The following is a 56,334-nucleotide window of genomic DNA, read 5'->3' as shown; positions in this document are numbered from 1 at the left end:
GGGCCGACCGGCGGGCCGGAGTTGGTGACAGTCACGCGTGCCGACGTCCCACGGGTCAGAACGTGCACCGTGGCGTGTCCGGAGGGCACGTTGTGCCGGATGGAGTTGCGCACGAGGTTGGTCGTGGCCTGCCGCAGCAGTACGGGGTCGCCCTGCACGGAGCATGGCGCGGATGCGGCGACCAGGTCCACGTCGGCCATTGCCGCCTCGTCGGAGAGCTCCGCGACGACCCCCTGGACCAGTTCGGCGAGGTCGACCGGTTCGCGGGTCGGGGTGCCCGAGTCGGCATCGGCGAGGTCCAGGAGCGCGTCGATGGTCTCGATGCTGGCCCGGTTGACCTCACCGATGCGTTCGGCGAGGGCGCGCAGCTCGGTGGGGTCGGTGTCCGGATCGGCTAGCGTCACGTCGATCATGGTCTTGGTGGTCGCCAGCGGTGTGCGCAGCTCGTGGGAGGCGTTGGCGGCGAACCGTCGGTGCGCGGTGAACGAGCGGTCGAGCGACGCCAGCATGCGGTCGAAGGTATCGGCAAGGCCGCGGATCTCGTCGTCCGGGCCGTCCAGGACGATGCGTTGGTCGAGTGTGCCTGCCGTGGCGCGGGCAGCGGCCGCATTGATGACTGCGAGCGGCTTGATGATGCGCCCGGCCACCATCCAGCCCACCGCTCCGCCGATCATGGCGAGCAGTACAAGTGCTACAACGGACGCGATCAGCAGGTTGTCCAGAAAGTCGGCGGCGGTCCTGATCTCAATACCTGCGCTGTAGCCGGTGGGGCCGGCCGGGCTCACCGGCGTGAGCCCGGTCGAGCCCGAGGTCCCGGTGGGCTCGGCCGGGCCTGGTCCCAGCGTTTGTGCCTCGATGATCTGATAGTTGGGTACATACCGCATGTAGAGGTACACGATCGTGATCAGTACCGCACCGCAGCCGGTCATCAGCCCCGCGTAGCTCAGGGTGAGGCGGGCCCGGATGGTCAGTCGGCGCCGCCGCCCGGCGCCGACCCGCGCGCCCGGGGCGGTCGTGCCCGAGTCCGTGGTTCCGGTGCCAGTCATCGGACGCCGAACCGGTAGCCGGCACCGGGAACGGTCTCCACCAGCTGGGGTTCGCCCAGGCGTCGGCGCAGGTTCGAGACCGTGACGCGAATGGTGTTGGTGAACGGGTCGGCGTTGGCGTCCCACGCACGCTCCAGCAGCGTCTCCGCGCTGAGCACCCCTCCGTCCGCGTTCATAAGAATCTGCAGCACGGCGAACTCCTTGGGGCTCAGCCGCACCAGCCGGCCGTCGCGGTAGACCTCGCGGCGGAACGCATCGAGCCGGACCCCGTGCCCTTCGACCACCGGGGGCCGCGCGGGCTGGCTTCGCCGCTCCAGCGCCCGCAGCCGCACCACCAGCTCAGGGAACTCGAACGGCTTGAGGAGATAGTCGTCGGCACCTAGCTCGAACCCGGAGACCCGGTCGCCGAGAGAACGGGCGGCGGTGAGCATCAGGACACGCACGCCCGGGTGGTGCTCGGCGAGTTGTCGGCAGACCTCGTCGCCGTGGATGCCGGGCAGGTCGCGGTCGAGCACCACTACGTCGTACGTGTGCTCCTCCACCGCGTCGAGAGCCGCGCGGCCCTCGTGGACCACGTCGGCGGCGATGGTCTCGCGGCGCAGGCCCTTCCGGATGGCGTCGGCGAGGTAGGGCTCGTCCTCGACGATCAACACGCGCACTGCCAACCTCCGACCACGGGGACACGACCGGACCAGACAACCACACGTGATGTTGGGAAAACATCAAGGTTCCTCTGAACGCCCTGATAACGGGCGCGCTGCTGGAGTGGGTCGGTGTCCACGGACAGCCCGTGACACCGATCCGAGGAGACCCTCATGCGTACGAACCGTCCCACCCGGCTGACCGTCGCCGTGTTGGCGATCCCGTTGCTGCTCGCCGCCCTGACGGGGTGTGGCCCCGACGATGCCGACGCGTCCGGCCAGGACGACGGCTCGGGCAGCAGCTCCGACAGCTCGACCTCCGACCGGTCGTTCGACGAGTACCAGCTCGATTTCGCGTCCTGCATGCGCGACAAGGGCATCGACATGCCCGACCCCGACAAGAACGGCGGCTCGATCGAGGCGCCCGCGGGCGACGGGTTCATGGAGGCTGCTCAGGCCTGCCAGGAGGAGCTCGGTCTGCCGCCCGCCGCCCCGGGCGGAGGTCCCGGCATGTCGGACGAGGAGCAGCGCGCCGAGTGGCTGGAGATCGCGGCGTGCTTCCGCGAGAACGGCGTGGACGTGCAGGACCCGGGCCCCGGCGAGGAACTCACCATCCCCTCGGACGTGGCGGGAGACATGTTCGAGACGTGCGCACCGCAGGGCGTCCGCGGTTCTACCGGGGTGAGCAACTGATGACTGGTACCGACCAGCGCACCGGGAACCCACCGCCGAACGGCGAGCCCTCGCACCGACGTCGAGGGCGCATGGTGGCTTGGCTGGCTGTCGGCGTTGCGGCGGCCGGTGGCGTGGGGGCGGGAGTACATGCCTTCGCGAGCTCGGCCGAACAGCAGAACACGGCCACACAGGTGTTCCAGGGTGACACCGACGAGGTGGTACTGGGCGACCTGGAAGGCAGCACCACCGCCGCGGGAACCCTTCGGTTCTCCGACCCGCGCGAGATCCAGTCAGCCAGTGCCGGAGTAGTGACCATCCTGCCGAAGGCCGGCACCGAGGTGCGCCCCGGCGAACGACTGTACGGCGTGGACAATGTGCCGGTCTTCCTGCTGGAGGGCGGCCTGCCCGCCTGGCGTGGCTACGAAAGTGGCATGAGTGACGGACCCGATGTACGCCAGCTGGAGCAGAACCTGCGCGCCCTGGGTCATCTTCAGGAGCAGCCCGACAACACGTTCACCTGGGCCACCACCGAGGCGATCATGGACTGGCAGGAGGAGAACGACCTCAAGCGCACGGGCGAGCTCCCACTCGGGTCGGTGCAGTTCGCGGGCGGCGCCCTGCGGATCGGCACCCTCACCGCATCCATCGGTGACCAGACAGCGCCCGGGGCCGAGCTGTTTGAAGCGACTGGCACCGAACAGGTCGTCAACGTGAACTTACGGCTTGCCGACCAGCAGCTCGCCGTGCTCGGCACCGAGGTGACAGTGCGGCTACCCGGCGGCGAAGAGACCACCGGGCGGATCACCTCGGTCGGGACCCCGACCGAGACGGAGGACGGGAACGGACAGCCGCAGACCGTCATCCCGGTCCTGGTCGCACTGGACGACCCCAAGGCCGCCGCTGCCTTCCAGGAGGCCTCGGTGACTGTCGATATACCCAGTGCCCGCCGCGAGGATGTCCTTTCGGTGCCGGTCGGCGCACTGATCGCTATCACGCCGCAGCAATTCGGCGTGGAGGTGGTCGACGCCGACGGGGGTACCCGTCAGGTGCCCGTCGACACCGGCCTGTTCGCTGGCGGTCGGGTCGAGATCTCCGGCGACGACGTGGGCGCAGGCCAGCGAGTGGTGGTGCCACAACGATGACTGTACTGATGACCGCGCCGCGTTCGAACCCGATCGTCGCGCTCGAGGACGTACAGCGCAGCTACGGTGATCCGCCTGTGCTTGCCTGTGCTGGCGTGACCCTGCAGATCCTGCCTGGTGAGCTGGTCGCGATCGTGGGCCCCAGCGGGTCGGGCAAGTCGACGCTGCTCAACCTCATCGGCACGCTCGACCGCCCTACCGCGGGCGTGGCACGGATCGACGGCCTCGACGTGGCCGAGCTGGATGACCGGTCGCTCTCGGCACTGCGCGCCCACCGGATCGGGTTCGTGTTCCAGCAGTTCCACCTCGCCGAGGGCGTCAGTGCCCTGGACAACGTGGCCGACGGGCTGCTGTACGTCGGCGTCCCGCAGGCGGAGCGGCGCCGACGAGCCGTCTTCGCGCTGGAGCGGGTGGGACTGGGCCACCGGCTCGACCACCGGCCCAACCAGCTCTCCGGCGGCGAGCGCCAGCGCGTGGCGATGGCCCGCGCGGTAGTGGGCGATCCGCCCCTGCTCCTGGCCGACGAACCCACCGGCAACCTGGACAGCGCGTCGGGGGCTGCGATCGTCAAGCTGCTCCACGAGCTCAACGACCAGGGCACGACCATCGTCGTGATCACGCACGACGTGGACCTCGCCGCGCAGCTTCCCCGTCGGATCGCTGTCCGCGACGGGCGCGTGGTGAGCGACACACGTGCTCCGGGGTCGGCGCCATGAGCACGAGGACGTCGACTCGTCTCCCGGCCGTGGAGCCCGGCACTCGCCCGGCACCTGCCCGGTCCCGGCTGCTCGGGCGGGACGTGCTACGGCTGGGCACCACCGGTCTGCGGGCCCGGCCCATGCGTGCCGTGCTGTCCGCGCTCGGAATCGCCATCGGCATCGCCGCGATGATCGCTGTGGTCGGCGTCTCGTCGTCCAGCCAGGCCAGACTGAACGACCAGCTCGCCGCGCTCGGCACCAACCTGCTCACAGCACGGGCCGGCACGAGCCCCACCGGCGAGCAGACCGCCCTGCCGCCGGACACGGTGAGCAAGGTCAGACGGGTGGACGGGGTCGTCAGCGCAAGCAGCACGGCGACCTTGCCCGAGCCCGTCTACCGCAGCTCGCTGTCGGACCCGGCCGCCACCGGCGGGATCACGACGATGGTCGCCGACCAGAACCTGCTCGGCGTGATCTCAGGAGAGGTGCGTTCTGGCGTGTGGCTGAACCCAGCCACAGCCACCCTCCAGACCGTCGTGCTCGGCGGCACGGCCGCCGAACGCCTGGGTGTGGTGGTACCGGGCACCCAGGTCTGGCTGGGCGGCACCTACTTCACCGTGGTCGGCATCCTGGCTCCTGTGGCACTGGCCCCGGAGCTCGACTCCGCCGCGCTCGTGGGGCACGGGATCGCCGGTGACCTGTTCGGTTTCGACGGCAGCCCGACCGTGGTCTACGAGCGGTCGGCGGACGACGCTGTGGAGCAGGTCCGTGAGCTCCTCGCGCCAACGATCGCGCCCGAGGCGCCCGACGAGGTCGAGGTGTCGCGCCCGTCGGACGCACTGGCCGCCCGGACGGCCGCGAACCAGGCGTTCACGGGCCTGCTGCTCGGGCTCGGCTCGATCGCGCTGCTGGTCGGCGGCATCGGCGTGGCCAACACCATGATCATCTCGGTGCTGGAACGACGACGCGAGATCGGCCTGCGTCGGTCGCTGGGGGCCACCCGTGAGCACGTCCTTGCCCAGTTCCTGGCGGAGGCCCTCCTGCTGTCGGCGCTGGGGGGCGTGTTCGGCAGCGCGTTCGGCGCGGTCGCGACGGCGGTCATGGCAGGCGTCAACGGCTGGCCGTTCGCGCTTCCGCCGTTCGCCATCGTCACCGGCGTGGGCGCCACCCTTGCGATCGGGGCGGTGGCGGGTCTGTACCCGGCGGTCCGCGCCGCCAGGACCCCGCCCACCGCGGCGCTCAACTCCTGATCGTGCGGTTCGGTGAGCCGGGTCGGTTCGACCTGGCCCACCGAACCGCCGGCGCGGGCAGATCTGGTCAGGCCGCATCGGCGCCGAGCTGGCGCAGGACAGCCCGGTTGTCGGTGCGAACGTGCTCGTCGACCGCCATGGCGACCGGCCGCTGCCGCTGGAACTGGACGTCACCGACCAGCCCGGCCATCGCCGTGGCCGTCCATGCCGCCAAGCAGCAGTTCGGTGGCATGCACTTGGTGGTCGATAACGCGGGGCACATGCTCAGAGGCGGTCTGCGAGCATTTCCTCGGACCGCTCCCAGAAGCGCCGGGCGAGGTCGCCGTCGAGCGCCTGCGGGTTGCGCGGGGTGCTGGCCCTGCGGTCGTAGTAGTAGGCCCCGGACTGCCAGTCGGTCCCCGGTGTCCCCTCGGCGAGCCAGACGATCTGGTCCGCGCCCTGATCGGGCGTGCGGAGCAGCGCGCGTCCGATCAGCGGACTGGTGCCGAGGAATCGCACGAGCCGCATGACCGGGTTCGTGGTGTCGGAGGCAAAGTTCGTCGCGATGTTGCCGGGGTAGAAGGACGCCGCCGAGAGCCCGGCTCCGTGGTGACGGCGGTGCAGCTCGTTGGTGAACAGGATGTTCTCGAGCTTCGCGGCGCTGTAGACACGCCCCGGCTCGTAGCCCCGTTCGTGCCCGAGGTCGTCCAGGTCGATCGTGCCGGCGAACCGGACCGTGCTGGACGTCTGCAGCACCGAGGCTCCCGACGCGACGAGCGTGTCCAGCAGCAGGCGGGTCAGCAGGAACGGCGCGAGATGGTTGACCTGGAAGATCTTCTCGAACCCGTCGACCGTCACGGTTCGCTCGCCGAACACCCCGCCGGCGTTGTTCGCCAGAACGTCGATGCGCGGGTATGCCGCGGCGAGCTCACCCGCCAGCCGCTCGACGTCGTCGAGCCGCGTGAAGTCCGCGACGTGGCCCCGGACGCCGAGCTCAGCGGCCACCGCCTGGGTCTTCTCGGGGGAGCGGCCCACTACGACCACGGTGTGCCCGTTCGCGTGCAGGCGGCGCGCGGCAGCGGCGCCGATACCGTCGCTCGCCCCTGTGATGACGACGACCTTCTTCTCGCCCATGATCACCCCTTCTAGTGACTGTGTGTCAAATATGGGACACAGTACCAGGACTGGACTGTAGTACCGTGCGGAGGTGAGTCCGAACAACGTCGCGAGCGGCGCGCGAGCCCGAGCCCGTCAGGCGATGCGCGCCGAGGTGGCCACGATCGTGGGAGACCTGGTCCTCGAACGGGGCTACGAACAGACAACCGTGGACGACATCTGCGCGGCCGCGGAGATCTCCCGGAGCACGTTCTTCCGGTACTTCCCTTCCAAGGAGGACGCGCTGTTCGGCCAGACCGCGGACGCCGGCGACGACCTGCGCGTTGCCCTGGCGGCCCGGCCCGACGGCGAGACACCCTGGACCGCGATGCGGCGGGCGCTCGACCCGCTCATCGAGAAGTACGAGGCGGACGACGAGCGCACCCGGCGCCTGACGCGCCTGATCGTCACCACACCCGCGCTGCTCGCCCGGCACCAGGAGAAGAACGCGCGCTGGCACGAGTTGCTCCGGCCCGAGGTCGCCCGGCGGCTCGGGGCAGATCCGGCGGACCGCTCCGACCCCCGGGCCGACGCCGTGATCGCCGCGGCGCTCGGCTGCGTGCAGGCGGCTCTGACCGCATGGACCGTGGGCGACCGTCCGCAGTCCCTCCCTGCGATCCTCGACCGTGCCATGGGGCCTATCGCCGGAAGGGTCTGACATCCCCGCCTTCAGCCCGTCGTCCCCGAGGTGATGTTCCCCGTCATCCCTGGCCCAGATGGCTCATCGTGTCGGCACTTGCTCGTGCAACGGTCCGGTCGGCAGGCTCCGGAGGGATTCGCGATACAAGGCATCCCAGTGCGGCGCACGGCCAGGTCTGGAGAAGTGGAGGGGCTGGTGTCCAGTCCTCTCGCTCCCGCCGGAACTCGCATAGGGCCCGACAGATTGTCAGCATGGCTGGTGTCACCCGTCCGTGCAGCAGTCCCCTTGCAGCAACCGCCAGCGGCCACGGCCGCCCAGTCGAGGTGGCTGTGGTGCAGAGCACCGCGGGAGCGGGAGTTTGACTGCTGCTCGAAGTTCGTCCAGTCCGCCTGAACCGTGATCGGACTTGCGATGCACTAGCCATAGGTCTCGGTAGAAGGAGACCGTGTACGCGGACTCGTCGGAGACCTTGCGGGCCCTCGCCCTTCTTCAGGTGGTCGGTCGACGATGTGTAGTGAAGGCCCAGGTCGAGGAGCAATTCGCGCCACGTTCCCACGTGTTCGACCAGGTCGGGCGTCCACCACCCCAGAAGTCACACGGAGAAGTACTTCGCCTCCGGGTGGTGGAACACGAACGCGTCCGTCGACTGCTCCGGGTGCAGCTGCAGCTCGTCCGACAGCGTCACGCCCACCCGCTCCGGGCGCAGCAGCTCCACGACCTTGTGCCGGTCCTCCATGTCGGGGCACGCCGGGTACCCGAGCGACATCCGCGCCCCGCGGTACTCCAGCTTGAACATGCCCTCCACGGTCTTCGGGTCCTCGTCGCCGAAGCCCAGCTCCGAGCGCACCCGGGAGTGCCAGAACTCCGCCAGCGCCTCCGTGAGCTGCACCGACAGCCCGTGCAGCTCCATGTACTCGCGGTACTTGTTGGCTTCGAAGAGGCGAGCGGTGTGCGCCGAGACCGTGTCGCCGACGGTCACGAGCTGCACCGGCAGCACGTCGAACCGCCCGGTCTCCTCGACGAAGGACCGCGGCCGGACGAAGTCCGCCAGGCACAGGTGCCGGTCGCGGCGCTGCCGCGGGAAGTGGAACCGCAGCCGCTCGGTGCCGACCTCGCCCCCGGAGCCGCCGTCGGGCGCCCCGATCCCGTCGAGGTCCCCGTGGTGCGCGACGACGACGTCGTCCCCCTCGGACCACACCGGGAAGTACCCGTACACCACCGTCGGGTCCATGATCTGGTCGGTGCGGATGCGGTCCATCCACTCGGCGAGCCGCGGGCGGCCCTCGGTCTCGACGAGCTCCTCGTACGAGGCACCGTCTTCGGAACGACCGGGCTTGAGACCCCACTGGCCCATGAACGTGGCGCGCTCGTCCAGGAAGGCCGCGTACTCCGAGAGCTGCACGCCCTTGACGATCCGCGTGCCCCAGAACGGCGGGTCCGGCACGGGGTTGTCGGCGGCGACGTCGGAGCGGGCGGGGAGGTCCTCGGGAGCCGTCTGCGTCACCGTCACGACGTTGTGCCGCCGCTTGCGCAGCGCGGGCAGGCCGACGTCGTCCGGCGACGCGCCCCGCGCGATCCGCACCAGCGGCTCCATGAGTCGCAGGCCCTCGAACGCGTCCTTCGCGTACCGCACGGTGCCGGGGAACTGGCCCGCGAGGTCGTCCTCGACGTACGTGCGCGTCAGCGCGGCCCCGCCGAGCAGCACCGGCCAGCGCTTCTCGAATCCGCGGGAGGCCAGCTCCTCCAGGTTCTCCTTCATCACCACGGTCGACTTCACGAGCAGCCCCGACATGCCGATCACGTCGGCGTCGTGCTGGATCGCGGCGTCGATCATGGCGCTCACCGGCTGCTTGATGCCGATGTTGACCACCGTGTAGCCGTTGTTCGTCAGGATGATGTCCACGAGGTTCTTGCCGATGTCGTGCACGTCGCCGCGCACCGTGGCCAGCACGATCGTGCCCTTGGACCCGTTGTCGCCCTCGACCCGTTCCATGTGCGGCTCCAGCAGCGCGACGGCGGCCTTCATCACCTCCGCCGACTGGAGCACGAACGGGAGCTGCATCTCGCCCTTGCCGAACAGCTCGCCCACCACCTTCATGCCCTCCAGCAGGTGGTCGTTGACGATGTCCAGCGCCTTCATCCCGGCGCCGAGCGCCTCCTCGACGTCCGGCTCCAGACCCTTGCGGGCGCCGTCGATGATGCGCCGTGCCAGCCGTTCGCCCACGGGCAGCGCCAGCAGCTCCGCGGCGCGCTGGTCCCGGATCGCCCCGGCGTCCACGCCCTCGAACAGGTCCAGCAGCTTGGACAGCGGGTCGTACGTCAGGTTCCCGTCGGCGTCCCACTCGCGCTTGTCCCACACGAGGTCGAGCGCCGTCTGCCGCTGCTCGTCCGGGATGGAGGACAGCGGCAGGATCTTCGCCGCGTGCACGATCGCCGAGTCCAGCCCCGCCTCGGTCGCCTCGTGCAGGAACACCGAGTTCAGCACCGCCCGCGCCGCCGGGTTCAGGCCGAACGACACGTTCGAGACGCCGAGCGTGGTGTGCACGCCGGGGTACTTGCGCGTGATGCGCCGGATCGCCTCGATGGTCTCGATCGCGTCGCGCCGCGTCTCCTCCTGGCCCGTGGCGATCGGGAAGGTCAGGGCGTCGACGATGATGTCGTCCACCCGCATGCCCCAGTCGCCCACCAGGGTGTCGATGAGCCGCGACGCGATGGCCACCTTGCCGTCGGCGGTCCGGGCCTGCCCCTCCTCGTCGATCGTCAGGGCGACGACGGCGGCGCCGTGCTCCACGACCGCCGGCATGATCCGCCCGAACCGCGACGTCGGCCCGTCGCCGTCCTCGAAGTTGACCGAGTTGACCACGCCGCGGCCGCCCAGCAGCTCCAGGCCGGCGCGGATCACGGCCGGCTCCGTGGAGTCGATCACCAGCGGGAGCGTCGACGCCGAGGCCAGCCGGGAGACGACATCCCGCACGTCGGCGACGCCGTCGCGCCCCACGTAGTCCACGCACACGTCCAGCAGGTGCGCGCCGTCGCGCGTCTGGGCGCGCGCGATGTCCACGACGTCGTCCCAGCGGGCCTCCAGCATCGCCTCGCGGAACGCCTTGGACCCGTTGGCGTTGGTGCGCTCGCCGATCGCGAGGAAGCTCGTCTCCTGACGCAGGTCCGTCGCGGAGTACAGCGAGGCGACGGCGTTCTCCCGTACCGGCTCGCGCGGCGCCACGGGCTGCCCGCCGACGGCCTCGACGACCAGGCGCATGTGCTCCGGCGTGGTGCCGCAGCAGCCGCCCACCAGGCCCAGGCCGAACTCGCGCGCGAACTGCGTGTGCGCGGCCGCCAGCTCCTGCGGGGTCAGCGGGTAGGACGCGCCGTGCGGCCCCAGCACGGGCAGGCCCGCGTTCGGCATGCACGCCACCGGCATCTGCGCGTGCTGCGACAGGTGCCGCAGGTGCTCGCTCATCTGCTCCGGACCCGTGGCGCAGTTCATGCCGATGGCGTCGACGTCCAGCGCCTGCAGCGCCACCAGCGCCGCGCCGATCTCCGAGCCCATCAGCATGGTCCCGGTGGTCTCGACGGTCACCGACACGATGATCGCGACCCGCTGCCCGGTCTCGACCATCGCCTGCCGGCAGCCCGTCACCGCGGCCTTGGACTGCAGCAGGTCCTGGCTGGTCTCGATGAGCAGCGCGTCCGCTCCGCCCTCGATGAGGCCCGCCGCCTGCTCCGCGAAGGTGTCCCGCAGGTGCTCGTACGTGGTGTGCCCCAGCGACGGCAGCTTGGTGCCCGGGCCCATCGAGCCCAGCACCCATCGAACACGGCCCGGCTCCCCGTCCTGCGCCGTGTAGGCGTCGGCCCGCTCGCGCGCGATCCGGGCGCCCTCGCGGGCCAGCTCCCGGATGCGGTCGTCGATGCCGTAGTCCGACAGGTTCGACCAGTTGGCCCCGAACGTGTTCGACTCGATGGCGTCCACACCCACCGCGAGGAACGCGTCGTGCACCCCCGCGATCAGGTCGGGCCGCGAGACCGTCAGGATCTCGTTGCAGCCCTCCAGTCCCTGGTAGTCGTCCAGGGTCGGGTTCGCCTCCTGGATCATCGTGCCCATCGCGCCGTCGGCCACGACCACGCGCGTGCGCATCGCCTCCAGCAGGGCGGCGGAACGCTCGGCGAGCGTGGGCAGGGCGGCGGGCAGCGCGGTCACCCGGGCAGCGTAAGCCTTGGCAGGACGACGACGCCGTCCGTGCCCGGCAGGCGGTCTCCCGCGAGCGGCGTCCGCGGCGTCCACCGCGAGTATCGTCCCGGCCATGACGACGCACGACTACCTGGACTCCCTGTTCTCCCTGGAGGGTCGCACCGCCGTGGTGACCGGCGGCAGCTCAGGCATCGGCCGGGCCATCGCCGAGGCCCTCGCGCAGGCCGGGGCACGCACCGTGCTCCTGGCCCGCGGCCCCGACCGGCTGGACGAGGTCGCCGCCGGCCTGCGCGACCGGGGCTGCGCCGTGGAGACCGTCGTCGCCGACCTCTCCAGCCGCGACGGCATCCGCGCCGCCGCCGAGGGGATCGTCGCGGCCGCCGGCGAGCCCGACATCCTCGTCAACAGCGCGGGCATCAACCTCCGCCCCCACCTCGGCCAGGTCGACCAGGAGACCTGGGAGGTCACCATGACCGTCAACCTGGAGGCGCCGTTCATGCTCGGCCAGCGGTTCGCCCCCGGCATGGCTGCCCGCGGCTTCGGCCGGCTCATCCACATCTCCTCGCAGCAGGCCCACCGGTCGTTCGTCGACAGCGGCGTCTACGGCGTCTCCAAGGGCGCCCTCGAGTCGCTCGCCCGCTCCCAGTCCGAGGCCTGGTCCGCGCGCGGCGTCACCGCCAACACCCTCGTGCCCGGGTTCGTCCTCACGCCCCTCAACCAGCACCTGCAGGACGACGCCGAGAAGGTCACGGCGCTCGCCGCCCGCACCACCGTGGGCCGCAACGGTGTGCCCGAGGACTTCGCGGGCGCCGCCGTCTTCCTCGCCAGCGCCGCCTCGGGCTACGTCACGGGCCACTCGCTGTTCGTGGACGGCGGCTTCTCGGTCCACTGAGGCGGTGCCACGGGTCTCCCTGGGCGCACGGCGGCCGACGGCGTCGCTCGTCCGGGGTAAGTCTTACGCAGCCGAAGGGGTAACGGAGAGGTAGCAGTGCTACCTGCTCGTTACCTTCCCCGCTGCGGAGGCTTTTCCCGGAGGCGTGCCTGCTCCACCGCGACGGCGGCCGTCGTGGAAGGTGCGTCGGCTGACTTCGCGCGCATCTGCCGAGTGCTGGGACGATCGTGCGGCGGGATCGCCGTGCCGCAGTAGGCTCGCGCGGTGAACGTCGACTTCCCGGGCCTGGGCACTCTTGTCAACGTCGGGACGATCGTCGTCGGGTCGCTGCTCGGCATGGCGGTCGGGCACCGGCTGCCGCAGCGCACCCACGCGGTCGTGACCGACATCCTCGGCCTCGTGACCCTCCTGGTCGCGGCGCTGTCGGCGGTCGCGGTCACCGACGCGGCGTTCGTCTCCGCCACCGGCTCGGGCGCGCCCGTGCTGATCGTGCTCGGCTCCCTGCTGATCGGCGGCATCGCCGGCTCGCTGCTGCGGATCGAGGATCGTCTGGAAGGGCTGGCCGGCAGGATCCAGGGCTGGCTGGCGCGGCGCTCCGACGTGCCGCGATCCGACGTGCCGCGCTCCGGCGGCCGGCGCACCGCGCGTCGTCCCGTGGTGATCGACGCGTCCGAGACCGGTCAGGACCCCGCGGCGCGCGAGCGGTTCATCGAGGGGTGGCTCACCGCGTCGCTGCTGTTCTGCGTCGGGCCGCTCGCGATCCTCGGGTCGCTCTCGGACGGTCTGGGCCGCGGCATCGACCAGCTCCTGCTCAAGTCGGTGCTCGACGGCTTCGCGGCGCTGGCGTTCGCGTCGTCGTTCGGCGTCGGGGTGCTGCTCTCCGCCGTGTCGGTCGGCGTGGTCCAGGGTCTGGTCACGCTGGCCGGGGTGCTGCTCGGGTCCGTGCTGCCGGACGCGCACATCGCCGCGCTCACGGCCACGGGCGGCCTCATGCTCGTGGGCATCGGCCTGCGGCTGCTGCACCTCAAGCAGATCCCGGTCGGCGACCTGCTGCCCGCCCTCGTGGTGGCGCCCCTGCTCACGCAGCTCGTGATCATGCTGCGCTGAGTCCCGCTGAGTCCCGGGGCTGGATCACCGAGCGTCCCGAGAGCACGGGGCGGTCGTCGTCAGCCCCGCACCGGCACCGGCAGCCGCACCTGACGGCCCGTCTCGTCCTGCCCGTCGAGCTGCCGCGCCAGCAGGTCCATCGCGGTGCGGCCCAGCTCCTCGCCGTCCACGTCGATGGCGGGCGTGTGCTCCAGGCCGAGCGCCTCGATCACCGTGGGCTCCGTGCTCACCACCAGGTCGCGCGGCACCTCGACGCCGCGCGTGCCCAGCGCCAGCAGCAGCCCCAGCCCGATGGACGTCGCGTACGGCACGACGGCGGTCGCCCCCGTCCCGACCACGGCCGGCGTCACCTCGACCCCCGCGACGAACGTCGCCGGCCTCGGGCCGAGCACGGTGAGCTCCGCACCGGCCCGCTGGGCGGCGTCGCGCACGGCGGCGGTGCGCTGTCGGTCCTGCCAGGACCCCTCGGGGCCGCCCACGTAGACGATGCGCCGGTGTCCCTCGGCAGCGAGCCGGGTGGTCAGGGCGCCGAACGCCGTGGCGGTGTCGGCCACGACCGACGTCATCCCGTCGATCTCACGGTCCACGAGGACGGCGGGCTTGGTCGCGCCGATCCCCGCCACGAGCGTGTCGGTGCCGCGCGGCGCGACGACGAGGAACCCGTCGACCTGCCGGGACAGCCGCTCGACGGCGTCCGCGGAGTCCAGGGCGTGCACGGCCACGGTGAGCTGGAGGCCCGCCTCCTCGGCGCGCGCCTGGGCGCCCGCGATGATCGGGGTGAAGAAGGTGTTGTCCAGGGTGGGGACGACGATGGCGATGATGCCGGTGCGCCCGCGCGCGAGCTCGCGCGCCGCGCGGTTGGGCACGTAGCCGAGCCGGGCGGCCGCGGCCACCACGCGCACCGCCGTCTCGGGGGCCACCAGGCCGCTCCCGTTCAGCGCGCGCGACGCCGTCGCCTTGGAGACGCCGGCCACCGCGGCGACGTCGGACAGATCAGGCACCGTACCTCCTTGGTCGTTGCGCACACTCTAGACGGCCGATGCAACCGTTTCCGTCCACCCTGCCCCTGTGCGTAACAGGAAGTTAACGCTGGATTGCTGAAGCGCGGCCGCACATGCCTTAGGGTCCGATGGAACCGGTTCCATCAACGAAAGACGGCTCGTGCGAGCACGTTCCACACTTCTGCTGCTCCTGCCGGGGCTGGCGTTCCTGCTCGTCGGCTTCCTGCTGCCGGCGGTCGCGATGCTGTTCGCCCCGCCCGGCGTGACGTTCGCCCAGGTGATCGAGCGCATGGGCGCCATGCTCACCGACCCCTACGACCTCGGGATCATCTGGCGCACCGTGCGCATCGGCCTGATCGTCACCGCCCTGTGCGTGGTGCTCGGGTTCCCGATCGCCTCGCTGCTGGCCCGGTCGCAGTCCCGCTGGGCGGGCGTGCTCCTCGCGCTGGCGATCTTCCCGCTGCTCCTGAGCAACGTGGTGCGCACGTTCGGCTGGCTGGTGGTGCTCGGCTCCAACGGCGTCATCGGGCAGCTGCTGACCGGCCTGGGCCTCGTCGAGGAGGCGCCCCAGCTCCTGTACACGGAGCTGGCGATCGTGCTGGGCCTGGTCCAGCTCTTCCTGCCGCTCGCCGTCATCACCTGCTACTCCGCCGTCGCGCAGGTCGATCCCGGCCTCGACGAGGCGGCCCGGGGCCTGGGCGCCAGCCGCACCCGCTCCTTCTGGACCATCCTGGTGCCGCTCTCGCTGCCCGGGGTCGTGGTCGCGGCCACGCTCGTCTTCGCGGGCTCCGTCACCGCATACACCACCCCGTACCTGCTCGGCGGCTCGAGCCAGCGCATGCTCTCGACCCAGCTCTTCTCCTACGCGAGCGTCACGGTCGACTGGGCGGCGGCGTCCGCCACCGCGATCGTCATGACGGTGCTGGTCTTCCTGGTCTCCGGGATCTCTGCGCTGGTCGGCCGGAAGGGAGCCACCTCATGAGCCGGACCACCGGGCTGCGCCACCCCGTGGCCGGCACGCTCGCCGTGGCGGGTTACGTGATCATGATCGTGCCCATCCTGTTCGTCGTGGCCACGGCGTTCACCGCCGGCAGCACGCTGCGCTTCCCGCCCGACGGGCTGTCGCTGAAGTGGTTCGGCGAGGCCGTGGCGTACTCGCCGTTCACGGAGGCCGTGGTCTCCAGCCTGGAGCTCGCGGTGCTGTCCACCGCGCTGGCCTTGGTGCTCGGCGTGCCGGTCACCCTCGCGATCCACCGCGGCCGCATCCCCGGCAAGGGGCTGCTGGAGGGCCTGTTCCTGTCGCCGCTCGTGGTGCCGGAGCTGGTCGTGGGCCTCGCGCTGTACCAGCAGCTCATGATCGGCCTGCACCTGGACAACTTCACCACCCTGCTGCTGGGCCACACCGCACTGCTGCTGCCGTACGCGGTCCGCGTCACCGGGGCGTCCCTGGCACTGGCGGACCCGGCCCTGGAGGAGGCTGCGCGCGGCCTCGGCGCCTCGCCGCTGCGGGCGTTCGTCACCGTGACGCTGCCGATGCTGCGCCCGGGCCTCATCTCGGCGGGCCTGCTGGGCTTCGTCACCTCGTTCAACAACGTGCCGCTGTCGCTGCTGCTGCAGACCCGCGACTTCCGGACGCTGCCCGTCACGATGCTGGACTACGTCCAGCAGAGCTACGACCCGATGGTCGCCGCCGCGTCCACGCTCGTGCTGGCTGCGACCGTCGTGGTGGCCGTCGTCGCCGAGCGCACGGTCGGCTTCGCCAAGATCTTCGGAGGAATCAACCGATGACCACCCCCGCCGCCGAGCTCGTCGGCGTCTCCCAGCGGTTCGGCAGCTTCACCGCCGTCGACTCGATCGACCTGCGCGTCCCGCGCGGCCGCCTGACCACGTTGCTGGGCCCCAGCGGCTGCGGCAAGACGACGACGCTGCGCATGCTCGCCGGGTACGCCTCGCCGACGTCGGGCCGCATCCTGATCGACGGCCAGGACGCGACCCGCACCCCGCCGGAGAAGCGCGACCTCGGCATGGTCTTCCAGTCCTACGCGCTGTTCCCGCACCTGACGGTCGCCGACAACGTGGCCTACGGCCTGACGATGCGCAAGGTGCCCGCGGCCGAGCGGCGGCGCCGGGCGGGGGAGGCCCTGGAGCTCGTGGGCCTGGGGCACCTGGGGGACCGCAAGCCCAAACAGCTCTCGGGCGGCCAGCAGCAGCGGGTCGCGCTGGCCCGCGCCATCGCCATCCGGCCCCGCCTGCTGCTCCTGGACGAGCCGCTGTCCAACCTGGACGCGCGGCTGCGCGTGCAGATGCGCGCCGAGATCCGCCGCATCCAGTCGGAGACCGGGCTGACCGTCGTGCTCGTGACGCACGACCAGGACGAGGCGCTGGAGATGTCCGACGAGATGGTGCTCATGCGCGCCGGCAAGGTCGTGCAGACCGGCGCACCCCGCGACGTCTTCCCGGCGCCGGCCGACCGGTTCGTCGCGGAGTTCCTCGGCTACGAGAACTTCCTGACGCTGGCCGACGGCCGCGAGGCCGCCGTCCGCCCCGAGCACCTGCGGATCGTCCCGGCCAGCGCGTCCCTCGACGGGGCGGACGGCGTGGTGGCCGGCGGCGCCGCCGACGGCGACGTCGTTCTCGACGCCGTCGTCGCGGACGTCGCCTACCGCGGCGTCGACCTGCTCGTGACCCTCGACGCCGCCGACCCGGCCGGCGCGCCCGTGCGCCTGCTCGCCGACCACAGAGCCGACCATCGGGCCGACCACACCGGAACCGCGACCGGGCCGGCGCCGTCGGCCGGCGACCGCGTCCGCCTGCTCGCGCCCCGCGCGCGCCTCGCCCTGCTGAACGCCGAACCCGCAACCGAAGGAATCTCATGACGCACCACCGCCCCGCCCGCCACGCCGCCGCCGCCCGCCGCGGCACGGCGCTCGCCTCCGGCCTCGCGGCCACCGCCCTGCTGGTCTCCGGCTGCTCCGCCGGGGACGACGCCGCGGCCGAGGACACGATCGTCGTCTCCACGTTCCCGTTCGGCGTGGAGGAGTTCCAGGAGGCGGTGATCGACCCGTTCACCGCGAAGACCGGGATCAAGGTCGAGGTGGAGACCGGGTCGAACGCCGACCGCCTCTCGCAGCTCCAGGTGGCGGGCGACGACTCCGGCATCGACGTCATGCTGATCTCCGACTACTACGCCGCGCTCGGCCAGGAGAGCGACCTGTTCCAGGAGGTCGACGCAGCGCAGGTGCCGTCCCTGGACGAGGTGGCCGACTTCGCGCTCGAGGACGGCTACGCCGGCCCCGCCTACAGCTACCAGCTCAACGGGACGATCTACTCGACCGAGGACCTGTCGGCCGAGGAGGCCGCCGAGTGGGACCTCTACGGCGACGAGGCGCTCGCGGGCCGCCTCGCGCTGCCGGACATCTCGGTGACGGCCGGGCAGCTCATGGTCTCGGGCGTGGGGGAGACCTACGGCGACGGGCCGTACGACATCGACACCGCGCTGGACACCCTCGGCGGCTGGGCCCCGGGGATCCTGCAGTTCTACTCGTCGTCCACCGAGGTGACGAACCTGCTGACGCAGGGCGAGATCGTCGCCGCCGACTCCCTGAGCGGCTTCGCGACCGACCTCGTCGCCTCGGGCGAGCCCTACGCGTGGACGCCGCCCGCCACGGGCCGGTACATGGCCACCAACCGCGCCATGATCCCGGCCGGCGCCCCGAACGCGGACGGCGCCCACCAGTTCATCGACTACCTGCTCTCGGCCGAGGCGCAGACGACGTCCGCCGAGCTCGTGGGCGACCTGCCCGTGAACCCCGGGGCGACCGTGCCGGACTCCATCGCGGCGGTCGTGGGCGACATCGCGGCCGACCCGGTCGCGGCCGGCTACGCGACGCTCGACCCGGCGGAGCTCGTGCCCACGCGCGGCGAGTGGGTGGACCGGTTCGCCCGTGAGGTGACGGCCGGCTGACCGGGCCGCGAACCATGACGAGCACTGACACGAACACCGACACGGGCTCCGCGGCGACCGGCACCGCGCTCGACCGCATGCCCAAGGTCGACCTGCACTGCCACCTCATCGGCACCGTCCGGGCCGGCACCTTCGCGGAGCTGGCCCGGCGCGAGGGCCTCGACCTGCCGGCCGAGCCCGAACGCATCTACGCGGACATCAACTCGCTGCCGCCGGACCCCGACCTGTACCGCGACACCCGCGTCCCGGTGCCGCAGGGGCGCGGCGCGGACGAGCCCGAGGTCTCGTACTCGCTGTTCCAGGCCTCCCGCTGGGTCACCCAGGTGCTGCGCGACGCCGACGACCTGACCCGCATCACGTACGAGGCCTTCGAGGCGGCGCACCGCACGAGCGCGACGCGCCACCTCGAGGTGTCGTTCGACGCCGTGCCCGAGCACCTCGCCTCCCTGGGATACCTCGGCTGCGTCGAGGCGTACGCCGAGGGGATCCGGCTGGCGGAGCGCGACTTCGGCATGTCGGGCCGGCTGATCGCCGCGATCGACCGGTCCGGCACGGGTGAGGACGCGCTGGAGCGCGTGCGCACCGTCGTCGACCACCCGCACGAGTACGTGGCGGGCATCGGCCTGGACAACCTGGAGACGGCGGGGCCGCCCGAGCGGTTCGCGGCCGCGTACCGGCTCGCCGGCGAGGCGGGCCTGGGCCGCACGGCGCACTCGTCCGAGCACGCCCCGGTCGCGGTCAACACGATCACCTGCCTGGACGTGCTCGGCTGCGACCGCATCGACCACGGCTACTTCGTCCTCCAGGACGACGACGTCGTGGCGCGGGTGCGCGACGAGCAGGTGCCGTTCACGGTCATCTCGACGACGTCGCGCCGCTCGTGGCGGCCGTGGCGCCGGGCCTCCATCGCCGCGATGCTGGACGCGGGGCTCAACGTGATCCCGGCGTCCGACGACCCGGGAATGTTCCCCACCACGCTCGCGGGCGAGTACCGCATCCTGGCCGACGACCTCGCGGTGCCCGACGACCGGCTGCGCCAGATGGCGCTCGCCGGCGTCGAGGCCGCGTGGCTGCCGCCCGCCGAGAAGGCGGCGCTGCGCACCCGGTTCGAGAAGGAGCTCGCGGACCTGGCCTGAGCGCGTCGCCCCGACCGGGCCGGCCGGCTGGACCCCGGGGTCAGAACGGCAGCGGCCCGTTCTCGTCCTGGAGGGTCCCGGTCGGCCCGTCCGGGCCGAGGGTCGCCAGCGCCACGACCACGGCGGCCGACTCCTCGGGCGACCGGCCGATACCGAACGACGCCGTCATGTCGGTGGCGGTGGTGCCCGGCTCCAGGGCGTTGAACCGGATGCCGGGGTGCGCCTTGGCGTACTGCACGGTCAGCATGGTGGCCGCCGCCTTGGACGCCGCGTACAGCGCGATCGGCAGGGTGTACTCCGGCCGCTCGGGGTGGGTCACGGCCCAGAACGAGCCGGCGCTGCTGGAGACGGTCACCACGTGCGGGCTCTCGGAGCGGCGCAGCAGGGGGAGCGCCGCCTCGGTGACCCGCACGATCCCCACCGCGTTGGTGTCGAACGACCGCAGCGCGGTGGGGCCGTCCAGCGTCGTGTCCAGCACGCCCGCGTTGTGCACCAGGACGTCGAGCCGGCCCTCGGCCGCGTCGATGCTCGCGAGCGCGGCGGCGACCGACGCGTCATCGGTCACGTCGAGCTGGACGAACCGCGCGCCCAGCTCGGCGGCGGCCTTCTCCCCACGCCCGGCGTCGCGGGCGCCGATCCAGACGTCGTGTCCCCGCTCCAGCAGCTGCTTGGCGGTCTCGTAGCCGATGCCCTTGTTGGCCCCGGTGATCAGCGTGACGGTCATGCGTGTCCTCCCGAAATATGCGGCCCGAACGGGTCGTTGGGAACGCTATGAGCGGCGACACCGACCAGCCAGGACCCTTCGGAGACCAGGGTGTGGCGGGACCCCCTCTCCGTGAGTCGACGAACCCGCTGGGCGCGTACCTGCGGGCGCGGCGCGAGCTGGTCACGCCCCGGCAGGCGGGCCTCCCGGAGACGGGCACCCGGCGCGTGCCCGGCCTGCGCCGCGAGGAGGTCGCGCTGCTCGCCGGGATCAGCGCCGACTACTACCTGCGGCTGGAGCGCGGGCGCGACCGCAACCCGTCCGGGCAGGTGCTGGAGTCCCTGGCGCGCGTGCTCCGCCTCGACGACACCCACGTCGCGCACCTGCGCACGCTGGTGGCCGACGCCCCCGGCCAGCGCGTCCGGCAGCGCGGGCACCACCCCGGCGAGGAGGTCGTGCCCGACGGCGCGCGCAAGCTCCTGGACTCGCTGGTGCAGCCGGCGTTCGTGGAGGGGCGGTACTTCGACGTCGTGGCCTCGAACGCGCTGGCCCGCGCGGTCGACCCGCGCCTGGACGTGGGCGGCAACCAGCTCCGCGACCTGTTCCTCGACCCGGCAGCCCAGGCGCTCTACCCGGAGTGGGAGAGCGTCACGGAATGCTTCGTGGCCAGCCTGCGGCAGTCGGCGGGCACCGACACCGACGACCCACGGTTCGTCGAGCTCGTCGGGCAGCTCTCCGCCAGCGCGCGGTTCCGCGAGCTCTGGGCGCGGCACGAGGTCCGCGGGCAGCGCGGCACCCCGCTGCGCATCGACCACCCGCAGGTCGGGGAGCTGACCGTCAACAGGGAACGGCTCAGTATCGGCGGCGCCGAGCACCTGATGCTCGTCGTCTACCACCCGGACACCGGGTCCGCCGACGCCGACAAGCTCGCCCGCCTGGCCCTGGCCGGCGCCCCGGCATAAATCCCGTGGCCGACGGCATCCCGGTCGCCTAGCGTGGCGGCATGTCACCCGTGCGCGCCACCATCGCCGACCGCGCCGCCGCGCCGGCCGTCCTGACGCACCCCACGGCGGGCGGCCTCACCTGGCGTCCCTGGACACGGGCGGACGTGCCCGCGCTCGCGACGCTCGTGCGCGCCGTCCAGGAGGCCGACGGCCGCGACTGGTTCACGCCCGCCGACGAGATCGCCGAGACCTTCGACGCCCCCGCGTACGACCCCGCGGACACGCTGCTGGGTCTCGACGCCGACGGCACGCCCGTCGCCTACGCCCACGCCGAGCGGTTCCCCACCGAGGGCGCCACCATCCTGCGGGCCTGGCTCCTCGGTGGCGTGCACCCGAGCCGCCGCGGCGAGGGGATCGGCACCGAGCTGCTCGCCTGGGCCACGGCCCGCGCCCGGCAGACGCTCGCGGCCCACGACGGCGACCCCCGGCTCGCCGGACTGCCCGCGCGGATCGCCGTCGACCTCGTGGACGGCGACCCGGCCGAGCGGCGCGACCTGCTGCGCGCGGGCGGCTTCGAGCCCGTGCGCTACTACGCCAACCTGCTGCGCGACCTGTCCGTGCCCGTCCCCGCGATCGGCCTCGAACCCCCGCTGCGGCTGGTGCCGTGGACCGACGCCCTGGAGGACGCCGCGCGGCTGGCCCGCAACGACGCGTTCCGCGACCACTGGGGCAGCCAACCGCGCACCCCCGAGTCCTGGCGGGCGCACCGCAGCGCGTTCGCGCCCCACTGGTCGTTCCTCGTGGTCGACGAGTCGGTGCGCTACCCCGGCTCCGAGCACGAGCAGCCCGGCGACACGACCGTCGCGCCCGGCACCCCGTACGTCGTGGGGCTGCACCGGGCCGCGCGGCACGAGCACGACTGGGCGACACAGGGCTACACCGCCGGCTACACCGAGCTGCTGGGCGTGCGCCGCGCCTACCGCGGACGCCGCATCGCCGCCGCGCTCCTGACCCACGCCCTGCGCGTCTACGCCGACGACGGCATGCAGCACGCCGAGCTCGACGTCGACACCGACAACCCGACCGGTGCCCCCGCCCTCTACGCCCGGCTGGGCTACGCCAAGAGCGACGGCTCCACGCTGTACGCCATCGAGCTGTGAACTCGCGTCGCACCACCCCGACCTGACCCCCGAAGGAAGCACCATGAGCACCGAGACCGACGACCCGGCCGCGACCGGCCTCGCCCCCATCGCCGAGCGCGCCGCCGCCCCGGAGACCGTGACCCTGCCCACCGCGGGCAACCTCACCTGGCGCCCCGCCACCCGCGAGGACGTGCCCGTGTGGCTCGCCCTGCGCAACCTCATCGCCCGCGCCGACGCCGAGCCGTACGTCGAGACCGCCGAGGAGATCGAGGAGATCTTCGACGGCACCTGGCGCGACATGACCCGCGACTCCCTGCTCGGCTTCGACGCCGACGGCGCCCTCGTGGCCTGGGGCTACGTCGCCAGCCCGCCCGGCGACGTCACCGAGGTGCGCGCCTTCACCTGGGGCGGCGTGCACCCCGACCGCCGCGGCGAGGGCATCGGCCGCGAGGTCCTGGCCTGGGCGATCGGCCGCGCCCGGCAGCTCCTCGCGGCGTCGGGCAAGGACGTGCCCGCCCGCATCGCCGTGTTCGCCGAGGACAACGGGCCCGCGAGCAAGCAGCGCCTGTACGAGCGGGCCGGCATGTCGGTGCGCCGCTACTACTCCGACCTCGCGCGCCCCCTGACCGGCCCCGACGCCGCGCCCCTGCCCGAGGTGGCCCTGACCGGGTCGCTGCGCCTCGCCCCGTGGTCCGACGCGCTCGACGACGCCACCCGTCTGGCCCACAACGACGCCTTCCGCGACCACTGGGGCAGCCAGCCGCAGACCCGCGAGCAGTGGGCCGAACGCGCCGGCTTCGCACCGCAGTGGTCGTTCGTCGTGGTCGACGACGCCCCCGACGTCGACGCGCTCCTCGCCTCGCCCGACACCGAGCCCGAGACCGCCGCCGCCCTCCGGGCGGGCGAGCCGCTCGTCGTCGGCTACTCTCTCGCCGGCCACTACCCCGAGGACTTCGCCGTGCGCGGGTACTCCTTCGGGTACATCGACATCCTCGGCGCACGCCGCGCCTACCGGGGCCGCAAGGCCGCGCTCGCGGCGCTCGCGGCGAGCATGCGGGCGTTCGCCGCCGACGGTATGGAGTACGCCGCGCTCGACGTCGACACGGCCAACCCGAGCGGCGCCCACGGCCTGTACGCGAGCCTGGGCTACGTCAAGACGACGGGCTCGCGGATGCTGTCGATCGAGCTCTGAGCTACCGGGCCAGGCGCTGGCGGCGGGCCTCGTAGAGCACCACCGTGGCCGCGTTGGCGGCGTTGAGCGAGCTCGCGGAGCCCGTCATCGGGATGCTCAGGGTCACGTCCGCGGCGTCCCGCCACGACTGGGGCAGGCCCGTGGTCTCGTTGCCGACCAGCAGCAGGACGGGCTGGGTCAGGTCGTAGGCGGAGACGTCGGCGTCGCCGTGCTCGTCCGTGGCCACGACGACCACGGGCAGCCCGGCGGCCCGGCGCGCCGTCACCCAGTCCATGACCTCCGCCGTGGAGGGGGAGCGCACCACCGGCATCGCGAAGAACGACCCCGTGCTCGCACGCACGGACTTGGGGTCGTAGGCGTCGGCGGCGTGCCCCGTGGTGATCACGCCGTGGGCGCCGAACGCGTCGGCCGACCGCACGACGGCGCCGATGTTGCCCGGCTGCGCGGGCCGGTCGAACACCACCCCGAGGAAGTCGGGACCGGCCTCGATACGGCTCAGGTCGTCGGGCCGCATCGCGATGACCGCGAGCAGCTCGGGGTCCTCCTTCTCCGCGAGCTCCGCCAGCAGGTCGGGCGCCATCTTCACGTGCTCGGTGTGCGGGTGCGCCGCGAGCAGGTCCCGGGCCCACTGCGAGAGCCGGCGCTCGGCGTCGTACAGCAGGGTGCGGACCTCCCAGCCGTGCTCGACGGCCATCGTGATCGGCCGCACGCCCTGCACCAGGAACTCGCCCGCGCGGTGCCGCTTGTTGCGGTTCGTCACGAGGGTCGTCAGCTGCTGGAAGCGTGCGTTGCGCTGGGAGATCCGGGTAGCCACGGCCCCATCCAATCAGCCCTCGGCTTCACGGGCCCCATCCGGTCACCGCGCCAGCAGCTTCTCCATCGCGGACCGGGCGCGCGGCGAGGCGAACAGGTCCGCCGACGAGGCGACGACGTCGTCCACCTGCGCGTCGAAGCGGTCCAGCGTGTCCGCGTTGAGCAGCTCCTTGGTCGCGGCCAGGCCCTGCGGGTCGGCCGCCGCGAGGCCCGCGAGGACGGCGTCGACCTCCGTGTCGAGGTCCGCGGCCGGCACCGCGGTGGTCACCAGACCCCAGGCGGCGGCCTCGGCCGCGGTGAACGGCGCCCCGGTGAGAAAGGTGCGCGACGCCGCGCGCGACGTCATCCGCGGCAGGACGGCGAGCGAGATGACGGCGGGCGCGAGCGCCAGGCGGGCCTCGGTGAAGGCGTAGGTGATGTGGTCGGCGCTGACCGCGACGTCGCACGCGGCGACCAGCCCGATCCCGCCCGCCCGCACCGGCCCGTGCACGCGCGCCACCACCGGCTTGGGCAGCGCGAGCAGGTCGCGCAGCACGTCGGCGAGCCGGCGCGCGGAGACGGTCATGCCCTCGGCCAGGGCCTCGGTGAGGTCCGCGCCGGAGCAGAACGCGGGGCCGCTGGCCGCGAGCACCACGGCGTGCACGTCGTCGTGCGCGGCGCGGTCCAGGGCGGCGCGCAGCTCGTCGAGCAGGGCGTGGGACAGGGCGTTGCGCCGCCGGGGCGCGTCGAGCGTGATCCGGGCGTACGGCACGGGCGGCGCGTCGGGTGCGGCGTCGGGTGCTGCGTCGGGTCCGGCGTCAGGTCGGTCGAGCGCTACGACGTCGTACGCGACCTGGCTGAGGGTGGTCATCGAGAAGTCCTCCGGGTGGGGCCTGGCGCTGTGAGGTTAATGGTGGTTAACCTCTGTGACATGCGCAACATGCATACACCAGAGAACCCGGAGCACACCAAGCTCCGGGACGCGGTACGTGACTATGCCGACCGTGAGATCGCGCCCCACATCGCCCGATGGGACAGGGAGAGCCGCCTGCCCGTCGAGGTGGTGCACCAGATGGGTGAGCTGGGCCTGTTCGGCCTGACCGCCCCGGAGGAGTACGGGGGGTCCGACCTCGGGCTCACCGGCCTCTGCATCGCCGTCGAGGAGATCGGCCGCGTGGACCAGTCCGTCGGCATCACGCTCGGGGCCGGCGTCGGCCTCGGCGTCGGCACGCTGCTGGCCTACGGCACCGAGGAGCAGAAGAAGACCTGGCTGCCCGACCTGGTCGCCGGACGGCGGCTGGGCGCGTTCGGCCTGACCGAACCCGGCGCGGGCAGCGACGCCAACGCCATGACCACCACCGCGGAGCTGCGGGACGGCCAGTGGGTCATCAACGGCGCCAAGCAGTTCATCACCAACTCCGGCACCCCCATCACCAGCGTCTGCACCGTCGCGGCACGCACCGGCACCCGGCCGGACGGCAGTCCGGAGCTCAGCGCCGTCATCGTGCCCACCGACACCCCGGGGTACGTCGTCGAGCCCCTGCACGACAAGATGAGCTGGCGCTCCTGCGACACCCACGCGCTGCGGTTCGAGGACGTGCGCGTGCCCGAGGCCAACCTCCTGGGGGAGCGTGGCAACGGGTTCAAGCAGCTCATGATCTGCCTCAACACCGGGCGGGTCGCCGTCGCGGCGCTCGCGACCGGCTGCATCCAGGCCATGCTCGAGCTCGCGGTGGAGCACGCCGGCGTGCGCCCCACGTTCGGCGGCCCGATCGGCCGCAAGCAGGGCGTCGCGTTCCAGATCGCCGACATCGAGGTCATGCTCCAGGCCAGCCGCGCGCTCACCTTCCGGGCGGCGGCGCTGAAGGACTCGGGGGCGCCGCTCGACGAGTTCCGGCGGGCGTCCTCGGTCGCCAAGCTCTACGCCACGGAGTCCGCCGTGACGGCCACGCGCATCGCGGCGCAGGTCTTCGGCGGCTACGGCGTCATGGAGGACGGGCCGATCGCCCGCTTCTACCGGGACGCGAAGGTGCTGGAGATCGGCGAGGGCACGTCCGAGCTGCAGCGCATGCTCATCGCGCGGGGGCTGGGCCTGCCGGTGGAGTGACCTCCGCCGGTGCGAGCAGGGCGGCGCGCGCCATGCGGGTCAGGAGGGCCCGCATGGCCGCGCGGCCGATGCGTGCGCTGTGCGGCGTCGAGTTGAGCAGGCCGAACGCGGCCTGCACGGCGGCCCGGGCCTCGGTACCGCCGAGGTCGGGGCGCAGGGGGCGCAGCGCGTCGGTCCAGACGTCGATGTACGCGAGCTGGTGCTCCCGCACCTGGGCGCGGGCGTCGGCGCCCAGCGCGCCCCACTCGCGTTCCTGGATCACGATGAGGGCGGGGTTGTCGAGCGCGAAGTCGGCGTGCCGGGCGATCAGCGCGGCGAGGGCGCCGTCGGGGCCGCTCGGCGCGTGCGGTCCGGCGGGCACGCCGTCGTCGGACAGCAGCTCGCGCGCCCCGGCCAGGAGCTGGTCGGAGGCGTGCAGGAGGCACTGCCCGAGGATGTCCTCCTTGCCGGCGAAATGTTTGTAGAGGGCGGGGCCGGAGACACCGACGGCCGCGCCGATGTCTCCCATGGAGACGCCGTGGAAGCCACGGGCGGCGAACAGGTCGGCCGCCGTGCTCAGGATCTGCTGCCTGCGCGGGGTCACCGGAGCAGTCTAGGAGCGACCTGCCCGAACGAGGGGTTAACGATCATTAACCGGAAGGATAGGCTGCCGCACATGACCACCGACGTCGGCGTTGGACCGGATCTGCGCACCCTGACCGCGCAGCTGCGCGAGCGGCTGGCGCGCGTGCGCCAGGGCGGCTCGCCCGAGGCGCGCGCCCGCCACACCGGGCGCGGCAAGCTGCTCGCCCGCGACCGGGTGGACCGGCTGCTCGACCCGGGCAGCCCGTTCCTCGAGATCGGGGCCCTGGCGGCGTACGACATGTACGGCGGGCAGTGGGCGGTGCCGAGCGCGGGCATCGTCACCGGGATCGGCCGGATCGCGGGGCGGCAGTGCGTGGTCGTCGCCAACGACGCGACCGTCAAGGGCGGCACGTACTACCCGGTCACCGTCAAGAAGCACCTGCGCGCCCAGCAGGTCGCGGCCGAGAACCACCTGCCGTGCGTCTACCTCGTGGACTCCGGCGGCGCGTACCTGCCGATGCAGGACGAGGTGTTCCCCGACCGCGAGCACTTCGGGCGCATCTTCTACAACCAGGCCAACCTCTCGGCCCGGGGCATCCCGCAGGTCGCCGCGGTCATGGGCTCCTGCACCGCGGGCGGCGCGTACGTGCCGGCGATGAGCGACGAGGCCGTCATCGTGCGCGACCAGGGCACCATCTTCCTGGGCGGGCCGCCCCTGGTGCAGGCCGCCACGGGCGAGGTCGTCACCGCCGAGGAGCTGGGTGGCGGCGTCGTGCACACCACCACCTCCGGCGTCGCGGACCACCTGGCCGACGACGACGCCCACGCCCTGCGCATCGTGCGCGAGATCATCGCCACCACCCCGGCCGCGGCCCCCGTGCTGGACCGCGTGCCGCCCGAGGAGCCCGAGCTGGACCCCGACGGGCTGTACGACGTGCCCGCCGACCCGCGCACCCCGTACGACGTGCGCGACGTGATCCGGCGGATCGTCGACGGCTCCCAGCTCGCCGAGTTCAAGGCCCGCTACGGCGAGACCCTCGTGTGCGGGTTCGCGCGGATCGACGGCTACCAGGTCGGGATCGTCGCCAACAACGGCATCCTGTTCTCCGAGTCGGCGCTCAAGGGCGCGCACTTCGTGCAGCTCTGCGACCAGCGGCGCATCCCGCTGGTGTTCCTGCAGAACATCGCCGGGTTCATGGTCGGCAAGGAGTACGAGCACCGGGGCATCGCCAAGGACGGCGCCAAGCTGGTCACCGCCGTGGCCTGCACCTCCGTGCCCCGGTTCACCGTGGTGCTCGGCGGCTCCTTCGGCGCCGGCAACTACGGCATGAGCGGCCGCGCCTACGACCCCCGGTTCCTGTGGATGTGGCCCGGCGCCCGCATCTCCGTCATGGGCGGCGAGCAGGCGGCGTCCGTCCTGGCCACCGTCCGCAAGGACCTCGCCGACGCCCCCGCCGCCGACGTCGAGGCGTTCAAGGCCCCGATCCGCGCCCAGTACGAGACCCAGGGCAACCCCTACTACGCCACGGCCCGCCTCTGGGACGACGGCGTGATCGACCCCGCCGACACCCGCCGTGTCCTGGCCCTCGGCCTGGCCGCCACGGCCGCCGCGCCCATCCCCGAACCCTCCTACGGCATCTTCCGGATGTGATGACGATGCACACCCTGCTCATCGCCAACCGCGGCGAGATCGCCCTGCGGATCATCCGCACCGCCCGCCGGCTCGGGCTGCGCACCGTCGCCGTCCACTCCGACGCCGACACCGGCGCCCCGCACACCCGCGCCGCCGACGTCGCCGTCCGCATCGGCCCCACGCCCGCCGCCGAGTCCTACCTGTCGATCCCCGCGGTGCTCGCCGCCGCGAAGGAGACCGGCGCCGACGCCGTCCACCCCGGCTACGGGTTCCTGTCCGAGCAGGCCGACTTCGCCCGCGCCGTCGTCGGCGCCGGCCTGACCTGGGTGGGGCCGCCGCCCACCGCGATGGACGCCATGGCGCGCAAGGACACCGCGCGGGAGATCGCCCGGAAGGCGGGCGTGCCGGTGCTCCAGTCGCTCGGCAAGGTCACCGGGGGCGGGTGGTTCGCCATGCCGGGGAACGCGACCTATCCCCTCCTGGTCAAGGCCGCCGCGGGCGGCGGCGGCAAGGGCATGCGCATCGTGCGCGCCGAGGACGAGCTCGCCCCGGCGATCGCGGCGGCCGGGCGCGAGGCCGCCGCCGCGTTCGGCGACGACACCCTGCTGCTCGAGCGGTACGTCGAGCACGGCCGGCACGTCGAGGTCCAGGTCCTCGCCGACGAGCACGGCACCGTCCTGCACCTGCACGAACGTGACTGCTCCGCCCAGCGCCGCCACCAGAAGGTCCTCGAGGAAGCCCCCGCGCCCGACCTCGACCCGGCCCTGCGCGACGCGCTGCACCTCTGGTCCGTGAACCTGGCCCGCCAGGTCGGCTACACCGGCGCCGGCACCGCCGAGTTCCTCGTCGACCCCCGGCTGGGCATCGAGGGCGCCTGGTTCCTCGAGATGAACACCCGCCTCCAGGTCGAGCACCCCGTCACCGAGGAGGTCGTGCGCGTCCGCGGCGAGCGCATCGACCTCGTCGAGCAGCAGCTCCGCGTCGCCGCCGGCGCTCAGCTGGGCTTCACGCAGGACGACGTCACCGTCACGGGCCACGCGATCGAGGCCCGGATCTACGCCGAGGACGCCTTCGGCGGGTTCCTGCCGCAGGCCGGCACCGCCACCCACGTCCGCTGGCCCGCGACGACCGGCCCCACCACCGTGCGCGTCGAGGCCGGGCTCGAGGACGGCACCGTCGTCCCCGCCGCCTACGACCCCATGGTCGGCAAGATCATCGCGCGCGGCCCCGACCGGGAGGCCGCGCGGCACGCCCTCGTCGACGCCCTCGACGACACCGCGATCGGCGGCCTCGTCACCAACACCGGGTTCGTGCGGGCGCTCGCGGACTCCGGCGCGTTCCGCGACGGCGAGGTGCACACCGCCTGGCTGGACACCCACGCGCTGCCCGCGCCGGACCCGGGGCCGGCCCTGGTGGCGGCCGCCTGGTCGGTCGCCGCGGCGGCGGCGCGCGACGGCGGCGACGGCTGGCGGCTCGGCGGTCCGCCCGCCGACACCTGGGTCGAGCTCGACGACGCGGTGCTCCGCGTGGGCGTCGCCCGGGGCGAGGTGCGGCGCGACGGCGAGCCGCCGACGTCGTGCCGGGCCGTCGGGGGCGCGGCGGGCGGTGCTGCCGGCGCCGACGGTCTGCAGGTGCTGGAGCTGGACGGCGTGACCGCCCGCTTCGTGGTGGACGTGCGACCGCGGTCCGTGGAGGTGAGCACGCGCGGGCACACCTTCCGGTTCGCCCGGCCGGGCGGCTCCCGCGCGGCCGAGGCCGACCTGTCCGACGGCGTCGTGGTGGCCGCGATGCCCGGTGCCCTGGCCCGCGTGGAGGTGCGCGACGGCGACATGGTGACCGCCGGGCAGCCGCTCGGCGTGCTGGAGGCGATGAAGATGGAGGTGACGCTCGTGGCGCCGTCCGACGGCGTGGTGCGGGTCCGGGCCGCCGCCGGGGAGCAGGTCGCGGCCCGGCAGGTGCTGTTCGTCGTGGAGGTGGCTGATGCCTGAGCCGATGTCCGGGCCGGCGCCCCGGGAGTACCGCCGTCCGCAGGTGGTGCGCGACCCGGCCCTGCCCGAACGCGTGACCGTCTACGAGGTGGGGCCGCGCGACGGGCTGCAGAACGAGAAGGCGGTGGTCCCGACCGCGGTCAAGGTGGACCTGGTCGAGCGGCTGCTCGACGCCGGGCTGCCGTACGTGGAGGCCACGAGCTTGGTGCACCCGCGCTGGGTGCCGCAGCTCGCCGACGCCGCCGAGGTGCTGGGGGCGCTGGTGGACCGGCTCGGCGACCGGGCCCGTGACCTGCCGGTGCTGGTGCCGAACGAGCGCGGCCTGGAGCGCGCCTACGACCTGGGGCTGCGGCACATCGCGGTCTTCGCCAGCGCGACCGACTCGTTCGCGCGCCGGAACCTGAACCGGTCCCTGGACGAGCAGTACGCGATGTTCGAGCCGGTCATGACGCGGGCGCGCGCCGCGGGGATGCGGGTGCGGGCGTACGTCTCCATGTGCTTCGGCGACCCGTGGGAGGGCGACGTGCCGCTGGAGCAGGTGGTCACCGCGAGTCGGCGGCTGATGGACCTGGGCGCGGAGCAGCTCTCCCTGGGTGACACGATCGGCGTCGGGACGCCGGGGCACGTCGTCGCCCTGCTGGACGCGCTGAACGAGGCCGGCCTGCCCGACGACGTGCTGGCCCTGCACGCCCACGACACCTACGGGCAGGCGCTGGGCAACGTCGCGGCCGCGCTGCGGCACGGGGTCACCACGTTCGACACGTCGGCCGGAGGCCTCGGCGGGTGCCCGTACGCGGAGTCGGCCACCGGGAACCTCGCCACGGAGGACCTGCTGTGGATGCTGGACGGGCTGGGGATCACCACGGGGGTGTCCCTGCCGCGGGTGGTGGAGACCAGCGCGTGGCTGGAGCCGAACCTGGACCACGAGCTGACGAGCCGCACGTACCGGGCGTTGGGTGGCGGCGGGGCCTGAGGACCTGTCAGCCCGCCGTCTCGACCACGTCGCGCACGTAGAACTTGTACCAGAGCCGGACCGGGGTGCCCTCGCCCTGGCCCACCGCCATGCTGGGCTTGATCGACGTGGAGACCTCGCCGTTCGAGCCGTTGTAGTTGGCGTCCGTGCGCGTCCGGTTGGTGTCTGCCGTCTCGGCCCAGCGGGCCGTCTCCGCCCACTCGGCGACCCGGGTGCCGTCGACACCGAGGAGATCCGCGTCCGCCACCATGCGGTCGGCGGCGGCCTGTCCGTCGGCCTCGGTCCAGAACAGGTCGACGGAGTCCACGTAGCCGTGCCGGGTGCTCACCGCCATCTGCTCGGTGCGCCCCGACCAGGTGCCCGTGGGGAGCGTCAGGCTGACGGTGGCGCCCTCCGGGACGTCGACCTCCACCCGCTTGTCGTCCGGGAGGCCCAAGGCACCCGCTTCGAGCGGTCGTGTCAGGTCCCACTCCATGCTGTTCCCCTCTCCGAAAAGCTCCGCGCCGCCGCCGTCGTCAGCCCCGCCGACGCGGACCGTGCAGCCGGCCGTCACCGCGAGGGCGAGGACCGCGCTCACCGCGAAGATCATGTGCCGTACCGACATGGCCCCCACCCTGTCACGACGCCGGACGTCACTGGTCGACATCGACGCCCCAGTTCGTGGCCAGCCGGTCCACGATGCGACCCAGCCGGTCCGGGTTGGTCAGCCGGTACTCCTCGATGCGGTCGGACACGTCGGTCTGCAACAGCTCCTGGACGCGGCCCGGGTCGTTCCGCAGCAGCTCCTGGTAGGCGGGCAACGTGTCGTTCGAGACGAAGTCCCAGCGCTGCGCTGCGTCCGCGATGTTGCCGTCCGGCAGCGGTGTGGTGATCGTGACCGACCCCTGTGCGGGGTTGTCGAACGACACGCCCGTGAACGGGATCCCGATGTTCTCCGGACCGGGCGTCTCCACGGTGACCTGGAGCGGGTTGTGCTCGCCGAACGTGACCGCGCCCGGGATCGACGCCTCGCCCACGACCGTCATCATGTAGGTCATCGCCTCGCCGGTCACGGGGTGGTTCCGCATGGCGTCGTAGTCGTCCGCGATGATCTGGTTCTGCTCGCGGTCCAGGAACTGCGTGTTGCCTTCCGCCACGCGGGTGGGATCGCCGGAGTCGATGTCAGCCCAGGAGTCGTACACCGCCTCGTCGATCGCACCGGACTCGTACATCCGCTGGATCTCGGCCATGCCTCCGTGCTCGTAGGCGGCGTGCATGGAGGCCTGGTCGGCGAAGATCTCCTGCTGCATCGCGAGGAACGTCGTCTCGTAGAACTGCAGCTCGTCGTCGGTCATGCCGGCGACCTGCTCGATGAGGGCACCCTGGGCGAGGCCGCCCGGCAGGTGCTGGAGCACCTCGCCGCCGACCTCGACGCCCTGCGCGACGTCGCGCATCAGGGCCAGGTCGAGGAACCCCGCGGCGAACGACGGCCCGATCATCGCGGCCATCCCGGCCCACTGCAGGTCGGGGTTGTTCAGGTAGAGGTCGGCGTAGTACTCGTAGACGGCCTCGATGTTGCCCTGGTTCGCCTCGGCCCCGAGGCGCGGGTCCCACGCGAGGTAGTCGATGCCGGCGTCCTGGGCAGCCTGCCGCGTCCAGTGCGCGTTCGCGACCGGGCCGGCGTCCGGCCCCGGGTACAGGCCCTGCGCCTCCAACGAGGCCAGGAGGGCAGCGATCTGCTCGTCGGACGCCGTGGCCAGCCAGTCCGTGCGCTCGCCCTCCGACAGGTCGAGGTACTCGTCCGGGGTGAGCGTGGGGACCGGGGGAGCGGCGGGCGCCGGGGTGCTGGTCCCGGCCGGGCCGCCGCCGGCCCCGCTCGTGCCCGTCGCCCCGCTCGTCCCTGTCGTGCCGCCTGCGAGCCCGGCGTCCGCGCTGGTGCGTTCCTGGTCGTCGGCGTTGCGGTCCAGGGCGTGGCCCGCCTGGACCAGGGAGTCGATGGCCGCGGTCAGACCGCCGCGGTGCGTGTCCGACCACTCCGCGCGGAACTGCTGGCCGCTGGGGCCGAACCAGTCCAGGTCGCCGACGAGGGAGTCCACCAGGGCCCGCATGGTCTCCAGCGCCTGCGTCCGGTCCCGCATCGTGGCCGCGAGAGTGCGCAGCTGGGCGACGTCGGAGCCCCAGACCTCACCCATTGTCTTCCCCCCGCTGTCGACCGGCAGAGGCGAACCTAGCGGTACCCGGCCGGGACGGCCATGGGGAGAACTTCCCGGCCCGGGCGATTCTTCCTGGCGTCCGGTCTGCCCCGTCGTCGGATAGTCCTGAGCAGCAATGATGTGATGTGCGCGACGAGCGGGTTCGCGCGCGGGCGATGCGGCGTAGGGTCGCAACCGTGACTCTGAAGATCGGGTACAAGGCGTCCGCCGAGCAGTTCGGGCCGCGCGAGCTGGTTGAGCTCGCAGTACGCGCCGAGGAGGTGGGACTGGACAGCGCGATGGTCTCCGACCACTTCCTGCCGTGGCGGCACGAGGGGGGTCACGCGCCGTCGGCCCTCGCCTGGCTCGCCGCAGCGGGGGAGCGCACGTCCCGCATCCAGCTCGGCACGAGCGTGCTGACCCCCACGTTCCGGTACAACCCCGCGGTGATCGCGCAGCAGTTCGCCACGCTGGCGCTGCTCACCGAGAACCGCATCATCCTCGGCGTCGGCACGGGCGAGGCCCTCAACGAGACCGCCGTGTCCGGCATGGAGTGGCCCGAGTTCAAGGAGCGGTTCGCGCGTCTGCGCGAGGCCGTGCAGCTCATGCGGGCCCTATGGACCGAGGACTCGGTCGACTTCAAGGGCGACTACTACGAGCTGGTCGGCGCCAACATCTACGACCGGCCCGAGAACCCCGTGCCCGTGTACATCGCGGCCGGCGGGCCCCTCGTGGCCCGGTACGCGGGACGCGCGGGCGACGGCTTCATCTGCACGTCCGGCAAGGGCATGGACCTGTACACGGAGAAGCTGCTGCCCGCGGTCGCCGAGGGCGCGGCCAAGGCAGAGCGCGACGTGGCCGACGTCGACAAGATGATCGAGATCAAGATCTCCTACGACCGCGACCCGGCCGCCGCGCTGGAGAACACCCGGTTCTGGGCGCCGCTGTCGCTCACGCCCGAGCAGAAGCACAGCGTCACCTCGGCCACCGAGATGGAGCAGCTCGCGGACGAGCTGCCGATCGAGCAGGTCGCGAAGCGCTGGATCGTCGCGTCCGACCCGGACGAGGCCGTCGCGATGATCAAGCCCTACGTCGACGCCGGGCTGGGCCACCTCGTGGTGCACGGGCCGGGTCACGACCAGGAGCGGTTCCTCACGCAGTTCGGCGAGGACGTGCTGCCGAGGCTGCGGGCGCTCTGAGGTCCCGGTCGTCCCCGGCGGGCCTGGTCAGGGTGTCCTGACCAGGCCCGTCTCGTACGCCAGGATCACCAGGGCCGCCCGGTCGCGCGCGCCGAGCTTGGCGAGCAGCCGGCTCACATAGGTGCGCGCGGTGGCCGGGCTGAGGTAGAGCTCGGCGGCGATCTCGTCGTTCGTCAGCCCGCGGCCGAGCTGCTGCAGCACCTCCCGCTCGCGCTCGGTGAGCGCGGCCAGCCGGTCGTCGGCGCCGGTCCGGGGCGCCGGGCCCGCGGCGACGGCGCGCAGGACCGTGGCGGTCACCGCCGGGTCGAGGAGCGCGTCGCCCGCCGCGACCACGCGGACGGCACGGCGCAGCTCGGCCGGGGCCACGTCCTTGAGCAGGTAGCCGGCCGCGCCCGACCGGACGGCCTCGAAGACGTGGTCGTCCTCGTCGAACGTGGTCAGGACCAGCACCCGGGTGCCCGTCAGCGCCGGGTCCGCGACGATCTCCCGGGTCGCGGCCAGCCCGTCCAGCCGGGGCATCCGGATGTCCATCAGCACCACGTCGGGGCGCAGCTCCCGCACCCGGGACACCCCCGCCAGCCCGTCGGTGGCCTCGCCGACCACCGTGATGTCGCCGTCGCTCTCCGCGAGGGCCCGCAGGCCCGCGCGCACGAGCTCCTGGTCGTCCACCAGCACGATCCGGATCATGGCCGGTCTCAACCTTCCAGTCGCAGGGGCAGGTCGGCGACGACGAGGAAACCGCCGTCCGGGGCGTCGCCCGCGCCCAGGGTGCCACCCAGCAGCGCGACCCGCTCACGCATCCCGGAGATCCCGGACCCGGGGACGACGTCGCGGCCGGCACCCCGGCCGTCGTCGGACACCCGCAGGGCGAGGCGACCGCCGTCGACCCGCGCGGACACCGCCACGCGCGCGGCGCCCGCGTGCCGCAGCACGTTGGTCAGCGACTCCTGGACGATCCGGTAGGCGGCGGCGTCGATCGCGCCGTCGAGCACGCCGGGCGGCACGTCGAGCGTGACGTCGACCGTGAGGCCCGCCGCCCGGGCCGACGCCGCCAGCGCGTCGATGCCGGCCAGGCCGGTCGGTGCGGCGTCAGGCCCCGCGGCGTCGGCCCCCGCGGCGTCGGCGCCCGCGGTGCGCGCGGACCCGCGCAGCACCCGCACCGTCGAGCGCAGCTCGCGCAGAGTGCCCGACGTCGCCTCCCGGACATGGTGCAGCGCGCCCCGGGCGGCGTCGTCGTCCCGCCCCACCGCCTCCGCGGCGACGCCGGAGTGCAGGGCGATCACCGACAGGTTGTGCCCCACGACGTCGTGCAGGTCCCGCGCGATGCGCAGCCGCTCCGCCTGCAGCCGCTGCTCGGCCTCGTGCGCCTCGTGCACGCGCGCCTCGCGCGAGAGGCGCACCGCGACACCCAGCGCGATCGCCGCCGCGACCAGCGCGAGGTTCGTGACCAGGTCGTACGGCGTCAGGTACTCCTCCTCGGTGCCCGTCACCCGGTAGTAGGTCGCGACGGCGACCAGCACGGCGCCCCCGACGACCGCCCAGCCCGTACGGCGCACCTCCGCCGCCGAGTACAGCGCCGCGACCGCCGGCAGCGCCATGCCGATCGGCGCGAACTGGAACGTGTAGTAGGCGAAGACGCCCAGGACCGTGAGCACCACCATCGTGCGCGGCATCCGGCGCCGCAGCAGGACCAGCGCCCCGAAACCCACCGCGAACAGGTACGCCCCCGGCCCCGCGTGCCGCGCCGCGTCAGGGTCCGCGGCGATGACGACCGCGACCACCAGCGCCATGGCGATCGCCAGCGCGACGTCGACGACGCGTGGGTCGACGGTCACACGTGGGTCGACGGCGACACGGGGGTCGGCGGCGACACGTGGGTCGGCGGTCCGCGGGACCTCGCTCTGCTCGGGCACACCGACACCCTACGGACGGCCCGACCCTGAGGCATCAGACCACGGTCCAGGGTTCGAGTCGCCTCCGGGCGACACCAGGAGACGATCCCGGGCCGATGTGGCACTCCGGCCCCGGCGGGCACCGTCGGGGCATGACCTCACCACACCTTCCGGCCCGCCCCTCGCCGGGCCCTGTGCCCGGCCCCGCCGCCGTCTCCTGGACCCTCGTCGCGGGCCTGTCCGCGCTGGCCCTGCTCTGGCCGCTCACCGGCCTGACGGGCGCGCTCGGCACCGGCGCACCCCGGGCGCTGACGATCATCGGCCTCACCGCCGCCGTCTGGATCGGCGTCGTCGGGCTGGGCCGCGTGCCCCGCCCCGTGCTCACCCTGACCCTGACCGGCCTGGCCTACGGGCTGGTCGCCACCGTCATCGGCACGCTCGTCCCGGTGCTCTCCGGCTTCGGCCCGGGCGGCGGACCGGCGTGGACCCTCCTCCCCGCCCTGGCCTTCGACACGATGTGGGGCGCGCTCGCCGGCCTCGTCGCCGCGAGCGTGCAGCGCCTGCGCGGGGGTGCGCGATGATCCGGCCGACGAGGCGCGTCGGTCCTGCTCACGTGGCCGGGTCCGTGGCCGCCGGCACGGTGGCGCTGCTGCTCGCGCTCGCCGGCTGCGCCCTCGTCCCCGGCTCCGTCACCCCGGTGGACGAGGTCGAGTTCACGAACGAGCTCGCGATCCCGCCCCTGGCGCCGTCACGGGTCGTGGACGGCACACGCGTCTTCTCGCTCACCGCGCAGGAGGGCACCACCGAGCTCCTGCCCGGGATCGAGACCCGCACCTGGGGCTTCGACGGCTCCTACCTGGGGCCGACCCTGCGCGCCGAGCGCGGTGAACGTGTCGCCGTCGACGTCACCAACGACCTGGCCGAGCCGACCAGCGTGCACTGGCACGGCATGCACCTGCCCGCCGCCATGGACGGCGGGCCGCACCAGGAGGTCGAGCCGGGCGCCACCTGGCGCCCGACCTGGCGGATCGACCAGCCCGCCGCCACCCTCTGGTACCACCCGCACCCCCACGGCGCCACGGAGAAGCACGTCTACCGCGGCCTGGCGGGCCTGTTCCTCCTGGACGACGACGCGTCCCGCCGCGCCGACCTGCCGCAGGAGTACGGCATCGACGACGTGCCGGTGATCGTGCAGGACAAGATCCTCGACGACGACGGCCAGCTCGAGCTGGAGGACAACGGCAGCGAACCCGGCACGCTCGGCAAGATCGTCCTGGCCAACGGCACGGTGGGCGCCTACCACGAGGTGACCACGGAGCGCGTGCGCCTGCGGCTGCTCAACGGCTCGACCGCGCGCACCTACCAGCTCGGCTTCCCGGACCGGGAGATGGACCTGGTCGCGACCGACGGCGGGCTGCTCGACGCGCCGGTCCGGCTGAAGCAGGTGCGGCTCGCGCCCGGCGAGCGCGCCGAGGTCGTCGTGCGCATGGCGCCCGGGGAGACCACCCGACTGCACTCGTTCGAGGCCGACCTGGGCGGCGTCGTCGTCCCGTTCGCGATGGGCGGCAACGACGCGTTCGACGTGCTGGAGCTGCGGGCCGCGGACCGGCTCGCGCCGTCGCCCGAGCCCGCCTGGACGCCGTCCGTCCATGCCGGTGAGGACGCGCTGCGGGAGTCCGACGCCGCCGTGACACGCGAGTTCGAGCTCGACGACCGGCACATCAACGGCCGGACCATGGACATGGCCCGCATCGACGAGGCCGCCACCGTCGGCGACACCGAGGTGTGGCAGGTGCGCAGCATCGTGCCGATGCCGCACAGCTTCCACGTGCACGACGTCCAGTTCCGCATCCTGACCGTCGACGGCGACCCGCCGCCCCCGGAGCTCGCCGGGCCCAAGGACACCGTGTACCTGGAGCCGCAACGCACGTACCGGCTGCTCATGCGGTTCGACGACTACACCGACCCGGACGTGCCCTACATGTTCCACTGCCACATGCTGCTGCACGAGGACGAGGGGATGATGGGGCAGTTCGTCGTCGTCGAACCGGGGCAGGAACCGGGGACCGTGCCGGAGCACCACGGGAGCGGGCACGACGGGAGCGGGCACGACGGGGCCGGCCTCGACGCCGCTGCCGTGCCCGCCTCCGGGACCGGGCCCCGGTACGTGCCCGGCGCGGACGCGCACCAGGGGCACCACTGAACCTGTGCGACGCTCGTGCCGTGACTCTCTCGCTCCCCTCCCGCACCACGCACGTCCTGCTCGACCTCGACGGCACCCTCACCGACTCCGCACCCGGCATCATCGCGTCGCTGCGCACCGGCTTCACGAACGCCGGCTTCGACGTCCCCTCCGACGCGGTGCTGCGCACCTTCGTGGGCCCGCCCCTCGGGGCCAGCATGACCCGGGTCGGCCTGTCCGACGCCGACGCGAACGCCGTGATCACCGCCTACCGGAGCGACTTCGAGGTGCACGGCATGTTCGACAACTCGGTGATCCCCGGCATGCCGGAGGCGCTCGCGGGGCTCCGGGAGGCCGGGCTGACGCTCCTGGTCGCGACTGCCAAGCCCGAACACTACGCGCGCGAGATCGTGGAGCACTTCGGGCTGGACGGCTACCTCGAGGGCGGTCTGGACGGCGTGCACGGAGCGGCCGCGGAGGCGGCCGGGCTCCTGCAGGGCAAGGAGGTCGTGGTGGAGCGGGCTGCGGCGCACGCCGTGGCCCTCGGGGCCGACGCCGCGCAGGTCGTGATGGTGGGCGACCGCGAGCACGACGTGCACGCGGCCGCCCACCACGGCGTCGCGACCGTGGGCGTGACCTGGGGCTACGCCGTGCCCGGGGAGCTGGAGACGGCGGGCGCGGCGGCGATCGCGACCACGCCGGAGGAGCTGCGCAAGCTGCTCACGAGCTGAGCACGTCGTCGAACGCCCGCTGGACGCGCTCGTCGACCACGACGAACCGCACGTCCTGCAGGTCCGCCTCGGAGTGCTCGGCGAGCCAGTTCCGGGTGGTCACCACGGCGATGCGCGCGACGTCGGACACCGGCCAGCCGTAGGCGCCCGCGCTCACCGCGGGGAAGGCGATCGATCGAAGGTCGAGCTCGGCGGCGACGTCGAGCGACCGCGCGAAGCACGACGCGAGCAGGGCCGGGTCGTCCTGACCGCGGTGGAGGTTCGGCCCGACCGTGTGGATCACCCAGGACGCGGGCAGGTCGAACGCGGGCGTGGCGACGGCGTCGCCGACGGCCAGGCCGTCGCGGTGCGTCGTGTTCCGGAGCTGCCGGCAGGCCTCCAGGAGGCGGGGTCCGGCGGCGGCGTGGATCGCGCCGTCGACCCCGCCGCCGCCCAGGAGCAGGGAGTTGGCGGCGTTGACGACGGCGTCGGCCTCGACACGCGTGAGGTCACCGATCTCGATGGACAGGCTCATGTGGCTGCTCCCGGTTGACGTGCGGGCGCCCCCGCGGCGCTACCGGGGCGTTCCATCCATTTGTACTCCTCGGTGACCGGCGTCCACCCGAACTGCGCGTACAGCCCGTGGGCGTCGGCCGTGGCCAGGATCGTGCGGCGCAGGCCGAGCCGGTCGAGCTCGGCGACCACGCCGGCCACCAGCAGCTTGCCGATGCCCTGCCCGCGCAGGTCCGGGTCGACGATGACGTCGGCGAGCCACGCGAACGTCGCGCCGTCCGTCACCACGCGGGCGAACCCGACCTGCTCGCCCGTGTCCCGCCGGTAGACGCCGTAGGGCCGGGAGCCCGCGATGGCGGCATCCATCACCTCGCGCGGGCGGTCCTTCGCCCAGTAGGTGTGCCGCGAGACAAGCTCGTGCACGCGGCTCGCGTCGATGCGGGCGGGGTCGGTGGAGAACTCGTAGGACGGGTCGTCGGTCATGCGCTGGAGTCAACCACTGGACACCGACATCGGCTGAGGGGATTTCGGGTCCGGGACGCTGCCAGCCGCCGCCGCGCGCGCGATACACGGTGCAGGCGCACCGTACAGCTCGTACGCGGCTGGCAGAAGGCAGGGCGGGCGGGCGTTCGAGTGGCTACGGTCGAACAGGCGTCCGCAGCTTTGAGGCTGATGGATAAGGTGAGGATCAAGGGGGTGGTGACATGGATGACGGGCGGAAGTACAGAACGATGGGCCGTGCGCTCCTGGAGGACGAGGTCTCTCCGGAGCAGGTCGTGGGGGAGGGCCTACCGGCCTGGTCGCCCGACGCTGTGTCGGTCGAGTCCTCGGCCTGGTCGGTCGACCGGATCCGGGCTGCGTTGACGGGCGCAGTGGGCGCCGAGCTGGCGCGGGTGGTCGACGAGCTCACCGGCCCGGAGGCGGGTCTGTTGTCCGACCTGCCGGACGACACGCTGGGTGACCTGGTGGTCGCGTGCGGGCGGCTGCAGTCCTGGGCCGCCGGGCTGCAGGCCCGGACGGTGGGCGAGCGGGCGAGCAGGGAGACGAGCCCGCTGGCGCACAGCTCACTGGTCGCGCAGGTGACGGGTGAGCTGGTCGTCACCGGGGCGGAGGCATCGGAGGTCGTGGTGCGCGGCGAGTCCGGTGTCGACCATCCCACCGTGATCACCGCCCTGACCGCCGGGCAGATCGACGTGAAGAAGGCGCACACGCTGCTGCGGTCCGCCGCGGACCTCACGCTCGAGGAACGAGCCGAGGCGATCGCGCGCTACCTGCCGCAGGCGCCGTACCGTACGTGGCGGTGGCTGCGGTCGAAGCTTCTGGCGTTCGCGAGGTCGCGGCACGGTTCCGCCGAGACGGCTCGGGTCGCCGCACAGCGCCGCAACGTCCAGCTCGACCGGGCGGAGAACGACATGGGCTGGCTCTCCGCCTACCTGCCGGCCGTCGATGCCATGGCGCTGTGGAACGTCGTCGACGACATGGCGCACCAGCTCCGGCGAACCGCCGGTGAGGAGCGGGACCTGGGTCAGCTGCGCGCCGACTGCCTGACCGGCATCGTGACCGGCCGCCTGGTGCCGGCCGGCCGGTTCGCGGAGGTCGGTGGGACGGCCGGTCCGGGTGCCGGAGCCGGGGCGGATGCGGATGGTTCCAGCGGCTCTGGCCCCGGCGTGCACGAGTGCGAGTGCGGCGGTCGTGCGCCGGTCCAGGTCGTGCAGGTCACCCCCACCCGGCCGATCGTGCGGGTCACGGTCCCGGCGACCGCGCTGCTGGGTCTGGACGACGCGCCCGGAGAGCTGGAGGGGTTCGGTCCCGTCCCCGCGGAGACGGCTCGGCTCCTGGCGACGGATGCGACCTGGCAGCGTCTGGTGACCGACCCGGTGACAGGGGTGCTGACCGATTGCTCCACCACGTCGTACCGGCCGGGCAAGCTGCTCCGACAGGCCGTGGTCGCCCGCGATCGCACCTGCGCGTTTCCGCACTGCGAGCATCCTGCGGACTGGGACGACCTGGACCACATCGTGCCCTTCGACCACGATCTCGACCCCTCGGTGCTCCCGCTCGACACACCCGGGCAGACCCGCGCCGACAACCTGCAACCCCTGTGTCGACGGCACCACCTGCTGAAGACGCACGGAGGATGGGGTGTCGTACGGGACGCCGACAGCGGCATGACGACCTGGACCGCGCCCTCAGGCCGAGTACACACGCGCCCGCCGACGGTCCTGGACACCCATGTGGAATTCGATGACATCGACCCTGACTCGAGCTACGACCTCACAAGGCGGTCCGTGACGGGTCGACGACTACCGCGCCGGCGCACCACGGCCGAGCCTGATGCGACGCCGGCCGAGTCCGCCGGCCCTTCGGGCCCGGCCTGCCCAGGCCAGCCGCCGTTCTGAGTCACCTCACCCCGCATACCGGCGACAGAACTCGCGCAGCGGGCCCTCGGGCACCACGTCGAGCAGCTCGCGGTACCGGCCGGCCGCCTCGTCGGTGCGGCCGGTCCGGCGGGCCAGGTCGGCGAGCGTCAGGCTCGCGTCGCGGGCGGCGTACGGCGGGCCGTCCGCGACCAGCGACTCGAGCTCGCGTTCGACCGGGACGAGGTCGCCGCCGTCGCGCAGCGCGAGCCGGCCGAGCACCACCAGCCGGGCGACCTGCGTCGACGGGGACGGCCAGGTGTCGGCCAGCGCGTCGTAGAGCTGGGCGAGCCGTGGCCAGTCCGTGGCGGCGGCGTCCGGTGCCGTGGCGTGCACGCCGGAGATCGCGGCTTCCAGCACGAAGCGGCCGGGCGGTCCCGGGGCTTCTGGGGACGTCGACCGAGTGAGCGCGACCGCGGCGTCGTCGAGCCCGGCGGACAGCAGCCGCCGGTCCCACGCCGACCGGTCCACCTCGTCGAGGGGGAGCGCCACCCCGTCGCGCACCCGGCCGGGGCGCCGGGCCAGTCCGAGCCGGCAGACCGCGCGCAGGCCGAGCACCTCGGCGTCGTCCGGATACTCCGCCACCAGCGCCTCGGCGAGCGTCAGCGCGTCACGTGCCGGATCCTGCGTCGCGTCCGCGGGCTGCAGCTCCTCCCGCTGGCCCACGGTGAACAGGCCGGCCACGCAGGCGAGCACCACGGGCAGCCGCGCCGCACGCGCGGGCCCGTCGGGCACGGCGAACTCGCCGCGCGCCCGGGCCAGCGCCGACTTTGCGCGGGTGAGCCGGGCGGCCGCGGTCGCCTCGGCGATGCCGAGGTGCCCCGCGATCTGCCGGATCGTGAGCCCGCAGACCACGCGCATCGCGAGCACGAGCTGGGCGCCGGGCGCGAGCGCGTCGTCACAGGCGACGAACAGCAGCGCCAGGCGGTCGTCCAGCTCGTCGCCCGGGGCGTGCGGCGTGTCCACGTCGGCCACCTCCGGGCGAGCGAGCTGCGGCTGGATCCGGTCGAACACACCCTGGTGGCGCAGCCCGTCGAGCCAGGTGCGCCGGCCGACCTGCACGCACCAGCCCACCAGGTCGTCGATCGCACCGTCGGGCTGCGCCGCGGCGCGCGCGAACGCCTCGGCGGCGTACTCCTCGCCGTGGTCCAGGCTGCGTGTGGTCACCGCGAGCGACCGCACCACCTGGGGCCAGGCGGTGCGGAACGCCGCGGGGTCGATCACCGGTCGGGGTCCGTCGGTCAGGAACCGAAGCTCATGACCTTGCGCCACTCGACCACGTTGCCGCTCGGGACGAGCGCCGCGATCTTGCGGGCCGTGGCCTCGTCGCACTCGACCTGGTAGAACCCCGTGATCACCTCGTTGGTGTCGGTGAACGGCGCGTCGGTGTACACGGGTTCGGCGCCATCCTTGCCGACGGCGACGTACCCGCCGTACTTCGCGTTCTGCAGGGCGTCGCCGCCGGTGATCTTCACGCCCAGGGCAGCCACGGCCTCGCTGAAGCGCTCGTGGGCGGCCATGTCCTCGGAGAGCTCCTGGCGGTTGCGCCCGCGCAGGTTCTCCGGGAGGTAGGCGTCCGAGTCCCAGTCGTTCTCGCGGATCAGGAAGACCCAGGTGTCGGTCATGACGTGCTCCTCGTTGGTGGGATGTTGACACGCCTTGGACGGGCGAGCCGCGCCGGAATCGACACCTCCCACTGCACTACTTTCCCGAGATCACCCGATGACCGCGACCGGCACCGCGATGGGCGTCCCGGAGCCGTCCCGGCGCTGGTCCACCTCGGGCAGCTCGACGGGCTGGCCGCCGGCGCCGAGCGCGCGCGGGGGAGTGGCGCCGACCCAGGCCAGGATGAGGCCGTCCTCACCCTTCAGGAGCCGCTGCGACCGGACGCCGCCGGTCGCCCGGCCCTTGCCCGGGTACAGCGCGAACGGCGTCACCTTGCCCGCGCCTGGTTCGATGCCCGGCAGCGCGTCGCCTGCGCCGGCGATCGTCACGACGGTCGCGTCGACCCCGGCCGGGACGGCGCCGAAGAACACGGCCCGCCCGCCCTCGGCGAGCTTGATGCCCGCCATGCCGCCTGCCGCGCGACCCTGCGGGCGCACGGACGACGCGGGGAAGTGCAGCAGCGAGGTGTCGTCGGCCACGAAGACCAGCTCGTCGTCGTCGGCCACGACGGCGGCACCGATCACGGAGTCGCCGTCCTTGAGCGCGATGACGGGCCACTCGTCGCCCTTGGCCGGGGCGTCGGACGGTGCGACCCGCTTGACGATGCCCTGCGCCGTCCCGACGGCGACGGTCGGCGCGTCGGCGCCGAGCCCCGTCACGGCCAGCACGCTCTCGCCGCGCTCCAGCTCCACGAGCTCGCTGACCGGGATGCCGCCCGACAGCGACGGCGCGCCGTCCGTCGGCGGGAGCGAGGGCAGGTCGAGCACGGAGATGCGCAGCATCCGCCCGGCGGACGTCACCAGGCCCACGTGACCGCGGGTGGACGCCGCGGCGTCGCCCCGCAGGGCGTCGTGCGCGGCGCGGTTGCCGTCACGCGGCACGGGGACGTCGTCGGGGAGCCGGGCCAGCAGGCCGGTGGCCGACAGGACCACGCGGGTGGGCTGGTCCTTGATCTGCAGGTCCAGCGGCTCGGACTGGCCTCGACGTCCGTTCGCCCGCCCGTTCGCGGGGGCCACGGCCACGGAGCCGACGGACCCGCCCGCTGCGTCGAGCAGCACGGTGCGGCGCGGCGTGCCGTACGTCTTGGCCACCTCGCCCATCTCGGTGCTCACGAGGCGGCGCAGCAGCTTCTCGTCGCCGAGGATCTGCTCCAGCTCCGCGATCTCGCGGCGCAGCTCCTCGGCCTCCTTCTCCAGCTCGATGCGGGAGAACTTGGTCAGGCGGCGCAGCTGCAGGTCGAGGATGTAGGACGCCTGCGGCTCGGACAGGTCGAAGATCTCGCGCAGCCGGTCGCGCGCGATGGCGGCGTCGTCGGACGAGCGGATGACCTGGATGACCTCGTCGATGTCGACGATCGCGATGAGCAGGCCGTCGACCAGGTGCAGCCGCTCCAACCGCTTGTCCAGGCGGTACTGCGAGCGGCGCCGTACCACCAGGATGCGGTGGTCCACCCAGACCCGCAGCATCTCGAGCAGGCCGAGCGTGCGCGGCTGGCCGTCGACCAGGGCCACGTTGTTGATGCCGAACGAGTCCTCGAGCGGCGTGACGCGGTAGAGCTGCTCCAGCACGGCGTCCGGGTCGAACCCGGTCTTGACCTCGATCACGAGGCGCAGCCCGTGCGTGCGGTCGGTGAGGTCCTGGACGTTGGCCACGCCCTGGATACGCTTGGCCTTGACGCCGTCGGCGATCTTCTCGATCACCTTCTCCGGGCCCACGAGGTAGGGCAGCTCGGTGACGACGATGCCCTTGCGGCGCGGCGTCACGTTCTCGATCCGCGCGGTGGCGCGGGTGCGGAAGCTGCCGCGACCCGTGCGGTAGCCGTCGCGCACGCCCTCCAGCCCGACGATCTTGCCGCCCGTGGGCAGGTCTGGCCCGGGCACGAACCGCTGCAGGTCCTCCAGCGTGGCCTCGGGGTTCTTGATCAGGTGCTGCGCCGCCGAGACGACCTCGACGAGATTGTGCGGCGCCATGTTCGTGGCCATGCCGACGGCGATGCCGGACGCGCCGTTGACCAGCAGGTTCGGGATCGCGGCGGGCAGCACCTCGGGCTGGGTGAGCTTGTTGTCGTAGTTCGGTACGAAGTCCACGACGTTCTCGTCGAGACCCGTGGTCATCGCCATCGACGGCGCCGCGAGCCGCGCCTCGGTGTACCGGGGGGCGGCGGGGCCGTCGTCGAGCGAGCCGAAGTTGCCGTGCCCGTCCACGAGCGGGAGCCGCAGCGAGAAGTCCTGTGCCAGGCGCACGAGCGCGTCGTAGATCGGGGCGTCACCGTGGGGGTGCAGCTTTCCCATGACCTCGCCGACGACGCGCGACGACTTGACGTGCGCGCGGTCGGGCCGCAGCCCCATGTCCGACATCATGTACAGGATGCGGCGCTGCACGGGCTTGAGGCCGTCACGTGCGTCGGGGAGCGCCCGCGAGTAGATGACGGAGTAGGCGTACTCGAGGAACGAGGCCTCCATCTCCGAGGCGACGTCGATGTCCACGACCTTCTCGTGGATCTCGCTCTCGTCGAGCGGCTGCGACGGCTTGCGCGCCATGGTTCGTGGGGCTCCTGGGCTCTGGGGCTGGACGTGGACAGGCAAACCGTACCTCGCGCCACCCACACTCCCCGCCGCGCACACGCCCCTGCGCACAGGAGGCTTTCACGGACGTCTCACCAGGTCATCGCCGAGCCGTGTGCACAGACCTCGTCCCACCTGGCAGTATTCAGGTATGCCCGAATTGCCGCTGGTCAGCAGGTCGACGACCGTTCCGGGCTGGCTCGCCAGGATCGGCCTCGCCTACGGCGTGGTCGGGCTCAGCGTGGTGCCCGTCCTGGTGCTCGGCGCCCTCGTCACGTGGTGGATGCAGTCGTGGCGCTGCGCCCAGCAGGAGTGGGGCTGCCTGGAGCAGGGCATCACCATGTGGGCGGGTCTGGCGATCCTCGCGGCGGTGCTGCACATCGTGGTCGCCATGCGGGTCGGGCTCGGCGTGGTGCACGGCCTGGTGGTCGTCGCGGTCGCCGCCGTCGCCGCGAACGTGGCGCCGTCGGTCGGGGCATGGCTGCTGCTCGCGGCGGGTCCTGCGGTCGCGGCGATCCTGACGGCGTCCGGCCCCAACCGGCGCCAGCGCCTCGTGCTCGTGGGCTTCGCCGTGATGCTGCTCGTGGGCATGGTCCTCGTGGGCTGAGCAGTGGGCCGAGCAGTGGGCCGAGCAGTGGGCCGAGCAGCGGGCCGACCGCCGGTCTGACGCCCGGGACGGCCGCGCCTCCGGCGGGGTCGTTAGCCTTGTCCCGTGGACCAGCCAGAACGGGCCGACCGGAAGGTGGGCACGGTGCGCTCGCCCTACGCGACCGGCTACCCGGTCGAGTGGGAGGCCGACGTGGTGCTGCGCGACGGCTCGACCGCGCACGTGCGCCCCATCCGGCCCGAGGACGCCGACGCGCTCCAGCGCTTCCAGATGGCCCAGTCCGAGCGCTCCACCTACCTGCGGTTCTTCGCCGCGCTGCAGCGCATCCCGGAGCGCCTGCTCACCCAGCTCGTCACGGTGGACCACGTGCGCCGGGCCGCGCTCGTCGCCGTCCGGCCGGGTACGGACGACGACGGCACGAGCCGCGAGGACATCGTCGGCGTCACGCGGTACGACGTGACCGACGACCAGCCGGGCCGCCGCACCGCCGAGGTAGCCTTCAACATCGCGGACGCGCTCCAGGGCCAGGGCCTCGGTTCCGTCCTGCTGGAGCACATCGCCGCGGCGGCGCGCGAGCGGGGCGTGCACCGGTTCATCGCCGAGGTGCTGCCGCAGAACCGCGCCATGCTGGGCGTCTTCCGGGAGGCGGGCTACGCCGTCGAGCAGCACCTGGACGACGGCGTGGTGACGGTCTCGGTCGACCTCGACCCCACGGACCGGTCCCGCGAGGTGATGGCCGACCGCGAGCACCGCACCGAGGCCCGCTCCATGCAGGGCCTGCTCTCGGCGCGGCGGGTGCTCCTGGTCGGCCCCGCGGGCACCGGCCAGTCCGCCGACGACACCACGATCGACGAGCTGCTCGTCGACCGCGTGCGCGAGGCCCACGCCGCCGACCCCGGCGACACCGAGCTCCTGGTGCTCGGCGACGACGTGACCTGGGCGGACCTCGCCCCCGACAGCAGCACCGGCCCCGACAGCAGCACCGGCCCCGACAGCAGCACCGGCCCGACCGGCGTCGACCTCGCCGTCGTCGCCGCCCCGCCCGACGAGGTGATCGACACCGTCCGCCGCCTGCGGGGGACGGGCGCCCACGGCGTCGTCGTGCTCTCGGCGGGCTGGGCCGAGGCCGGGCCGGCCGGCATGGCCCGCCGCCGCGAGCTGCTGCGCACCGCGCACGGCGAGGGCATGCGCGTGGTGGGCCCGGCGAGCTACGGCCTGCTCACCAACGTGCCGGGCGCGCGCCTGCGCGCGAGCCTGGCGCTGACCGCGCCGCGGCCGGGGCGCGTGGGCCTGTTCAGCCAGAGCGCCCCGACCGCCGTCACCGCGGCGGAGACGGTCAAGCGGCGCGGCCTGGGCTTGTCCACGCTGGTCTCCGCGGGGCACCGGGCCGACGTGTCGGGCAACGACGTCATGCAGTACTGGCAGGACGACCCGCACACCGACGTCGTGTGCCTGTACCTGGAGACGCTCGGCAACCCGCGCAAGTTCTCGCGCATCGCCCGCCGGCTCGCGCTGGTCAAGCCCGTCGTCGTGGTCGTGGCCGGGCGGCACGGCAGCGTGGTGCCGCCCGGCCACACCGTGCGCGCCACGCGCGCCCCGCGCCGGATGCTCGACGAGGTGCTGCGGCAGTCCGGCGTGATCCGCGCGGAGAACACGCACCAGCTCATGGACGTCGCGCAGGTGCTGGCGCACCAGCCGCTCCCCGCGGGCGGCCGGGTGGGCATCCTCGCCAGCTCGCCGTCGCTCGCCGCGCTCGTGGCCGACGCCGTGGCGGCCGCCGGCCTGACCGTCGTCGGGCCGCCGGAGTCGCTGTCGGCGGGGGCGCCCGACGACGAGATCGCCGCCGCCGTCGACGCCCTCTACGCGCCGGACGCGTGCGACGCCGTCGTCCTGGTGTCCGTGCCCGTGGTGCTGCCGCGCACCGAGGCGATGGCCCGCGCCGTGGCCGAGGCCGCTGCCCGCACGGGCCGCACCACCGTCGTCAGCGCGCTGGGCCTGCACGGCATGCCCGACGAGCTCGCGGCGAGCCACGACGGGCGCGAGGTGCGCCTGCCCGCCTTCTCCACGCCCGAGGACGCCGTCTGGGCCCTCGGCGAGGTGGTGCGCTACGCGCGGTGGCGCACCCAGGACCACGGCGCCCCGGTGCGCCCCGCCCTCCGGGAGGGCGTGTCCGACGGCGTGGCCCGCACCCAGGCGCGCACCCTCGTGGAGTCGCTGCTCGGGCGGCACCCCGACGGCACGGTCCTGGACCAGGAGGCGGCGACGGAGCTGCTCGCCTGCTACGGCCTGACCCTGTGGGGCTCCCGGCTCGTGCGGACGCCGCAGGAGGCGGTGGCCGCCGCGCAGGAGCTGGGCTGGCCGGTGGCGCTCAAGATCGCCTCGCCCGCGCTGCGGCACCGTGCCGACCTGGGCGGCGTGCGCCTCGACATCGCCGACGCCGAGGACCTGACGGAGGACGCCGAGCGCATGCTCGCCGCGGCGTCCGCCCTGCTGCCCGCGCCCGACCCGGTGCTGGAGGTGCAGGCCATGGCGCCCACGGGCGTGGCGTGCGTGGTGCGGTCCGTGGAGGACGAGCTGTTCGGGCCCGTGGTCTCGTTCGGGCTGGCGGGCGACGCCGTCGACCTGCTCGACGACGTGACCCACGGCGTGCCGCCCCTGACCGACGTGGACGTGGCCCGGATGGTGCGCGGCGTGCGCGCGGCGCCCCGGCTGTTCGGGTACCAGGGCGCGCCCGCCGCCGACGTCGCCGCCCTGGAGGACGTGCTGGCCCGCGTCTCGGTCATGGCGGAGGACCTGCCGGAGCTCGCGTCCGTGGAGCTGTACCCGGTGGCCGTGGCGGAGCGCGGCGCCTCCGTGCTGCACGCGACGATCCGGCTGCGCCCCGCCGAGCGCCGCACGGACGCCCTGCGCCGGGCGCTGCCGGGCTGAGCGCCTACTCCTGCCGCGTCGGGTCGCCGCCGAAGTTGGCGAACACGTCCGTCATGACCTCCCCGATGTCCTCGGCGCTCGTCGCGTCGTAGAACGCGCCGCCGGAGGCCGCCGCGATCTCCTCCAGTGCCCCGGTGGCGCTGGCCGCGTCGGCGCCGTAGGCCACCGTGTAGACCTGCACGCGATGGTCGTCGTTGTTCAGGCCGGGATCCCGCAGGTGCGCCAGCAGGCCGTCGAGACCGTCGGGGTCCTTGGTCTCCTCGCCGTCGCTCAGCACCACCACGGCGTTGATCCGGTCGGCCTCGTGCAGCTCGTGCGCCTGGTCGAAGGCCGTGGTCACGGCCCCGTACAGCGCGGTGTTGCCGTCCGCCCGCAGCGCGTCGACCACGCACGCGCGCAGCTCCGGCGCGGGCGTGTCCGCGCAGTCCGCGGCGACGCACCCGCCGGTCCGGTCCGCCGCGCACGGCGGCAGCGCGGCGGCCGCCTCCTGGTCGGTGGCCGGCAGCGCGCTCCGCACGTCGTCGGAGAACACCGTGATCCCGAGCCGGTCCGCAGGCGTCAGCATGCCGATCCCGAGGTTCGCGGCGTCCTGGGCGAGCTCCAGCTTGCTCGGCCCGCCCGCGCCCGCGGAGTCGCCCATCGAGCCGGAGACGTCGACCACGAGCGTCACGTTCGCCCGCCGCTGGATCCCGACCCAGGTGTCCAACATCGTGCCCAGCACGTCGGCCGGCGGCGCGGGCAGCAGGTCCTGCTCCTGGCCGGCACGGATCCCGAGCGTGCCCTCGAGGACGGCGGTGGGACTGGCCGGTTCAGCGGCGTCGCGGAAGCCGAGCTCGACGAACTTCGCCTGGGCGTCCGGCTCGCGCAGGTACGCGTAGAAGTCCTCGGCGGCCGCCCGCACGTCCGGGTCGCCCTGTTCGAGGAGGACGAACGGGTGGTCCAGGGCGAGGGACCCCTCCGTCGGGTACACCGCGGTCAGCGGGAGCCCGGGCGGGTCGTCGCACCGCAGCTCCTCGATCTGCCCGCCCTCGGGCACGTTGCAGTTGTACAGGTGGATGAGCTGCTCCTGCACGACGACGGCGTTCAGCGGGCGCTCGCCGTCCACCCCGTCGGCCTGCCCCTCGTCGTAGATCTCCCGCATGAACCCGGTCGCCTCGAGACCGTAGCGCTGGACCGACTGCTCGACGCCGTGCACGAAGCTGCCCACCTCGGTGTCGGTCACGAGGCCGGCGACCTCCGCCCAGTCCGGCTCGGGCGTGAGCACCTCCGCGTACCCCGCCGCCGACATCCCCGCGTAGTAGGTGGCGACCGTGGCCGCGAGCCCGGACGACGAGTTGTGCGGGTTGTCGCGGCCGAGGACGAACGCCGTGTCCGCGGACAGCTCGCTCAGCCGGGCCCAGTCCTCCTCGCCCTCGGGGAACAGCTCGTCCCGGTCCGCGGCCGGTACCGCGATCGCGAGGACGCTGCTGGTCACGGAGCCGAGCCGGTCGTCGTCCGGCACCGCCTCCGGCCGCTCGGCGGCCACCTGGTCCACGGACATGCTCGACGTCGGCAGCCAGACGTCGGGCCGGTCCCCGCCGGTGACCGCGGCGTCGGCGGACTGCCAGTCGTCGGCGAGCGCGGCGGCGGCGACCCCGGAGGTCAGCCCGGTGACCCGCACGTCGACGCACCGCCGGCCCACGCCGCGGCTGTTCTCGAAGTCCTGGGCGAGCTCCGCGACGAGCTCGTCCTTCTCCGTGGACACCGTGGTGTCCAGGACCACGCAGTTCCCCGACACCCCTGGCAGGACGCCGCCGCCCAGCAGCCACAGCGCGAGGGGGACGCCGACGCCCAGCACCGCCAGCCCGACGGCGGCCGGCTTCCAGGCCCGCCGCACGAGCCCCGCGAGCCCGGAACCGAGCTTCCGCAGCCGCGGCCCGACCCGCTCGAGCAGCGTGGCGGGCGGGAGCAGCCCCCGGATGACGTCGGAGGGGACCGCCAGCGCGTCGCTGTGCGCGCCCGCGACCGTGGTCTTGACGAGCATGCCCATGACGTTCGGGGTCCCGGGCACGATGACGGGGCCGCCGCTGAAGCCCGGCTGGAGGGGGACGCCGTCGGTCGAGTTGAGCTGCAGGCGGTCGTGCCCGACGCGGCCGGCCACGACGGACTGGTTCCACGCCCCGCCGGCACGGGCCTCGGGATAGCCGTAGACGTCCACCTGGGTGCGCACCCGCGGCTCGACCAGGCGCAGCACGGTCAGGTTGTCCGGCATCCGCACGGTGCGCAGGACGCGCAGCACCGCCAGGTCCGCGTCGGCGTCGTCCACGACGACGCGGGCCGTCCTGCTGCGCCGGTCCGCATGGAACGTCACGGCGATCTCGGAGCCCTCCGCGACCACGCCCGGCAGCGCACGCAGGACGTGGTGGCACGTGACCACCGTGCGCGGTCCGACGGCGAACCCGACGCCGACCCGGCCGTCCGTGCCGCCGATGTCGACCAGCGCGGCGTTGGGGTCGGTCATCGGTCCCCGGCCGACCACGTGAGCCGGACGGTGAAGTTCACCTCGGCCGATCCGCTGGAGACGACCACCGACGAGCCGGCGGTGAGCTTGAGGCCGAACTCGACCTCCGCCGTGTCCGGGCCGGCCGACCGGGCCCAGCCCGCGAGCGTACCGAGCACCGGGCGCAGCTCGTCGAGCGCGGCGTCGAGGGTCGCCCCGGCGCGGCCGACGAACGCCCCGGGCCGGGCCGCGGGGACGAGCTCGTCGGTGACGGGCCGGGCGACCTCGACGAGGAACGAGTCGCCGTCGTCCAACGGCATCTCGATGACCTGGATCTGACTGGACATGTCCGAAATGCCTCCGACGCGTGGTGTGGGGAAGAGCGTAGTGGCGACCGCTGCTCCCGTCTCGTCTACCTGGGCACTTGCATCATGTGGACCTGACCTCCGCGTGGATGGGATGATTCCCCTCGTGCCCCATGCCCCGACCGATGCCCGTGACGACCTGACCGCCCACCTGCACCGGGCCGGCTACTACCCGGAGCTCGTCGCGGACGTGCTCGACGTGGCCCTGGCCGGCGAGGAGGTGGTGGCCCACCTCGTGCAGGCCGAGACCACCTTCGACTCGGAGGTGCGCCGCCACCTGACCGTCCTCGTGCTGACCCCGACCCGCCTGGTCACCGCACACGTCGACGACCACACGGGGGAGGACCCGGCGCGGTCCGGCTCGGCGTCCGCCACCACCGAGGTGGTGCCCGTGCGCGAGATCCGCTCCGTGGCGCTGACCCACGTGATCGCGGACCCGGCGCAGTACCCGCAGCGCGGGGCCACGCGCGAGGTCACGCTGGCCGTGGGCTGGGGCGCGGTCTCCCGCGTCGACCTGGAGCCCGCCTCCTGCGTGGACCCGAACTGCACGGCCGACCACGGCCTGACCGGCCAGGTGACGCCCGACGACGTGGTGGTCCGCGTCTCCGGCGAGGCCGAGGGCGACGCCGCCGTCCGGGCGGCCGTCGACTTCGCCCGGGCGCTGTCCCGGGCCACGTCTGCGTGAGCGCACCGCACCTGCCCGAGGGCCTGGTCGCGCCGTCCTACGACACGACCAGCCTCGCCGCCGTGCTGCCCGCCGCCGCGGGCGCCCTGGGCCACGACCTCAGCACGGCCACGGGCCTGACGGCGGCCGGCTGCCGCGCGGCCCTCGGCCTGCCCGACGCCGACCGTGTCGTCGTCGTGCTGGTGGACGGGCTCGGCATCCGCAACCTCGCCGAGCGCGGGGGCCACGCGCCGTTCCTGCGCGGCCTGCTGCGCGAGCGGGACGAGGCCGCCGCCACGCTCACCTCCAGCTTCCCGTCCACGACGGCGGCGGGCCTGAGCATCCTCGGGACCGGCACCGCCCCGGGCCGGACGGGCATGCTCGGCTACACGCAGCGCAACCCCGAGACCGGTGCCCTGGCCGCGGTGGTGCAGTGGCGCGACCTCGGCGATCCCGCCGACGTGCAGCGCGAGCCCACGGTCCTGGAGACGCTCGCCGCCGCCGGCACGCGGGTCGTGGCCCCCGGCCCGCGGAAGTTCGCGGGTTCCGGCATGAGCCAGGCCGCCCTGCGCGGCCCCGTGCACGTGGCCGCCGAGACGTTCGAGCAGCGCGTCGACGCCACCGTCGCGGCGCTGCGCCGGCCCGCCGACCCGGCGGGCAGCGGGCAGAGCCTGGTGTACCTGTACCAGGGCGACGTCGACAAGACCGGCCACGGCTTCGGCTGGGACTCGTGGCAGTGGGGCGACGCGCTGGAGGCGACGGACCGGGAGCTGCGCCGCCTGCTGCGCAGCGTGCCGCGCGGCACCCTGGTGCTGGTCACGGCCGACCACGGCCAGATCACGGCCGACCTGACCACGCAGTGGGACGTCGCGACCGACCCGGCCCTGCACCCCGGCGTGGCCCTGGTGGGCGGCGAGCCGCGCGCCCTGCACGTCTACACCGAGCCGGGCACCGACCCGGCCGACGTCGCGGCCCGGTGGGCCGAGCGGCTGGGCGACCACGCCCTGGTCGTGCTGCGGGAGCAGGTGGTGGCGGGCGGCTGGTTCGGGCCGGTCGCCGAGCACGTGCTGCCCGCCATCGGGGACGTCGTGGTGGCGATGACCGGCGCCGCCACCGTCGTCGACTCCCGGGTGCACTCCGCGAACGCGCGGGCGCTGCCCGGCGTGCACGGCTCCCTCACGCCGCACGAGATGCTCGTGCCGTTCCTGACCGCCCTCTCCTAGGAAGCTCTCGTGGCCCAGCTCGTCTTCTTCTCCGGGACCATGGACTCCGGCAAGTCCACGCTCGCCCTGCAGACCGACCACAACTTCCGCGCCCGCGGGCGCGAGGGGCTCATCTTCAGCCGGGGCGACCGGGCGGGCGCGGACCGGGTCTCCAGCCGGCTGGGCCTGGAGGTCGCGGCCGTCGAGGTGACCGACGACACCGACTTCTGGGTCGAGATCAGCGGCCGCCGCGCGGGCGGCGAGGCCGTCGACTACCTGGTCTGCGACGAGGCGCAGTTCTACTCGCCCGCGCAGGTGGAGCAGCTCGCCCGGCTGGTGGACGAGACGGAGATCGACATCTTCGCCTTCGGCATCACCACCGACTTCCGCACCCGGCTCTTCCCCGGCTCGGCCCGACTCATCGAGCTCGCCGACCGCGTCGAGCTGCTCCAGGTGCAGTCGCTGTGCTGGTGCGGCGCGCGCGCCACCCACAACGCGCGCACCGTGGACGGGATCATGGTCACCGAGGGGGAGCAGGTGGTGATCGGCGACGTCGGCCTCGCCGAGGTCGCGTACGAGGTGCTGTGCCGCCGGCACCACATGCGCCGCATGACGGCGCTCACCGCGCGCCGCCGGTCGGCGGACGAGTCCCTCTGGGGCTAGCAGGACCCCGGTACTAGACCTCCGGGCGCGACCCGAACACGATCTCGTCCCAGCTCGGCACCTGCGCGCGGGACTTGCGGCCGCGCTTGGGCGCGGGCCGCTTGGCGGCCGCCGGCTCCTTGTCCGGCACGTTCACCGGCTCCGGCTCCGGGGCCGGAGCGGGCTCGGGCTCCGGCGGCGGCGTCGCCTCCGGCTCGGACGGCGGGGGCGTGGCCGGCACGGGCCCCGGGATCTCCCACTGGCTCGGCCCCTCCCACTCGAGGTCGGCGGGGGAGTCCGGCACTGTGACGGACGGCATCCGGGGACGGGACCCCCCGCGGCGCGCGCCGATGTCGACCACGGCCGCGGCGGGCTCCGGCGCGGACTCGTCGGGCTCGTCCGGGCTCGCCGCCGAGCCCGGGCCCGCCGGCCCGCCGTCCAGGTGGTCGAGCTCCAGCAGGTCGGGCGGTCCGACGTCGGGCGCGGAACGCCGTGCGGGCCGCTGGCCGCGCCGCTCGGAGAGGTTGTCCAGCAGCAGGTCCGTGTCGTCGGGCTCGGGCGGGGCCGGCCGGGAGCCGCGC

General features: G+C 73.4%; 51 protein-coding genes (2 of these 51 cut by a window edge). 29 read left to right on the top strand and 22 right to left on the bottom strand.

The window, feature by feature from the left end:
* Both ACH45N_RS19530 and ACH45N_RS19525 read right to left on the bottom strand, forming a co-directional pair.
* Positions 1-929 carry the 5' portion of a sensor histidine kinase gene (locus ACH45N_RS19530; protein WP_397396841.1) on the bottom strand. It extends 205 nt beyond the left edge of the window, so only the first 929 of its 1,134 coding nucleotides appear in the window; it begins with the start codon at positions 927-929; its stop codon lies off the left edge, out of view.
* A 113-nt stretch (positions 930-1,042) separates the two neighbouring features.
* Positions 1,043-1,705 (bottom strand): response regulator transcription factor, encoded by a 663-nt coding sequence (locus ACH45N_RS19525; protein WP_397396839.1) that lies wholly within the window; start codon positions 1,703-1,705, stop codon positions 1,043-1,045.
* 156 nt (positions 1,706-1,861) lie between these two features.
* Here ACH45N_RS19525 and ACH45N_RS19520 point away from each other — a divergent pair, with 156 nt between their 5' ends.
* The 4 genes from ACH45N_RS19520 to ACH45N_RS19505 all read left to right on the top strand — a co-directional run bounded on the left by ACH45N_RS19520 (position 1,862) and on the right by ACH45N_RS19505 (position 5,452).
* Positions 1,862-2,380: a hypothetical protein gene (locus tag ACH45N_RS19520; protein ID WP_397396837.1), complete on the top strand. Its 519-nt coding sequence runs from the start codon at positions 1,862-1,864 to the stop codon at positions 2,378-2,380.
* Between the two features lie 71 nt (positions 2,381-2,451).
* Positions 2,452-3,504: a peptidoglycan-binding protein gene (locus tag ACH45N_RS19515; protein ID WP_397396835.1), complete on the top strand. Its 1,053-nt coding sequence runs from the start codon at positions 2,452-2,454 to the stop codon at positions 3,502-3,504.
* A gap of 8 nt (positions 3,505-3,512) precedes the next feature.
* Positions 3,513-4,220: an ABC transporter ATP-binding protein gene (locus tag ACH45N_RS19510; protein WP_397396833.1), complete on the top strand. Its 708-nt coding sequence runs from the start codon at positions 3,513-3,515 to the stop codon at positions 4,218-4,220.
* Positions 4,217-5,452, top strand: a complete 1,236-nt coding sequence (locus ACH45N_RS19505; protein ID WP_397396831.1) for an ABC transporter permease — start codon at positions 4,217-4,219, stop codon at positions 5,450-5,452. The genes ACH45N_RS19510 and ACH45N_RS19505 overlap by 4 nt, the downstream gene beginning before the upstream one ends.
* A 67-nt stretch (positions 5,453-5,519) precedes the next feature.
* On the opposite strand, the gene ACH45N_RS19500 is transcribed toward ACH45N_RS19505, so the two are convergent.
* Together ACH45N_RS19500 and ACH45N_RS19495 are read right to left on the bottom strand one after the other, a co-directional pair.
* Positions 5,520-5,666 carry a hypothetical protein gene (locus ACH45N_RS19500; protein WP_397396829.1) on the bottom strand — a complete coding sequence of 49 codons (147 nt, stop codon included), beginning with the start codon at positions 5,664-5,666 and terminating at the stop codon, positions 5,520-5,522.
* Positions 5,667-5,716: 50 nt separating this feature from the next.
* Positions 5,717-6,565, bottom strand: a complete 849-nt coding sequence (locus tag ACH45N_RS19495) for an SDR family NAD(P)-dependent oxidoreductase (RefSeq protein WP_397396827.1) — start codon at positions 6,563-6,565, stop codon at positions 5,717-5,719.
* Positions 6,566-6,638: 73 nt separating this feature from the next.
* On the opposite strand from ACH45N_RS19495, the gene ACH45N_RS19490 reads away from it, so the two are divergent.
* Positions 6,639-7,244 (top strand): TetR family transcriptional regulator, encoded by a 606-nt coding sequence (locus ACH45N_RS19490; RefSeq protein ID WP_397396825.1) that lies wholly within the window; start codon positions 6,639-6,641, stop codon positions 7,242-7,244.
* A gap of 574 nt (positions 7,245-7,818) precedes the next feature.
* Here ACH45N_RS19490 and metH read toward each other — a convergent pair.
* A complete protein-coding gene (gene metH / locus ACH45N_RS19485) occupies positions 7,819-11,361 on the bottom strand; it encodes a methionine synthase (protein WP_397397524.1) in 3,543 nt (1,180 codons plus the stop codon).
* A gap of 166 nt (positions 11,362-11,527) precedes the next feature.
* Here metH and ACH45N_RS19480 point away from each other — a divergent pair, with 166 nt between their 5' ends.
* Positions 11,528-12,307, top strand: a complete 780-nt coding sequence (locus tag ACH45N_RS19480) for an SDR family NAD(P)-dependent oxidoreductase (protein ID WP_397396823.1) — start codon at positions 11,528-11,530, stop codon at positions 12,305-12,307.
* 264 nt (positions 12,308-12,571) lie between these two features.
* Positions 12,572-13,414 (top strand): DUF554 domain-containing protein, encoded by an 843-nt coding sequence (locus tag ACH45N_RS19475; RefSeq protein WP_397396821.1) that lies wholly within the window; start codon positions 12,572-12,574, stop codon positions 13,412-13,414.
* Positions 13,415-13,473: 59 nt separating this feature from the next.
* On the opposite strand, the gene ACH45N_RS19470 is transcribed toward ACH45N_RS19475, so the two are convergent.
* Entirely contained in the window at positions 13,474-14,415 is a 942-nt protein-coding gene (locus ACH45N_RS19470) for a LacI family DNA-binding transcriptional regulator (protein WP_397396819.1), read from the bottom strand.
* A gap of 160 nt (positions 14,416-14,575) precedes the next feature.
* On the opposite strand from ACH45N_RS19470, the gene ACH45N_RS19465 reads away from it, so the two are divergent.
* The 5 genes from ACH45N_RS19465 to ACH45N_RS19445 are packed head-to-tail and all read left to right on the top strand — an operon-like array spanning position 14,576 to position 19,515.
* Positions 14,576-15,397: an ABC transporter permease gene (locus tag ACH45N_RS19465; RefSeq protein WP_397396817.1), complete on the top strand. Its 822-nt coding sequence runs from the start codon at positions 14,576-14,578 to the stop codon at positions 15,395-15,397.
* Positions 15,394-16,203 (top strand): ABC transporter permease, encoded by an 810-nt coding sequence (locus ACH45N_RS19460; RefSeq protein ID WP_397396815.1) that lies wholly within the window; start codon positions 15,394-15,396, stop codon positions 16,201-16,203. The genes ACH45N_RS19465 and ACH45N_RS19460 overlap by 4 nt, the downstream gene beginning before the upstream one ends.
* The gene (locus tag ACH45N_RS19455) at positions 16,200-17,291 is read left to right on the top strand and encodes an ABC transporter ATP-binding protein (protein ID WP_397396813.1); all 1,092 of its coding nucleotides are present in this window, start codon (positions 16,200-16,202) and stop codon (positions 17,289-17,291) included. Before ACH45N_RS19460 ends, ACH45N_RS19455 begins: the two co-directional genes overlap by 4 nt.
* Positions 17,288-18,379 carry a PotD/PotF family extracellular solute-binding protein gene (locus ACH45N_RS19450; RefSeq protein WP_397396811.1) on the top strand — a complete coding sequence of 364 codons (1,092 nt, stop codon included), beginning with the start codon at positions 17,288-17,290 and terminating at the stop codon, positions 18,377-18,379. Before ACH45N_RS19455 ends, ACH45N_RS19450 begins: the two co-directional genes overlap by 4 nt.
* A 14-nt stretch (positions 18,380-18,393) precedes the next feature.
* Positions 18,394-19,515 carry an adenosine deaminase gene (locus ACH45N_RS19445; protein WP_397396809.1) on the top strand — a complete coding sequence of 374 codons (1,122 nt, stop codon included), beginning with the start codon at positions 18,394-18,396 and terminating at the stop codon, positions 19,513-19,515.
* A 40-nt stretch (positions 19,516-19,555) separates the two neighbouring features.
* Here ACH45N_RS19445 and ACH45N_RS19440 read toward each other — a convergent pair whose 3' ends face one another.
* On the bottom strand, positions 19,556-20,239 hold the full coding sequence (locus ACH45N_RS19440) for an SDR family NAD(P)-dependent oxidoreductase (RefSeq protein ID WP_397396807.1): 684 nt from the start codon (positions 20,237-20,239) through the stop codon (positions 19,556-19,558).
* Between the two features lie 92 nt (positions 20,240-20,331).
* Here ACH45N_RS19440 and ACH45N_RS19435 point away from each other — a divergent pair, with 92 nt between their 5' ends.
* The 3 genes from ACH45N_RS19435 to ACH45N_RS19425 are packed head-to-tail and all read left to right on the top strand — an operon-like array spanning position 20,332 to position 23,496.
* On the top strand, positions 20,332-21,180 hold the full coding sequence (locus ACH45N_RS19435; RefSeq protein WP_397396805.1) for a helix-turn-helix transcriptional regulator: 849 nt from the start codon (positions 20,332-20,334) through the stop codon (positions 21,178-21,180).
* Positions 21,181-21,221: 41 nt separating this feature from the next.
* Positions 21,222-22,322, top strand: coding sequence for a GNAT family N-acetyltransferase (locus tag ACH45N_RS19430; RefSeq protein ID WP_397396803.1), 1,101 nt, complete (start codon positions 21,222-21,224; stop codon positions 22,320-22,322).
* Between the two features lie 43 nt (positions 22,323-22,365).
* The gene (locus ACH45N_RS19425; protein WP_397396801.1) at positions 22,366-23,496 is read left to right on the top strand and encodes a GNAT family N-acetyltransferase; all 1,131 of its coding nucleotides are present in this window, start codon (positions 22,366-22,368) and stop codon (positions 23,494-23,496) included.
* A 1-nt stretch (position 23,497) separates the two neighbouring features.
* Here ACH45N_RS19425 and ACH45N_RS19420 read toward each other — a convergent pair whose 3' ends face one another.
* Together ACH45N_RS19420 and ACH45N_RS19415 are read right to left on the bottom strand one after the other, a co-directional pair.
* Entirely contained in the window at positions 23,498-24,310 is an 813-nt protein-coding gene (locus tag ACH45N_RS19420; RefSeq protein WP_397396799.1) for a TrmH family RNA methyltransferase, read from the bottom strand.
* A 42-nt stretch (positions 24,311-24,352) separates the two neighbouring features.
* On the bottom strand, positions 24,353-25,159 hold the full coding sequence (locus tag ACH45N_RS19415; protein WP_397396797.1) for an enoyl-CoA hydratase-related protein: 807 nt from the start codon (positions 25,157-25,159) through the stop codon (positions 24,353-24,355).
* A 60-nt stretch (positions 25,160-25,219) separates the two neighbouring features.
* Here ACH45N_RS19415 and ACH45N_RS19410 point away from each other — a divergent pair, with 60 nt between their 5' ends.
* Positions 25,220-26,395 carry an acyl-CoA dehydrogenase family protein gene (locus ACH45N_RS19410; protein WP_397396795.1) on the top strand — a complete coding sequence of 392 codons (1,176 nt, stop codon included), beginning with the start codon at positions 25,220-25,222 and terminating at the stop codon, positions 26,393-26,395.
* On the opposite strand, the gene ACH45N_RS19405 is transcribed toward ACH45N_RS19410, so the two are convergent.
* Positions 26,361-26,978, bottom strand: a complete 618-nt coding sequence (locus ACH45N_RS19405; RefSeq protein WP_397396793.1) for a TetR family transcriptional regulator — start codon at positions 26,976-26,978, stop codon at positions 26,361-26,363. The genes ACH45N_RS19410 and ACH45N_RS19405 overlap by 35 nt on opposite strands.
* A 72-nt stretch (positions 26,979-27,050) precedes the next feature.
* On the opposite strand from ACH45N_RS19405, the gene ACH45N_RS19400 reads away from it, so the two are divergent.
* From ACH45N_RS19400 to ACH45N_RS19390, 3 genes are read left to right on the top strand one after another with little or no spacing between them, the layout of a single operon-like run.
* On the top strand, positions 27,051-28,610 hold the full coding sequence (locus tag ACH45N_RS19400) for a carboxyl transferase domain-containing protein (protein ID WP_397396791.1): 1,560 nt from the start codon (positions 27,051-27,053) through the stop codon (positions 28,608-28,610).
* The gene (locus tag ACH45N_RS19395; RefSeq protein WP_397396789.1) at positions 28,610-30,580 is read left to right on the top strand and encodes an acetyl/propionyl/methylcrotonyl-CoA carboxylase subunit alpha; all 1,971 of its coding nucleotides are present in this window, start codon (positions 28,610-28,612) and stop codon (positions 30,578-30,580) included. The genes ACH45N_RS19400 and ACH45N_RS19395 overlap by 1 nt, the downstream gene beginning before the upstream one ends.
* Positions 30,573-31,553, top strand: coding sequence for a hydroxymethylglutaryl-CoA lyase (locus tag ACH45N_RS19390; protein WP_397396787.1), 981 nt, complete (start codon positions 30,573-30,575; stop codon positions 31,551-31,553). The genes ACH45N_RS19395 and ACH45N_RS19390 overlap by 8 nt, the downstream gene beginning before the upstream one ends.
* 7 nt (positions 31,554-31,560) lie before the next feature.
* Here ACH45N_RS19390 and ACH45N_RS19385 read toward each other — a convergent pair whose 3' ends face one another.
* Together ACH45N_RS19385 and ACH45N_RS19380 are read right to left on the bottom strand one after the other, a co-directional pair.
* Complete coding sequence (locus tag ACH45N_RS19385; RefSeq protein WP_397396785.1) at positions 31,561-32,157, bottom strand: hypothetical protein; 597 nt, start codon at positions 32,155-32,157, stop codon at positions 31,561-31,563.
* Between the two features lie 28 nt (positions 32,158-32,185).
* Entirely contained in the window at positions 32,186-33,724 is a 1,539-nt protein-coding gene (locus tag ACH45N_RS19380) for a WXG100 family type VII secretion target (RefSeq protein WP_397396783.1), read from the bottom strand.
* Positions 33,725-33,921: 197 nt separating this feature from the next.
* On the opposite strand from ACH45N_RS19380, the gene fgd reads away from it, so the two are divergent.
* Positions 33,922-34,923 carry a glucose-6-phosphate dehydrogenase (coenzyme-F420) gene (gene fgd / locus ACH45N_RS19375; RefSeq protein WP_397396781.1) on the top strand — a complete coding sequence of 334 codons (1,002 nt, stop codon included), beginning with the start codon at positions 33,922-33,924 and terminating at the stop codon, positions 34,921-34,923.
* 27 nt (positions 34,924-34,950) lie between these two features.
* Here fgd and ACH45N_RS19370 read toward each other — a convergent pair whose 3' ends face one another.
* Both ACH45N_RS19370 and ACH45N_RS19365 read right to left on the bottom strand, forming a co-directional pair.
* Complete coding sequence (locus ACH45N_RS19370; RefSeq protein ID WP_397396779.1) at positions 34,951-35,610, bottom strand: response regulator; 660 nt, start codon at positions 35,608-35,610, stop codon at positions 34,951-34,953.
* A gap of 8 nt (positions 35,611-35,618) precedes the next feature.
* On the bottom strand, positions 35,619-36,836 hold the full coding sequence (locus tag ACH45N_RS19365) for a sensor histidine kinase (protein ID WP_397396777.1): 1,218 nt from the start codon (positions 36,834-36,836) through the stop codon (positions 35,619-35,621).
* Positions 36,837-36,967: 131 nt separating this feature from the next.
* On the opposite strand from ACH45N_RS19365, the gene ACH45N_RS19360 reads away from it, so the two are divergent.
* Genes ACH45N_RS19360 through ACH45N_RS19350 form a run of 3 tightly spaced genes read left to right on the top strand, consistent with a single transcriptional unit; the run spans position 36,968 to position 39,728 of the window.
* Positions 36,968-37,396 (top strand): hypothetical protein, encoded by a 429-nt coding sequence (locus ACH45N_RS19360; RefSeq protein ID WP_397396775.1) that lies wholly within the window; start codon positions 36,968-36,970, stop codon positions 37,394-37,396.
* Between the two features lie 32 nt (positions 37,397-37,428).
* A complete protein-coding gene (locus ACH45N_RS19355; RefSeq protein WP_397396773.1) occupies positions 37,429-39,018 on the top strand; it encodes a multicopper oxidase family protein in 1,590 nt (529 codons plus the stop codon).
* 20 nt (positions 39,019-39,038) lie between these two features.
* Entirely contained in the window at positions 39,039-39,728 is a 690-nt protein-coding gene (locus tag ACH45N_RS19350; protein WP_397396771.1) for an HAD hydrolase-like protein, read from the top strand.
* On the opposite strand, the gene ACH45N_RS19345 is transcribed toward ACH45N_RS19350, so the two are convergent.
* Both ACH45N_RS19345 and ACH45N_RS19340 read right to left on the bottom strand, forming a co-directional pair.
* Positions 39,718-40,242, bottom strand: coding sequence for an O-acetyl-ADP-ribose deacetylase (locus tag ACH45N_RS19345; RefSeq protein ID WP_397396769.1), 525 nt, complete (start codon positions 40,240-40,242; stop codon positions 39,718-39,720). The genes ACH45N_RS19350 and ACH45N_RS19345 overlap by 11 nt on opposite strands.
* The gene (locus tag ACH45N_RS19340) at positions 40,239-40,703 is read right to left on the bottom strand and encodes a GNAT family N-acetyltransferase (RefSeq protein WP_397396767.1); all 465 of its coding nucleotides are present in this window, start codon (positions 40,701-40,703) and stop codon (positions 40,239-40,241) included. Before ACH45N_RS19340 ends, ACH45N_RS19345 begins: the two co-directional genes overlap by 4 nt.
* A 221-nt stretch (positions 40,704-40,924) precedes the next feature.
* Between ACH45N_RS19340 and ACH45N_RS19335 the strand changes: the two genes are divergently transcribed.
* Positions 40,925-42,619: an HNH endonuclease gene (locus tag ACH45N_RS19335; RefSeq protein WP_397396765.1), complete on the top strand. Its 1,695-nt coding sequence runs from the start codon at positions 40,925-40,927 to the stop codon at positions 42,617-42,619.
* A gap of 6 nt (positions 42,620-42,625) precedes the next feature.
* Here the strand turns inward: ACH45N_RS19335 and ACH45N_RS19330 are convergent, their stop codons facing one another.
* The 3 genes from ACH45N_RS19330 to ACH45N_RS19320 form a co-directional block, all read right to left on the bottom strand.
* Positions 42,626-43,861 carry a DUF6596 domain-containing protein gene (locus ACH45N_RS19330; protein WP_397396763.1) on the bottom strand — a complete coding sequence of 412 codons (1,236 nt, stop codon included), beginning with the start codon at positions 43,859-43,861 and terminating at the stop codon, positions 42,626-42,628.
* Between the two features lie 17 nt (positions 43,862-43,878).
* A complete protein-coding gene (locus ACH45N_RS19325) occupies positions 43,879-44,262 on the bottom strand; it encodes a YciI family protein (RefSeq protein WP_397396761.1) in 384 nt (127 codons plus the stop codon).
* 90 nt (positions 44,263-44,352) lie between these two features.
* Positions 44,353-46,842, bottom strand: coding sequence for a DNA topoisomerase (ATP-hydrolyzing) subunit A (locus ACH45N_RS19320; protein WP_397396759.1), 2,490 nt, complete (start codon positions 46,840-46,842; stop codon positions 44,353-44,355).
* Positions 46,843-47,017: 175 nt separating this feature from the next.
* On the opposite strand from ACH45N_RS19320, the gene ACH45N_RS19315 reads away from it, so the two are divergent.
* Positions 47,018-47,473 carry a hypothetical protein gene (locus ACH45N_RS19315; RefSeq protein WP_397396757.1) on the top strand — a complete coding sequence of 152 codons (456 nt, stop codon included), beginning with the start codon at positions 47,018-47,020 and terminating at the stop codon, positions 47,471-47,473.
* Between the two features lie 105 nt (positions 47,474-47,578).
* On the top strand, positions 47,579-50,401 hold the full coding sequence (locus tag ACH45N_RS19310) for a GNAT family N-acetyltransferase (protein ID WP_397396755.1): 2,823 nt from the start codon (positions 47,579-47,581) through the stop codon (positions 50,399-50,401).
* Between the two features lie 4 nt (positions 50,402-50,405).
* Here ACH45N_RS19310 and ACH45N_RS19305 read toward each other — a convergent pair whose 3' ends face one another.
* Positions 50,406-52,901: a substrate-binding domain-containing protein gene (locus ACH45N_RS19305; protein ID WP_397396753.1), complete on the bottom strand. Its 2,496-nt coding sequence runs from the start codon at positions 52,899-52,901 to the stop codon at positions 50,406-50,408.
* Entirely contained in the window at positions 52,898-53,227 is a 330-nt protein-coding gene (locus ACH45N_RS19300; protein ID WP_397396751.1) for a CU044_2847 family protein, read from the bottom strand. Before ACH45N_RS19300 ends, ACH45N_RS19305 begins: the two co-directional genes overlap by 4 nt.
* 124 nt (positions 53,228-53,351) lie before the next feature.
* Here ACH45N_RS19300 and ACH45N_RS19295 point away from each other — a divergent pair, with 124 nt between their 5' ends.
* From ACH45N_RS19295 to ACH45N_RS19285, 3 genes are read left to right on the top strand one after another with little or no spacing between them, the layout of a single operon-like run.
* On the top strand, positions 53,352-53,930 hold the full coding sequence (locus ACH45N_RS19295; RefSeq protein WP_357476849.1) for a DUF5998 family protein: 579 nt from the start codon (positions 53,352-53,354) through the stop codon (positions 53,928-53,930).
* Complete coding sequence (locus tag ACH45N_RS19290) at positions 53,927-55,132, top strand: alkaline phosphatase family protein (protein ID WP_397396749.1); 1,206 nt, start codon at positions 53,927-53,929, stop codon at positions 55,130-55,132. Before ACH45N_RS19295 ends, ACH45N_RS19290 begins: the two co-directional genes overlap by 4 nt.
* 9 nt (positions 55,133-55,141) lie before the next feature.
* A complete protein-coding gene (locus ACH45N_RS19285) occupies positions 55,142-55,774 on the top strand; it encodes a thymidine kinase (protein WP_285103576.1) in 633 nt (210 codons plus the stop codon).
* A gap of 13 nt (positions 55,775-55,787) precedes the next feature.
* Here ACH45N_RS19285 and sepH read toward each other — a convergent pair whose 3' ends face one another.
* Positions 55,788-56,334: the 3' portion of a septation protein SepH gene (sepH, locus tag ACH45N_RS19280; RefSeq protein WP_397396747.1), read on the bottom strand. 623 nt of this gene lie beyond the right edge of the window; the window shows 547 of its 1,170 coding nt (coding positions 624-1,170); its start codon lies off the right edge, out of view — the gene reads right to left on this strand; it ends in the stop codon at positions 55,788-55,790.

It is taken from the genome of Promicromonospora sp. NPDC019610 (genome assembly GCF_044389365.1).
Lineage (GTDB): Bacteria > Actinomycetota > Actinomycetes > Actinomycetales > Cellulomonadaceae > Promicromonospora.
The sequence above is the reverse complement of the archived record's forward strand: the minus strand, read 5'-3'. Positions and strand labels throughout refer to the sequence as shown.

What these genes read in the sequence shown, in the direction of transcription:
- ACH45N_RS19395 (WP_397396789.1), top strand. Translation starts at nt 28,610, where the DNA reads ATGACGATGCACACCCTGCTCATCGCCAACCGCGGCGAGATCGCCCTG.
- ACH45N_RS19335 (WP_397396765.1), top strand. Translation starts at nt 40,925, where the DNA reads ATGGATGACGGGCGGAAGTACAGAACGATGGGCCGTGCGCTCCTGGAG.
- ACH45N_RS19385 (WP_397396785.1), bottom strand. Translation starts at nt 32,157, where the DNA reads ATGTCGGTACGGCACATGATCTTCGCGGTGAGCGCGGTCCTCGCCCTC.
- ACH45N_RS19440 (WP_397396807.1), bottom strand. Translation starts at nt 20,239, where the DNA reads ATGACCGTCACGCTGATCACCGGGGCCAACAAGGGCATCGGCTACGAG.
- ACH45N_RS19430 (WP_397396803.1), top strand. Translation starts at nt 21,222, where the DNA reads ATGTCACCCGTGCGCGCCACCATCGCCGACCGCGCCGCCGCGCCGGCC.
- ACH45N_RS19370 (WP_397396779.1), bottom strand. Translation starts at nt 35,610, where the DNA reads ATGATCCGGATCGTGCTGGTGGACGACCAGGAGCTCGTGCGCGCGGGC.
- ACH45N_RS19325 (WP_397396761.1), bottom strand. Translation starts at nt 44,262, where the DNA reads ATGACCGACACCTGGGTCTTCCTGATCCGCGAGAACGACTGGGACTCG.
- ACH45N_RS19410 (WP_397396795.1), top strand. Translation starts at nt 25,220, where the DNA reads ATGCGCAACATGCATACACCAGAGAACCCGGAGCACACCAAGCTCCGG.
- ACH45N_RS19360 (WP_397396775.1), top strand. Translation starts at nt 36,968, where the DNA reads ATGACCTCACCACACCTTCCGGCCCGCCCCTCGCCGGGCCCTGTGCCC.
- ACH45N_RS19450 (WP_397396811.1), top strand. Translation starts at nt 17,288, where the DNA reads ATGACGCACCACCGCCCCGCCCGCCACGCCGCCGCCGCCCGCCGCGGC.
- ACH45N_RS19400 (WP_397396791.1), top strand. Translation starts at nt 27,051, where the DNA reads ATGACCACCGACGTCGGCGTTGGACCGGATCTGCGCACCCTGACCGCG.
- ACH45N_RS19340 (WP_397396767.1), bottom strand. Translation starts at nt 40,703, where the DNA reads ATGACCGACGACCCGTCCTACGAGTTCTCCACCGACCCCGCCCGCATC.
- ACH45N_RS19460 (WP_397396815.1), top strand. Translation starts at nt 15,394, where the DNA reads ATGAGCCGGACCACCGGGCTGCGCCACCCCGTGGCCGGCACGCTCGCC.
- ACH45N_RS19345 (WP_397396769.1), bottom strand. Translation starts at nt 40,242, where the DNA reads ATGAGCCTGTCCATCGAGATCGGTGACCTCACGCGTGTCGAGGCCGAC.
- ACH45N_RS19425 (WP_397396801.1), top strand. Translation starts at nt 22,366, where the DNA reads ATGAGCACCGAGACCGACGACCCGGCCGCGACCGGCCTCGCCCCCATC.
- ACH45N_RS19480 (WP_397396823.1), top strand. Translation starts at nt 11,528, where the DNA reads ATGACGACGCACGACTACCTGGACTCCCTGTTCTCCCTGGAGGGTCGC.
- metH (WP_397397524.1), bottom strand. Translation starts at nt 11,361, where the DNA reads ATGCGCACGCGCGTGGTCGTGGCCGACGGCGCGATGGGCACGATGATC.
- ACH45N_RS19320 (WP_397396759.1), bottom strand. Translation starts at nt 46,842, where the DNA reads ATGGCGCGCAAGCCGTCGCAGCCGCTCGACGAGAGCGAGATCCACGAG.
- ACH45N_RS19390 (WP_397396787.1), top strand. Translation starts at nt 30,573, where the DNA reads ATGCCTGAGCCGATGTCCGGGCCGGCGCCCCGGGAGTACCGCCGTCCG.
- ACH45N_RS19445 (WP_397396809.1), top strand. Translation starts at nt 18,394, where the DNA reads ATGACGAGCACTGACACGAACACCGACACGGGCTCCGCGGCGACCGGC.
- ACH45N_RS19305 (WP_397396753.1), bottom strand. Translation starts at nt 52,901, where the DNA reads ATGACCGACCCCAACGCCGCGCTGGTCGACATCGGCGGCACGGACGGC.
- ACH45N_RS19455 (WP_397396813.1), top strand. Translation starts at nt 16,200, where the DNA reads ATGACCACCCCCGCCGCCGAGCTCGTCGGCGTCTCCCAGCGGTTCGGC.
- ACH45N_RS19520 (WP_397396837.1), top strand. Translation starts at nt 1,862, where the DNA reads ATGCGTACGAACCGTCCCACCCGGCTGACCGTCGCCGTGTTGGCGATC.
- ACH45N_RS19380 (WP_397396783.1), bottom strand. Translation starts at nt 33,724, where the DNA reads ATGGGTGAGGTCTGGGGCTCCGACGTCGCCCAGCTGCGCACTCTCGCG.
- ACH45N_RS19505 (WP_397396831.1), top strand. Translation starts at nt 4,217, where the DNA reads ATGAGCACGAGGACGTCGACTCGTCTCCCGGCCGTGGAGCCCGGCACT.
- ACH45N_RS19415 (WP_397396797.1), bottom strand. Translation starts at nt 25,159, where the DNA reads ATGACCACCCTCAGCCAGGTCGCGTACGACGTCGTAGCGCTCGACCGA.
- ACH45N_RS19510 (WP_397396833.1), top strand. Translation starts at nt 3,513, where the DNA reads ATGACCGCGCCGCGTTCGAACCCGATCGTCGCGCTCGAGGACGTACAG.
- ACH45N_RS19515 (WP_397396835.1), top strand. Translation starts at nt 2,452, where the DNA reads ATGGTGGCTTGGCTGGCTGTCGGCGTTGCGGCGGCCGGTGGCGTGGGG.
- ACH45N_RS19495 (WP_397396827.1), bottom strand. Translation starts at nt 6,565, where the DNA reads ATGGGCGAGAAGAAGGTCGTCGTCATCACAGGGGCGAGCGACGGTATC.
- ACH45N_RS19300 (WP_397396751.1), bottom strand. Translation starts at nt 53,227, where the DNA reads ATGTCCAGTCAGATCCAGGTCATCGAGATGCCGTTGGACGACGGCGAC.
- ACH45N_RS19315 (WP_397396757.1), top strand. Translation starts at nt 47,018, where the DNA reads ATGCCCGAATTGCCGCTGGTCAGCAGGTCGACGACCGTTCCGGGCTGG.